54 protein-coding genes, 1 tRNA gene and 1 riboswitch (1 of these 56 running past the window's edge) are annotated in these 55751 nt (G+C 72.7%); of the genes, 35 read left to right on the forward strand and 20 right to left on the reverse strand.

Going from position 1 to position 55751, the window contains the following annotated elements:
• Positions 1–144: 144 nt before the first annotated feature.
• Positions 145–1110, reverse strand: coding sequence for a DMT family transporter (locus NUV38_RS07985; protein WP_257728617.1), 966 nt, complete (start codon positions 1108–1110; stop codon positions 145–147).
• Positions 1111–1154: 44 nt separating this feature from the next.
• Between NUV38_RS07985 and hisC the strand changes: the two genes are divergently transcribed.
• A complete protein-coding gene (gene hisC, locus NUV38_RS07990; RefSeq protein ID WP_257728618.1) occupies positions 1155–2225 on the forward strand; it encodes a histidinol-phosphate transaminase in 1071 nt (356 codons plus the stop codon).
• Between the two features lie 664 nt (positions 2226–2889).
• On the opposite strand, the gene NUV38_RS07995 is transcribed toward hisC, so the two are convergent.
• The gene (locus NUV38_RS07995) at positions 2890–4602 is read right to left on the reverse strand and encodes an FAD-dependent oxidoreductase (RefSeq protein WP_257728619.1); all 1713 of its coding nucleotides are present in this window, start codon (positions 4600–4602) and stop codon (positions 2890–2892) included.
• 231 nt (positions 4603–4833) lie between these two features.
• On the opposite strand from NUV38_RS07995, the gene pdhA reads away from it, so the two are divergent.
• The 4 genes from pdhA to NUV38_RS08015 are packed head-to-tail and all read left to right on the forward strand — an operon-like array spanning position 4834 to position 9841.
• Entirely contained in the window at positions 4834–6006 is a 1173-nt protein-coding gene (gene pdhA, locus NUV38_RS08000; protein WP_257728620.1) for a pyruvate dehydrogenase (acetyl-transferring) E1 component subunit alpha, read from the forward strand.
• The gene (locus NUV38_RS08005; RefSeq protein WP_257728621.1) at positions 6003–7010 is read left to right on the forward strand and encodes an alpha-ketoacid dehydrogenase subunit beta; all 1008 of its coding nucleotides are present in this window, start codon (positions 6003–6005) and stop codon (positions 7008–7010) included. The genes pdhA and NUV38_RS08005 overlap by 4 nt, the downstream gene beginning before the upstream one ends.
• Before the next feature lie 16 nt (positions 7011–7026).
• Entirely contained in the window at positions 7027–8463 is a 1437-nt protein-coding gene (locus NUV38_RS08010) for a dihydrolipoamide acetyltransferase family protein (RefSeq protein WP_257728622.1), read from the forward strand.
• A gap of 52 nt (positions 8464–8515) precedes the next feature.
• Positions 8516–9841, forward strand: coding sequence for a TrkH family potassium uptake protein (locus NUV38_RS08015; RefSeq protein WP_257728623.1), 1326 nt, complete (start codon positions 8516–8518; stop codon positions 9839–9841).
• Positions 9842–9852: 11 nt separating this feature from the next.
• Here NUV38_RS08015 and NUV38_RS08020 read toward each other — a convergent pair whose 3' ends face one another.
• On the reverse strand, positions 9853–10575 hold the full coding sequence (locus tag NUV38_RS08020) for a DUF1684 domain-containing protein (RefSeq protein ID WP_257728624.1): 723 nt from the start codon (positions 10573–10575) through the stop codon (positions 9853–9855).
• Between the two features lie 106 nt (positions 10576–10681).
• Between NUV38_RS08020 and NUV38_RS08025 the strand changes: the two genes are divergently transcribed.
• Entirely contained in the window at positions 10682–11950 is a 1269-nt protein-coding gene (locus NUV38_RS08025) for a nitrate/nitrite transporter (protein ID WP_257728625.1), read from the forward strand.
• A 7-nt stretch (positions 11951–11957) separates the two neighbouring features.
• Here the strand turns inward: NUV38_RS08025 and NUV38_RS08030 are convergent, their stop codons facing one another.
• The gene (locus NUV38_RS08030) at positions 11958–12890 is read right to left on the reverse strand and encodes an oxidoreductase (RefSeq protein WP_257728626.1); all 933 of its coding nucleotides are present in this window, start codon (positions 12888–12890) and stop codon (positions 11958–11960) included.
• A 52-nt stretch (positions 12891–12942) separates the two neighbouring features.
• Here NUV38_RS08030 and NUV38_RS08035 point away from each other — a divergent pair, with 52 nt between their 5' ends.
• Positions 12943–13740: a DUF4344 domain-containing metallopeptidase gene (locus tag NUV38_RS08035; protein WP_257728627.1), complete on the forward strand. Its 798-nt coding sequence runs from the start codon at positions 12943–12945 to the stop codon at positions 13738–13740.
• A gap of 219 nt (positions 13741–13959) precedes the next feature.
• Here NUV38_RS08035 and NUV38_RS08040 read toward each other — a convergent pair whose 3' ends face one another.
• Complete coding sequence (locus tag NUV38_RS08040) at positions 13960–14754, reverse strand: maleylpyruvate isomerase family mycothiol-dependent enzyme (RefSeq protein ID WP_257728628.1); 795 nt, start codon at positions 14752–14754, stop codon at positions 13960–13962.
• On the reverse strand, positions 14755–15270 hold the full coding sequence (locus NUV38_RS08045) for a hypothetical protein (protein ID WP_257728629.1): 516 nt from the start codon (positions 15268–15270) through the stop codon (positions 14755–14757).
• A gap of 116 nt (positions 15271–15386) precedes the next feature.
• Here NUV38_RS08045 and NUV38_RS08050 point away from each other — a divergent pair, with 116 nt between their 5' ends.
• On the forward strand, positions 15387–15797 hold the full coding sequence (locus NUV38_RS08050; protein WP_257728630.1) for a DoxX family protein: 411 nt from the start codon (positions 15387–15389) through the stop codon (positions 15795–15797).
• 109 nt (positions 15798–15906) lie between these two features.
• On the opposite strand, the gene NUV38_RS08055 is transcribed toward NUV38_RS08050, so the two are convergent.
• Together NUV38_RS08055 and NUV38_RS08060 are read right to left on the reverse strand one after the other, a co-directional pair.
• The gene (locus NUV38_RS08055) at positions 15907–17784 is read right to left on the reverse strand and encodes an acyl-CoA dehydrogenase (protein WP_257728631.1); all 1878 of its coding nucleotides are present in this window, start codon (positions 17782–17784) and stop codon (positions 15907–15909) included.
• Between the two features lie 178 nt (positions 17785–17962).
• A complete protein-coding gene (locus NUV38_RS08060) occupies positions 17963–18568 on the reverse strand; it encodes an HAD family hydrolase (protein ID WP_257728632.1) in 606 nt (201 codons plus the stop codon).
• 321 nt (positions 18569–18889) lie between these two features.
• Between NUV38_RS08060 and NUV38_RS08065 the strand changes: the two genes are divergently transcribed.
• On the forward strand, positions 18890–19804 hold the full coding sequence (locus tag NUV38_RS08065; protein WP_055962690.1) for a LysR family transcriptional regulator: 915 nt from the start codon (positions 18890–18892) through the stop codon (positions 19802–19804).
• Between the two features lie 144 nt (positions 19805–19948).
• Here the strand turns inward: NUV38_RS08065 and NUV38_RS08070 are convergent, their stop codons facing one another.
• From NUV38_RS08070 to NUV38_RS08080, 3 genes are read right to left on the reverse strand one after another with little or no spacing between them, the layout of a single operon-like run.
• Positions 19949–20701 (reverse strand): enoyl-CoA hydratase, encoded by a 753-nt coding sequence (locus NUV38_RS08070; RefSeq protein ID WP_257728633.1) that lies wholly within the window; start codon positions 20699–20701, stop codon positions 19949–19951.
• A 25-nt stretch (positions 20702–20726) separates the two neighbouring features.
• Positions 20727–21416: an SGNH/GDSL hydrolase family protein gene (locus tag NUV38_RS08075; RefSeq protein ID WP_257728634.1), complete on the reverse strand. Its 690-nt coding sequence runs from the start codon at positions 21414–21416 to the stop codon at positions 20727–20729.
• 59 nt (positions 21417–21475) lie between these two features.
• Positions 21476–21904: a cyclopropane-fatty-acyl-phospholipid synthase family protein gene (locus NUV38_RS08080; protein WP_257728635.1), complete on the reverse strand. Its 429-nt coding sequence runs from the start codon at positions 21902–21904 to the stop codon at positions 21476–21478.
• A gap of 49 nt (positions 21905–21953) precedes the next feature.
• On the opposite strand from NUV38_RS08080, the gene NUV38_RS08085 reads away from it, so the two are divergent.
• From NUV38_RS08085 to NUV38_RS08125, 9 genes are all read left to right on the forward strand, one after another.
• Positions 21954–22027: transfer RNA gene (locus NUV38_RS08085), tRNA-Gly, on the forward strand.
• A gap of 348 nt (positions 22028–22375) precedes the next feature.
• Positions 22376–22966 carry a TetR/AcrR family transcriptional regulator gene (locus NUV38_RS08090; RefSeq protein WP_056573942.1) on the forward strand — a complete coding sequence of 197 codons (591 nt, stop codon included), beginning with the start codon at positions 22376–22378 and terminating at the stop codon, positions 22964–22966.
• A 149-nt stretch (positions 22967–23115) separates the two neighbouring features.
• A complete protein-coding gene (locus NUV38_RS08095) occupies positions 23116–25182 on the forward strand; it encodes an acetate--CoA ligase family protein (RefSeq protein WP_257728636.1) in 2067 nt (688 codons plus the stop codon).
• Complete coding sequence (locus NUV38_RS08100; protein WP_257728637.1) at positions 25179–26576, forward strand: aldehyde dehydrogenase family protein; 1398 nt, start codon at positions 25179–25181, stop codon at positions 26574–26576. Before NUV38_RS08095 ends, NUV38_RS08100 begins: the two co-directional genes overlap by 4 nt.
• 41 nt (positions 26577–26617) lie before the next feature.
• Positions 26618–27775, forward strand: a complete 1158-nt coding sequence (locus tag NUV38_RS08105) for an acyl-CoA dehydrogenase family protein (RefSeq protein ID WP_257728638.1) — start codon at positions 26618–26620, stop codon at positions 27773–27775.
• 19 nt (positions 27776–27794) lie between these two features.
• Positions 27795–28772 carry a nitronate monooxygenase family protein gene (locus tag NUV38_RS08110; protein WP_257728639.1) on the forward strand — a complete coding sequence of 326 codons (978 nt, stop codon included), beginning with the start codon at positions 27795–27797 and terminating at the stop codon, positions 28770–28772.
• Between the two features lie 4 nt (positions 28773–28776).
• The gene (locus NUV38_RS08115; protein ID WP_257728640.1) at positions 28777–30219 is read left to right on the forward strand and encodes an FAD-dependent oxidoreductase; all 1443 of its coding nucleotides are present in this window, start codon (positions 28777–28779) and stop codon (positions 30217–30219) included.
• Complete coding sequence (locus NUV38_RS08120; RefSeq protein ID WP_257728641.1) at positions 30216–30395, forward strand: hypothetical protein; 180 nt, start codon at positions 30216–30218, stop codon at positions 30393–30395. Before NUV38_RS08115 ends, NUV38_RS08120 begins: the two co-directional genes overlap by 4 nt.
• Entirely contained in the window at positions 30392–31855 is a 1464-nt protein-coding gene (locus tag NUV38_RS08125; RefSeq protein WP_257728642.1) for a cytosine permease, read from the forward strand. The genes NUV38_RS08120 and NUV38_RS08125 overlap by 4 nt, the downstream gene beginning before the upstream one ends.
• Before the next feature lie 56 nt (positions 31856–31911).
• On the opposite strand, the gene NUV38_RS08130 is transcribed toward NUV38_RS08125, so the two are convergent.
• Both NUV38_RS08130 and NUV38_RS08135 read right to left on the reverse strand, forming a co-directional pair.
• The gene (locus tag NUV38_RS08130; RefSeq protein ID WP_257728643.1) at positions 31912–32433 is read right to left on the reverse strand and encodes a GNAT family N-acetyltransferase; all 522 of its coding nucleotides are present in this window, start codon (positions 32431–32433) and stop codon (positions 31912–31914) included.
• A gap of 12 nt (positions 32434–32445) precedes the next feature.
• Positions 32446–32805, reverse strand: a complete 360-nt coding sequence (locus NUV38_RS08135; protein WP_055962702.1) for a helix-turn-helix transcriptional regulator — start codon at positions 32803–32805, stop codon at positions 32446–32448.
• Between the two features lie 206 nt (positions 32806–33011).
• On the opposite strand from NUV38_RS08135, the gene arsB reads away from it, so the two are divergent.
• From arsB to NUV38_RS08155, 4 genes are all read left to right on the forward strand, one after another.
• Complete coding sequence (gene arsB / locus NUV38_RS08140; RefSeq protein ID WP_257728700.1) at positions 33012–34085, forward strand: ACR3 family arsenite efflux transporter; 1074 nt, start codon at positions 33012–33014, stop codon at positions 34083–34085.
• The gene (locus tag NUV38_RS08145) at positions 34082–34690 is read left to right on the forward strand and encodes an arsenate reductase ArsC (protein ID WP_257728644.1); all 609 of its coding nucleotides are present in this window, start codon (positions 34082–34084) and stop codon (positions 34688–34690) included. Before arsB ends, NUV38_RS08145 begins: the two co-directional genes overlap by 4 nt.
• A 19-nt stretch (positions 34691–34709) precedes the next feature.
• Complete coding sequence (locus tag NUV38_RS08150; RefSeq protein ID WP_257728645.1) at positions 34710–35129, forward strand: arsenate reductase ArsC; 420 nt, start codon at positions 34710–34712, stop codon at positions 35127–35129.
• 77 nt (positions 35130–35206) lie between these two features.
• Positions 35207–36547 (forward strand): NAD(P)-binding domain-containing protein, encoded by a 1341-nt coding sequence (locus tag NUV38_RS08155; RefSeq protein WP_257728646.1) that lies wholly within the window; start codon positions 35207–35209, stop codon positions 36545–36547.
• 54 nt (positions 36548–36601) lie between these two features.
• Here NUV38_RS08155 and NUV38_RS08160 read toward each other — a convergent pair whose 3' ends face one another.
• The gene (locus NUV38_RS08160) at positions 36602–36967 is read right to left on the reverse strand and encodes a UBP-type zinc finger domain-containing protein (RefSeq protein ID WP_257728647.1); all 366 of its coding nucleotides are present in this window, start codon (positions 36965–36967) and stop codon (positions 36602–36604) included.
• Positions 36968–37068: 101 nt separating this feature from the next.
• Between NUV38_RS08160 and NUV38_RS08165 the strand changes: the two genes are divergently transcribed.
• Together NUV38_RS08165 and NUV38_RS08170 are read left to right on the forward strand one after the other, a co-directional pair.
• Positions 37069–37860, forward strand: a complete 792-nt coding sequence (locus tag NUV38_RS08165) for an S-methyl-5'-thioadenosine phosphorylase (protein ID WP_257728648.1) — start codon at positions 37069–37071, stop codon at positions 37858–37860.
• Positions 37857–38903, forward strand: coding sequence for an NAD-dependent epimerase/dehydratase family protein (locus NUV38_RS08170; RefSeq protein WP_257728649.1), 1047 nt, complete (start codon positions 37857–37859; stop codon positions 38901–38903). Before NUV38_RS08165 ends, NUV38_RS08170 begins: the two co-directional genes overlap by 4 nt.
• Before the next feature lie 90 nt (positions 38904–38993).
• On the opposite strand, the gene NUV38_RS08175 is transcribed toward NUV38_RS08170, so the two are convergent.
• Entirely contained in the window at positions 38994–40319 is a 1326-nt protein-coding gene (locus NUV38_RS08175) for a hypothetical protein (protein ID WP_257728650.1), read from the reverse strand.
• 109 nt (positions 40320–40428) lie between these two features.
• On the opposite strand from NUV38_RS08175, the gene NUV38_RS08180 reads away from it, so the two are divergent.
• The 8 genes from NUV38_RS08180 to NUV38_RS08215 all read left to right on the forward strand — a co-directional run bounded on the left by NUV38_RS08180 (position 40429) and on the right by NUV38_RS08215 (position 46205).
• Positions 40429–41097, forward strand: coding sequence for a glycosyltransferase family 2 protein (locus NUV38_RS08180; protein WP_257728651.1), 669 nt, complete (start codon positions 40429–40431; stop codon positions 41095–41097).
• On the forward strand, positions 41094–41789 hold the full coding sequence (locus tag NUV38_RS08185) for a DUF2064 domain-containing protein (protein WP_257728652.1): 696 nt from the start codon (positions 41094–41096) through the stop codon (positions 41787–41789). Before NUV38_RS08180 ends, NUV38_RS08185 begins: the two co-directional genes overlap by 4 nt.
• Positions 41786–42421 carry a class I SAM-dependent methyltransferase gene (locus NUV38_RS08190; protein WP_257728653.1) on the forward strand — a complete coding sequence of 212 codons (636 nt, stop codon included), beginning with the start codon at positions 41786–41788 and terminating at the stop codon, positions 42419–42421. Before NUV38_RS08185 ends, NUV38_RS08190 begins: the two co-directional genes overlap by 4 nt.
• 80 nt (positions 42422–42501) lie before the next feature.
• Entirely contained in the window at positions 42502–43077 is a 576-nt protein-coding gene (dcd, locus tag NUV38_RS08195; protein ID WP_055962728.1) for a dCTP deaminase, read from the forward strand.
• 17 nt (positions 43078–43094) lie between these two features.
• Positions 43095–44003, forward strand: a complete 909-nt coding sequence (locus tag NUV38_RS08200; protein ID WP_257728654.1) for a pseudouridine-5'-phosphate glycosidase — start codon at positions 43095–43097, stop codon at positions 44001–44003.
• A 3-nt stretch (positions 44004–44006) separates the two neighbouring features.
• Positions 44007–44897 (forward strand): carbohydrate kinase family protein, encoded by an 891-nt coding sequence (locus NUV38_RS08205; protein WP_257728655.1) that lies wholly within the window; start codon positions 44007–44009, stop codon positions 44895–44897.
• Between the two features lie 168 nt (positions 44898–45065).
• Positions 45066–45395 (forward strand): hypothetical protein, encoded by a 330-nt coding sequence (locus tag NUV38_RS08210; RefSeq protein WP_257728656.1) that lies wholly within the window; start codon positions 45066–45068, stop codon positions 45393–45395.
• Positions 45396–45452: 57 nt separating this feature from the next.
• A complete protein-coding gene (locus NUV38_RS08215; RefSeq protein ID WP_257728657.1) occupies positions 45453–46205 on the forward strand; it encodes a M10 family metallopeptidase domain-containing protein in 753 nt (250 codons plus the stop codon).
• Positions 46206–46210: 5 nt separating this feature from the next.
• Here the strand turns inward: NUV38_RS08215 and NUV38_RS08220 are convergent, their stop codons facing one another.
• Complete coding sequence (locus NUV38_RS08220) at positions 46211–48010, reverse strand: CocE/NonD family hydrolase (protein WP_257728658.1); 1800 nt, start codon at positions 48008–48010, stop codon at positions 46211–46213.
• 121 nt (positions 48011–48131) lie between these two features.
• Between NUV38_RS08220 and NUV38_RS08225 the strand changes: the two genes are divergently transcribed.
• Entirely contained in the window at positions 48132–48869 is a 738-nt protein-coding gene (locus NUV38_RS08225; RefSeq protein WP_257728659.1) for an MBL fold metallo-hydrolase, read from the forward strand.
• 200 nt (positions 48870–49069) lie between these two features.
• Here the strand turns inward: NUV38_RS08225 and NUV38_RS08230 are convergent, their stop codons facing one another.
• From NUV38_RS08230 to NUV38_RS08245, 4 genes are all read right to left on the reverse strand, one after another.
• Positions 49070–52384: a heterodisulfide reductase-related iron-sulfur binding cluster gene (locus NUV38_RS08230; RefSeq protein WP_257728660.1), complete on the reverse strand. Its 3315-nt coding sequence runs from the start codon at positions 52382–52384 to the stop codon at positions 49070–49072.
• A gap of 180 nt (positions 52385–52564) precedes the next feature.
• Positions 52565–53722, reverse strand: a complete 1158-nt coding sequence (locus tag NUV38_RS08235) for an MFS transporter (protein WP_257728661.1) — start codon at positions 53720–53722, stop codon at positions 52565–52567.
• 78 nt (positions 53723–53800) lie between these two features.
• Positions 53801–54346 carry an NUDIX hydrolase family protein gene (locus tag NUV38_RS08240; protein ID WP_055962753.1) on the reverse strand — a complete coding sequence of 182 codons (546 nt, stop codon included), beginning with the start codon at positions 54344–54346 and terminating at the stop codon, positions 53801–53803.
• Between the two features lie 60 nt (positions 54347–54406).
• Entirely contained in the window at positions 54407–55075 is a 669-nt protein-coding gene (locus NUV38_RS08245) for a GPP34 family phosphoprotein (protein WP_257728662.1), read from the reverse strand.
• A 54-nt stretch (positions 55076–55129) separates the two neighbouring features.
• On the opposite strand from NUV38_RS08245, the gene NUV38_RS08250 reads away from it, so the two are divergent.
• Positions 55130–55537 (forward strand): ankyrin repeat domain-containing protein, encoded by a 408-nt coding sequence (locus tag NUV38_RS08250; protein ID WP_257728663.1) that lies wholly within the window; start codon positions 55130–55132, stop codon positions 55535–55537.
• Positions 55538–55595: 58 nt separating this feature from the next.
• Positions 55596–55706: riboswitch (TPP riboswitch) on the forward strand.
• Positions 55696–55751, forward strand: the 5' portion of a protein-coding gene (locus NUV38_RS08255; RefSeq protein WP_257728664.1) for an ECF transporter S component. Its footprint extends 580 nt past the window's final position; 56 of the gene's 636 nt are visible here — the first part of the coding sequence; its start codon is at positions 55696–55698; its stop codon lies beyond the right edge, outside the window. It overlaps the preceding riboswitch by 11 nt.

The following is a 55751-nucleotide window of genomic DNA, read 5'->3' on the forward strand; positions in this document are numbered from 1 at the left end:
CCCCCCCCGCGGGATGCGCCGGGGACGGTGGTCCCCCCCTCCCGTCCCGCAGATTCCCAGGGCGACCTGGGAATCTGCCGCCACGCACGGGAAACCTCCGTCCGCACGGCTTGCTTCCCGTGCGGGAGCGGGGAGAACGTGCGGCTAGGTGAGGGGCGGCAGCTCGTGCGGGTGGTCGCGCCGGGCGGTCTGCGCCAGCACGATCCCGACCAGCACCAGCACGACGCCACCCAGCTGGACGGCGGTGAGCGACTCGGCGTACCAGCCCCAGCCGACGACGCTCGCGACGACGGGCTCGAGCATGGCCACCACACTCACGACGGTGGCCGGCAGGGCGCGCAGCGCGAGCAGCAGCAGGAAGAACGGCGCGACGGTGCCGAGCACCACGACCCAGCCCATCGCCAGCCACGCCGGGACCGTGAGGTCGGAGAGACGGCCGAGCATCGACGCGTCCGCGCCCAGCGCGTCGGCCTCCCAGGCGGGTGCGACGACGTTCATGAGGACCGCGGCCATCGCGAACGCCCACAGGATGTGGTGCAGCGGCTCGGCCGAGACACCGCCGTCCTCGCCGAGCAGGAAGTAGGCGGCGAAGCAGCCGGCCGCCAGGAGCGCCATGACCACCCCCAGCCCGTCGAACACCAGGCCCGACCAGACCTGGCTCACGACCGCCAGCCCGACCAGGGTGAGCCCCAGGGCCGGCCACATCCGGGCGTGCACCGGCTCGCGTCGGGCGAAGCGCACCCACAGCACCACGAGCACCGGACCCGTGTACTCCAGCAGCAGCGCGATGCCGAGCGGCAGCCGGTTGATCGCGACGTTGTAGAACCCCTGCAGCCCGGCGATGCCGACGACACCGAGGCCGATCAACAGCGGAAGACGTCGTACGGCGGGCAGGCGGAGGGCGGACCGGTCGACCACGAGGGCGATGACGACGAGCACGAGCAGCGCGCCGGTGATGCGCACCGTCGTGAACGTGGCCTCGTCGGTGTCCGAGCGCAGGGGGATGCGGGAGGCGCCGGCGTTGAGCCCGAACAGGACGGCCGCGGTGAGGACCAGCGCGTAGCCGACGACGGGTGACCGCACGGGCTGCGGGAGGCGGGCGCTGGTCACGACAGCATCATCGCGGTCCGGCGGCGCGCGGCTACTCTCGGCCCATGACCGTCCCGCTGCCGCGCTCCGTCGTCGACGCCATCCCCGGCTACAAGGCCGGCCGCGCCGCCGAGCTCGACGAGCTGAAGCTCTCGAGCAACGAGAACCCCTTCCCCCCGCTGCCGGGCGTCGTCGAGCGCGCCGCGGCCGAGCTGGCTCGCGTCAACCGCTACCCCGACGCCGGCGTCACGCGGCTGCACGAGGCGCTGGCCACCCACCTGGACCGCCCGACCGAGGCGTTCGCCGCGGGCACAGGCTCGGTGGCCGTGCTGTTCTCGCTGCTCGACGCGTACTGCGGACCGGGTGACGAGGTGGTCACGGCATGGCGCTCGTTCGAGGCGTACCCGATCGCCGTCACCGTCACGGGGGCCACGCACGTGCGCGTGCCGCTGCGCGCGGACGCCACGCACGACCTCGACGCCATGGCCGCGGCGGTCACCGACCGGACGAAGGTCGTCGTCGTCTGCACGCCGAACAACCCGACGGGCCCGGTCGTCGGCCACGCCGAGCTGGAGCGCTTCGTCGAGTCCCTGCCGCCGTCGGTGCTGGTGGTCGTCGACGAGGCGTATGTGGAGTTCGTGCGCGACCCGGCCGCTGCGCGGGGCCTGGAGCTGCAGGCGCGCTTCGACAACGTGGTGGTCCTGCGCACCTTCTCGAAGGCGTACGGGCTCGCCGGCCTGCGCGTCGGCTACCTGGTGGGCCACGCCGACGTGGCTGCCGCGACGCGCAAGGCGACGCCTCCGTTCAGCGTCACCGACGTCGCCCAGGCGGCTGCGGTCGCGTCGCTCGAGGCACGCGACGAGCTGGCCGAGCGCGTCGAGTTGGTCGTCGCGGGGCGCGCGACGCTGCTCGACGGCCTCCGGGGGCAAGGCTGGACCGTCCCCGACAGCGAGGCGAACTTCGTGTGGCTGGCCACCGACGAGGGCCCCGCCCTCGCTGAGGCACTGTGGCCCGTCTCCGTCCGACCCTTCCCCGGACCGGTGGCCGACGGCGGCGGCGTGCGGATCAGCGTCGGCACCGACGCGGCCAACGAGCGCCTGCTGGACGCCGCGGCGCGCCACCTGACGGGGCGGTAGGCGGGTCCCGACCTGCGGCTGCGTCGCTTCCACTCGGTCTCGTCCTGCGGCTGCGCTGCCTCGGCGGGGTCTGGACCTGCGGCTGCGCTGCTTCGGCTCTGCGTCGACCTGCGCTCCGCAAGGGGCCTCGACCGGCGGTGGGTGCGCACTCGACCTGGGTTCTCGGGCCACCGATACGCACGATGATGCGTTCAGGTCGTCCTGACCACCCGACTGCCTCATCGTGCGTCGGTCGAGGCCGTCAGAGGTAGGAGAAGCACCGAATACGAGTGCTTTGAGGTGCGTCACCTACCTCCGACGTCACGATTCGGTGCCTCACCTACCTCCGACGTCTCGATTCGGTGCCTCACCTACTCCCGATACCTCTGACCTCTCGATTCGGTGCCTCACCTACCTCCGACGGCCCAGGACCAGCCCGCAGCACCGAGACTTGGCCGAGCGGAAGCCCGGCCGCCGGTCGAGGCCCTCTCGGAGACCGAGACGAGACCCAGCCGAGGCAGCGCAGCCGCAGGGCGAGACCCAGCCGACGCAGCGCAGCCGCAGGTCCGGACCAGAGGCAGAAGCGCAGCCGCAGGACGAGACTCAGCCGAGGCAACGCCGCCGCCGGCCCGGACCCAGCCGACGCGACGCAGCCGCAGGTCCAGACCCAGGACGCCGACGGGGCCTACGGCGCCAACCAGCGGTGGATGAGCGGGACGACCGACGCGCCCTCGCCGCTGGCGGCGGCGACGCGCTTCATCGACCCGGCGCGGATGTCGCCGACGGCGAAGACGCCGGGGGCGGTGGTGGCGAGGGTCTCCGGCGGGACGATCGCCTCGGCCGACCAGGGGCCGGGCACGCCGCCGGGGCCGAGCCACGCCTCCTTCGGCACGTCGCGACCGGTGAGCACGAAGCCGTTGGGGTCGCGCGTGACCTCGGCCGGCAGCCAGCTGCACGTCGGGCGTGCGCCGAGCAGCAGGAACAGCCCGGCCGCGACGACCCGCTCGACCTCACCCGTGGCGTTGGTGCGCAGGTCGAGCCACTCCAGCTGTCCCGCGCCGCCGCCGTCGACGACCTCGACGCCCACCCGGACCGAGATGCGCTCGTTCCAGCGGAGCTCGTCGACGAGGTACTGCGACATCGTCTCGCCGAGGTCGCGGCGCACGACGATGGTCACCGACGACGCGAACCGCGCCAGGTGGATGGCCGCCTGCCCGGCGGAGTTGCCGCCACCGACCACGACCACCGGCTGGCCCTCGACCTCCTGCGCCGCGGTCATCGCCGACCCGTAGTGCACCCCGCGACCCACGAGCGCCTCGACCGACGCGACGTCGAGGTGGCGGTAGGCCACGCCCGTCGCGATCACGACCGACCGCGCGCGCACCTGCCCGCCGCCCACCGTGGTGATGACGTGCTCACGCTCGGCGTGCGGGGCCGACGGGACGCACGGTCGGAGCGCGTCGACCTCCCACCCGGTGAGGAACCGCGCCCCGAACCGGATCGCCTGCGACCGCGCGCGCTGCGCCAGCCGCATGCCGGAGACGCCGCGCGGGAAGCCGAGGTAGTTGCGGATCATCGAGCTGGTGCCGGCCTGCCCGCCGATGGCCTCGCTCTCGAGCACGACGGTGCTCAGCCCTTCGCTCGCCGCGTACACGGCGGCGGCCAGGCCTGCCGGTCCGGCGCCGACCACCGCGACGTCGACGACGTCGTCGACCACCGTCTCACCGGGTCCGCCGTACATGACCTGGGCGACCTCGCGCACCGACGTCGGCACGAAGGGCGGTCGGTACACGCTGGCGAGCACCGGCTCCCCGGGCTCGCCGCCGCCCTCGACGAGCTCGGCCATCACCGCGCGACCGATGTCGCTGTCGGGGTGGTGCACCCCCATCGGGATGCCCATCCGCTGGGCGAAGTCGCGCACGGCGGCCGTGAGCGGGTTGGACGGGCCCGAGACGATCTGCATCGTCTCGACCTCCGGCGTCGCCACGGTGGACCCCCAGTCCGACAGCAGCTCCCCGACGGCGCCGTGGAACTCCTCGTCGCGCAGGCCCCGTGGCATGAGCAGGTAGCCGTCGAACTTGCCGTGCGCGAGGCCGGGGCGGAGCCGGTCGCCCTCGTCGAGGAAACGGTCCCAGGGGACGGTCACGAGCCGGCGTGCGGTGGGCACCACCCGACGCCAGGTGGCGAACGACGTCCACACGTCGGCGTCGGGGAGAGCGGCGTCCTGCACCACGAGCGCCACCTGGCGGCCGTCGGCGCACAGCCGCTCCAGCAGGGCGGTGGCGTCGGCGCACGTACGAGCGATCCGCACGTCGTAGTCGCGGTGGTAGCGGCGGAACTCGTCGTCGAGGAGCGAGGCGTGCTCGTTGCTCGCGAGGAGGATCACGGGGTGGTCCACCCCCGAAGTCTAGGAAGGACCCGGTCGCCTCCGGTGACGATCCGGTGAACGTGCGCCCCACGGGGGCTGCGGGGCTTGGCCGACGTGGGCCCGACGCGTTACCGTGGCGTCGTGATGTGACTGCGGTCACGCCACGACCGACCGCCACTCCCGCGCCACCACTGCGGGCCGGTGGTCCCGTACCGCCCCACCGACGTGGAGACCCCGCGCCGGCAGCGAGAGGAACAGCGCATGACCGTACCCCTGCACACCCCGACCACGTCCACGACGGACGCCGGGTCGCGGCGAGTGGCCACACCCTCGACCGTCGACACCGAGCTCGTCCAGCTGCTGACTCCCGAGGGTCGTCGGGTCGAGCACGAGCGCTACGCCTTCGAGGGCGACGACGAGAGCATCCGCGCGATGTACCGCGACCTCCTCCTCGTCCGTCGCATCGACCACGAGGCGCACGCCCTGCAGCGCCACGGCGAGCTCGGCCTGTGGGCGCAGTGCCTCGGGCAGGAGGCCGCGCAGGTCGGCTCCGGCCGCGCGCTCGCGGCGCAGGACTTCGCGTTCCCCACCTACCGCGAGCACGGCGTGGCGTGGTGCCGCGGCATCGACCCGGCCAAGCTGCTCGGCCTGTTCCGCGGCGTCGAGCTCGGCGGCTGGGACCCCGCCGAGACCGGCATGGCGCTCTACAGCATCATCATCGGCGCCCAGACCATGCACGCCACGGGCTACGCGATGGGCCTGCAGCGCGACGGCGTGGTCGGCACGGGCGACCAGACCCGCGACGCCGCTGCTCTCGCCTACTTCGGCGACGGCGCGAGCAGCCAGGGCGACGTGCACGAGGCGTTCGTGTGGGCGTCGTCGTTCAACGCACCGGTCGTCTTCTTCTGCCAGAACAACCACTGGGCCATCTCGGTGCCGACGGCCCGCCAGAGCCGCGTGCCGCTGGTGCAGCGCGCCGCCGGCTACGGCTTCGGTGGCGTGCGGGTCGACGGCAACGACGTGCTGGCCGTGCACGCGGTCACCCAGGCGGCGCTCCAGCGGGCACGTGACGGCGAGGGACCGACGCTCGTCGAGGCGGTCACGTACCGGATGGGAGCGCACACGACGTCGGACGACCCCACCCGCTACCGCGACACCGCCGAGGTGGAGGAGTGGAAGCACCGCGACCCTCTGGCCCGGGTGGAGACGTACCTGCGCGAGGTCGACACCCCCGAGTCGTTCTTCACCGACCTGCAGACGGAGGCCGAGGACCTCGGTGCGCACCTGCGCGAGGCCTGCCGCTCCCTGCCCGAGCCCGACCTCGGCGCGCTGTTCGACGGCGTCTACGCCGACGCGCACCCCGAGCTGGCGGAGCAGAAGGCCGAGTACCTGGCCTACCGGGCCTCGTTCGAGACCGAGGGCGGTGCGGCATGACGACGTCGACGACGCCGCAGCGCACCTCGGCCGTGGGCCAGCGGCTCAGCCTCGGCAAGGCCATCAACGCCGGCCTGCGGGCCGCCATGGAGGACGACCCCAAGGTCGTCGTCATGGGTGAGGACGTCGGCCCGCTCGGCGGCGTCTTCCGCGTGACCGAGGGTCTGCAGAAGGACTTCGGCGAGGACCGCGTGATCGACACCCCGCTCGGGGAGTCCGGGATCGTCGGCGCCGCCGTCGGCATGATGCTGCGCGGCTACCGCCCCGTGGTGGAGATCCAGTTCGACGGCTTCGTGTACCCGGCCTACGACCAGATCGTCAGCCAGGTCGCCAAGCTGCACGCCCGCAGCCAGGGTGTCGTGACGATGCCGGCCATCATCCGCATCCCGTTCGGCGGTGGCATCGGCGCGGTCGAGCACCACTCCGAGAGCCCCGAGGCGCAGTTCTGCCTGACCGCCGGCCTGCGCGTGGTGAGCCCGTCGAACGCCCACGACGCGTACTGGATGATCCAGCAGGCGATCGCCAGCGACGACCCGGTCGTGTTCATGGAGCCCAAGCGTCGCTACTGGGACGCCGGTCCGGTCGGACAGGAGAGCACGCCGCTTCACGCCTCGCAGGTGGTGCGCGACGGCCGTCACGCCACGCTGCTGGCCTACGGACCCATGGTGCGCACGTGCCTGGAGTCGGCCGAGGCCGCCGCCGAGGACGGGGTGGACCTGGAGGTCATCGACCTGCGCACGCTCAGCCCGCTCGACCTCGGCCCGGTGCACGAGTCGGTCCGTCGCACGGGTCGCGCCGTCGTGGTGCACGAGGCGTCGCGCACGCTCGGCCTCGGTGCCGAGATCGCCGCCCGCGTGCAGGAGGAGTGCTTCTACTCCCTCGAGGCGCCCGTGCTGCGCGTCACCGGCTACGACATGCCCTACCCACCCAGTCGGGTGGAGGAGGAGTTCCTGCCCGACCTCGACCGTGTGCTCGACGCCGTCGACCGCGCCATGGCGTTCTGAGAGCGGGGGACATCGCATGAGTGAATTCAGGCTGCCCGACGTGGGCGAGGGACTGACCGAGGCCGAGGTGCTCACCTGGCACGTCGCCGTGGGCGACGTCGTCGAGGTGAACCAGGTGATCGTCGACATCGAGACCGCGAAGTCGGTCGTGGAGCTGCCCAGCCCGTTCGCGGGCGAGGTGACGGCCCTGCTGGTGCGCGAGGGGACGACCGTGCCCGTGGGCACGCCGATCATCGCGATCGGTGGTCCGACGGGAGCCGTCGTGCCCGACGACGCCCGCGACCTCACCGACGAGCGCCCGGTCGAGGACGACGCCGAGGAGCCGGCGGTGGAGGACACCCTTCGACAGGCTCAGGAACCGCGCGAGCCCGTGCTCGTCGGCTACGGGGTGCGCACCACGTCCACGCGCCGACGTCGGCGCAAGGGTGATGCCGAGCCGGTCGGCTCCGTGGCCGTGCCCACCGCGCCCGCTCACGAGACCGAGCCGGTCACCGGCCACGAGCAGGCCCCCGCGCAGCGGGTCGAGACCCGCACCCTGGCCAAGCCGCCCGTGCGCAAGCTGGCCAAGGACCACGGCGTGGACCTCACCACGGTCCCGTGCGACGGCCCCGTGGTCACCCGCGCCGACGTCGAGGCGTTCATCGCCGGTCGCAGGCCGGAGCCGTCCGCCGCGCCGACCTCGACGCCACCGGCCGCACCGGCACCGGTGAGGTCCGCCGAGGGCGACACCCACATCCCGGTCAAGGGCGTCCGCAAGGCCACGGCCCAGGCCATGGTCAGCTCGGCGTTCACGGCACCGCACGTCACCGAGTGGGTCACGCTCGACGTCACTGCCACGATGGAGCTGGTGGAGCGGCTCAAGGCCGACCGTCGCTTCCGCGAGGTCAAGGTCTCGCCGACGCTGGTCGTGGCCAAGGCCGTGTGCCTGGCGCTGGCCCGCACGCCCGAGCTGAACGCCAGCTGGGACGAGCAGGCGCAGGAGATCGTGCTCAAGGGCTCGGTCAACCTCGGCGTCGCCGCGGCCACCGACCGCGGTCTCGTGGTGCCCAACATCCCGGGCGCCGACCGGATGAGCCTGGTCGAGCTGGCGCAGGCGCTGGGCGACCTCACCGCCACGGCACGCGCGGGTCGCACGCAGCCGGCGCAGATGAGCGGTGGAACGTTCACGATCACCAACGTCGGCGTGTTCGGCGTCGACGCGGGCACGCCCATCCTCAACCCGGGCGAGACCGGCATCCTGTGCGTCGGCCAGATCGATCGACGTCCCTGGGTCGTCGGCAGCCCGGGTGCCGGGCCGGAGGCGGGATCGAGCACGGAGCGGATCGAGCCACGCTGGGTGACGACGCTGGCGGTCAGCTTCGACCACCGCGTCGTCGACGGCCAGCAGGGCTCGCAGTTCCTGGCCGACGTCGCCGCGCTCCTGCGCGACCCCGCCCTCGCCCTCACCTTCTGAGCGTGGGCGCGGCGGCCGCCGCCGTCACGGACGACGTCTACAGTCGGACGTCGTGAGGAGAACGCTGACGCCGACCCGCGTCGTCCCGTTGGCGTTCCTGGCCACCATCGCCATCGGCACGGTCCTGCTGTCGCTGCCGTTCGCGAGCACCGAGCCGGGCTCCGGCGGGTTCCTGCCCGCCCTCTTCACCTCGGTGTCCGCGGTGTGCGTGACGGGTCTGACGACGGTCGACACCGCCACGTTCTGGACGCCGGCCGGCCAGGCGATCATCCTCGGGCTGATCCAGGTCGGCGGCTTCGGGATCATGACGCTGGCCTCGGTGCTGCTCATCGTCGTCGGGCGTCAGCTGGGCCTGCGCAACGGCCTCATCGCCCAGACCGAGACCCACGCGATCTCCCTCGGTGACGTGCGCGCGCTGGTGCGACGGCTCGCGGTGGTCATCGTGATCGCCGAGGCGAGCGTGGCGGCCGTCCTCTTCCCACGCTTCCTGACCGTGTACGACGACGGCGACGTCGGCAGCGCGGCGTGGCACGCCGTCTTCCACGCCGTCTCCGCCTTCAACAACGCCGGGTTCGCGCTCTACTCCGACAACCTGGTCGGCTTCGTCGCCGATCCCTGGATCATGCTTCCGCTCTGCGTCGCGGTCGTGCTCGGCGGTCTCGGCTTCCCGGTGGTGGTCGAGATGATGAACCGCACCCGGCGGCGCTGGAGCGTGCACACCAGGTTGACGATCTACGGCACGCTCGTCCTGCTGGTGGTCGGCACCGTCGGCTTCGGCCTCGCCGAGTGGACCAACGGCCAGACGCTGGGCCCCCTGTCGACCGGGGGCAAGATGCTCGCGTCGCTCACCGGCGGGGTCATGCCGCGGACGGCGGGGTTCAACTCCATCGACTACGGGAGCGCGAGCTCGGAGGCGCTGCTGCTCACCGACGTCCTCATGTTCATCGGTGGCGGCAGCGCCGGCACGGCCGGCGGCGTGAAGGTGAGCACCTTCGTCGTGCTCGCCCTCATCATCTGGAACGAGCTGAGGGGGGAGCAGAACGTCTTCGTCTTCGGCCGCACCATCCCCGCCACGGTCCAGCGCCAGGCCCTGACGGTGGCGTTGCTCGCCGTGGGTGCGGTGGTCAGCGGCACGATGGCGCTGCTCGTCGTCACGGACCTGGAGTTCGAGCCGCTGCTGTTCGAGTCGATCTCGGCGTTCGCGACCGTCGGGCTGTCCACCGGCGTCACCGCCGACCTCCCACCGGCGGGAGAGGTCGTGCTCGTCGTGCTCATGTTCGTCGGTCGCGTCGGCGTCGTGACGGTCGGTGCGGCACTCGCCCTGTCGGCCCGTCGACGGCGCTACACGTTCCCCGAGGAGCACGTGGTCGTCGGCTGACGAGTCCCGCCTCAGGCCATCTTCTCGCCGGCCTCGACGACGTCGGTGACCGTGTTGCCCGGTGACGCCAGGGGGCAGCGCCAGCGGTCGTCGTAGCGGCACGACGGGTGGTACGCGAAGTTCAGGTCGAGCACGAGGACCTCCTCCGCTCCCCGAGCCTCTCGAGGGGCGCCTCCGCCGGTGCCTTCCGCCGCCCGTGGCCCGGCACCCCCGCCGGTGCTCTCCGCCGCCCGTGGCCCGGCACCCCCGCCGAGCCAGGACCCCTTGGCGGTGTCCAGCAGGTAGCGGCCGGCGCCGTACGAGCCACCGCCTCCTGAGTCCCGGCCCGACGTCCCGTCACGCAGGGGCACGAAGATGCCGCCGGCGTACTGCTGCAGGGTCCATACGTCGAGCGTCGAGCCCGACGGCAGGGCCAGCTGCCCGGTGCGCAGCATGGTCACGTCGCCGTCGCCTCCACCGTCGACGACCCGCTCGTCGGGATCGATGGCGTCGGTCGGGGGTGGCAGCAGCGGCAGCTCGAACCGCCACGCGGGGTCGTAGGGCCAGTACGGCAGGCCGGTCTCGCGCAGGGGGTCGCGCGCCGGCAGCGGCGACTGGGGATGGCTGCGGAACAGCTCGTCGCGACCGCTCCGCCACGCCGCATGACCCCGTTCGGGGTCGGGATCGGCACGCACCTGCTCGTAGAGCGCGGCCACGCGCACCCGCCAGTCCACCAAGGTCAGCACACCGGCCACGCTAGAGACCCTCGGCGGATCCGCAACCCCCGACGCGACCTGACCACGGCTCCGGACCCGGCGCATACTGGGGCGAGTGAGCGCAGCGACGAGCAGGAGAGGGCCGGTGGCGGTCTGGCTCGTCGGGCTCTCCCTCTACTTCCTCGCCGTCTTCCACCGTTCGTCGCTCGCGGTGGCCGGACTCGCCGCGAGCGACCGGTTCGGCATCTCGGCCGCCCAGCTGTCGACGTTCGTCATGCTCCAGCTGGTGGTCTACGCCGGCATGCAGATCCCGGTCGGTCTGCTGCTCGACCGGTTCGGACCTCGACGGATCCTCACCATCGGCGTCCTGGTGCTCACCGCGGCGCAGGTGACCTTCGCCCTGGCCGACACGTTCGCGCTGGCGCTCGTCGCCCGCGTCTTCGTGGGTCTGGGCGACGCGATGACCTTCGTGTGCGTGCTCCGGCTCGTGAACACCTGGTTCCCGTCGCGGCGGATCCCGCTCGTCACCCAGCTCACCGGCGTGCTCGGCCAGATGGGTGCCCTCGTGGCCGCCGCCCCCATGACGTGGGCGCTGCGTGAGCTGGGCTGGACCAGCACCTACCTGGCCGCGGCGTCGCTGGGCATCGTCCTGCTCGCGGCGCTCCTGCTGGTCGTGCACGACGAGCCCGGCTCGCCCCGGGTGCTGGGCGCGCCGCTCTCGTGGACGACGGTCCGGTCCAGCCTGGCGGCGTCGTGGCGCCACCCAGGGACCCGCCTGGGCTTCTGGGTGCACTTCACGACCCAGTTCAGCGCCACCACGCTGGGTCTGCTGTGGGGCTACCCGTTCTTCGTGCGCGGTGAGGGCCGCACGCCGGCCGAGGCCGGCGCGCTGCTGACGATCCTCGTGCTCGCCGTCATGGTGGCCGGGCCGACGCTGGCCTGGGCCATCACCCGCGACCCCTGGCAGCGATCGAGCATCGTGCTCGGCATCGTCTGGGCGGTCGTCGCGGTGTGGACGGTCGTGCTGGTGTGGCCGGGCGACGCGCCGGCCTGGCTCCTGGTGGTGCTGGTGGTCGTGGTGGGGGTGGGCGGCCCCGCCTCCATGATCGGCTTCGACCTCGGCCGCTCCTTCAACCCTCCCGACCGGCTGGGCGCCGCGACGGGCATCATCAACCAGGGTGGTTTCGTCGCCTCGTTGCTGCTGGTCGTGGCGATCGGCCTGGTCCTCGACTGGCGGACGCCCGGGTCCAGCACGGCCTACTCGGCGGAGTCGTTCCGCTGGGCCATGTCGGTGCAGTACGTGCTGTGGGCCGTCGGCATCGTGCAGATCTGGCGCTACCGGCGGCGCACGCGGGCGGGGCTGCTCGCCGAGGACCCCGACGCCCGCGAGCGCTGGCGCGGCGGGCTCGCCTAGGAACCGGTCAGGCGACGTCGAACGGGACGCCCGTGGCGATCTCGGACGCGGTCCACAGGTTGTCGGCCAGCTGCTCGTCGCGCGCCCAGCGGGTCATGCCGACGAGCACGGGCTTGCCGCGCATCTGACCGAGCAGGTTCGGGCCGACGTACTCGCCGCCGGTGAAGCTCTCGTCGGTCGCCGCCCGCAGCGAGGGCAGGGCGCCGGCTGCGGCCGACTGGCCCACCACCCGGCTGATCTGGTGCAGACCGAAGCCGAGCAGCGGGTTGCCCATCTTGAGCCCGGTCTGCTGGAGCTCGGTGTTGGCGTAGCCGGGGTGCGCCGCCGTGCTCACGACGCCGAGGCCGGCGGCCTTCGCGCGGCGGTCGAGCTCCAGCGCGAACGACAGGTTCGCCAGCTTGGACTCGGCGTAGGTCTGCCAGCGTCGGTAGCGCCGCGGCGAGCCCTCCGGGGTGAGCGCGCGCAGGTCGATGCCCTTGGCGCCGGTGTGGGCGAGGGAGGAGACCGTGACCACCCGGGCGTCGCTGGCCTTCAGCACCGGCCACAGCCGCCCGGTCCAGGCGAAGTGCCCGAGGTGGTTGGTGCCCATCTGCAGCTCGTAGCCGTCGACGGTGGCGCTCTTCGGCGGGATCATGATGCCCGCGTTGTTCACGAGCAGGTCGATGCGCTCGTGCCGCGACGTGAGCTCGTCGGCGGCGCGCTCGACGTCGGCCAGGTCGGCCAGGTCGAGGGCGAGCGTCTCGAGGTCGACGTCCGGGAGCTCGGCCCGCAGCCGCGCGACGGTGTCGTCGGCCTTCTTCGGGTTCCGTGCCGTGACCACGAGGGCGGCGCCCTTGCGGCCCAGCTCGAGGGCCGTGTGGAAGCCGAGCCCGCCGGTGACGCCGGTGACGACCGCTCGGGTGCCGGTGAGGTCGGGGATGTCCTGCGCGCTCCAGCTCATGGGATGAACGGTAGCGGCCCCCGGCGAGCCGCGCCGGACCTATGATCCGCTGGTGAGCAGGGTCCTCGTCGTCATGGCCGTCGTCGTCGCAGCCGTCGTGGGGTTCGTCCTCGGGTCCTCCTCCGTCGAGGAGGTGTCGTCGGCCCCGGTGGGCGACGCGGGGGCCGGCGCCAAGGTGGTCGTCACCTATCCCGACGTGCCCCGGGCCTGGCGCGGCTGGCAGGACGACGTGCGTGAGAGCGGCGTGCTCGAGGACGCCGCCAAGGACCTGCGCTCCGTCGTGGCCCTGCCGCGGGAGCTGACGATCGAGGTGACGTCCTGCAAGGACGGCACCGGCTACCTCCAGGGCGAGGCGCTCGTCGAGCTCTGCCTGCAGGACGTGAAGGCGAGCCGCGACGAGCTGGAGGACGCGGACGCCGACGACGTGGACGAGACCTTGCGGGGCATCTGGCGCGAGACCTTCTTCCACGAGTCCGGCCACGCGGTGCTCGACCTGCTCGACCTGCCGTTCACCGGGCGCGAGGAGGACGTGGCCGACCAGTTCGCCGCCTGGCGGCTCGCCGAGTCCGGCGACGAGACGTCGACCGACGCGCTCCTGTCGTCGGCCTACGAGTACGAGATCCTCGCGTCGGCGTACGAGGCCGATCCCGACGACGAGCACTCCTCCGACGCCGCGCGGGCGGTCAACTACCTCTGCTACCTGTACGGGTCCGACCCCGACACGTGGGAGGACCTGGTCGACGACGAGCCGCTCACGCAGGACCGGGCGGACCTCTGCGAGGACGAGTGGGACCGGCTGCGCGTCGGCTGGCGCGAGCTGCTCGACGACGCCGACGCGCTGCGCGGCTGACGCCGTCGGCGGGATCGCTCCGCTGGTTGAGTCGTCAGAGCCCGTGAGGTACGAGCGTGGCGATGACGTATCGAGACCAGTCTGGGGGCTCGGTGCGAGGTGGGTCCGCGCCGAGCCGTCGCCAGGTGGTCTCGATACGTCCGACCGCGCTCCTTCGTCGCCGGTCGGCCTACTCGACCAGCGGTGGATCGTGCGCCTCGCCAGGAACGCCCTCCGGACTCAGAAGGTGACGGCCATCTGCTCCAGCACGCGGTGGGCGAGGTCGGTGTCACCGGCGATGCCGACGTCGACCGCGCCCGGGCCGCGTCGGCCTGCCGCCAGGATGGCGAAGGCGTCCGACGACAGGGTCAGGGTGGCCGACGGCGAGCCGGGCACGCCCGGGTGGGCGCGGCCGTCGTCGCCGACCGTGGCGCCCACCTGCATGGCGAGGGGACCCGTGAGGTCCCACAGCACCGACGTTCCCGCGGTGGCTCCGACCTTCTTGCCCAGCACGTAGGGCATCGCGAAGGAGAAGGTGTGGGTGGTGACGACCGCAGCGGGCGAGTCGAGTCCACCGGGCCGCTCCACCGCGCGCCGGACGTCCTGCTCGTGGCACCAGATGTCGACCGTGCGGTTGCGCAGCATCGTGTCCCACGTCCAGCCGACGCCGGCGGGTGTGTGGTCGGCACGCGCCGCCGGGTCGGTCGGCGGTGCCTCCGAGAGGGCCTGCGCCCGCGCGTCGATGCCGGCGCGGAGCTCGGCCAGCACCTGCTCGCGGGACAGGCCGCGCCGCGCCTCCACGCCGGCCTCGGTGTAGGCCGACGCGAGACCGCCCGGCGACGCGGTGGTCGGCGCCTCGTCGACGACGTGGCCGGCCGTGACTGCCTCGAGGTGCGCCAGGTGGGCCGCGACGTCGGCGACCGTCCAGCCCGGCAGGTCGGTCGGGGTCGACCACTGCGCGTCGTCGAGCTCCTCGAGCAGGGCGAGGGTGTCACGGGCGCTGGCGAGCCAGGCGTCGATGTAGGTCTGGAGCATTCAGTCCTCCTGGTGGCTCTTGCGTCGGGACCACCACGTGAGCACGGCGAGCACGACGCCCGCCGCGGTGGCGATCCAGGTGAGGCCGGCGCCCAGGCGGGCCCGGTCGAGCACGCCCTCGGCGACGGCCACGCGGTAGGTGGCGGCGTCGGCGGCACGGTCGCGCAGGGTGCACCGCACGGCCACGTCGTCACGGCCCTCGGGCTCGAACGCGATGAGGTACCACGTCGAGCCGTCGCGCGCGACGGTCAGGTCGATCGGGGCCTTCTCGAGCTCGACCGGCTCCGCGCCCTTGCCGGGCGGCGTGGCGGTGCAGGTGACGTCGCGCTCGGGCTGGCGGACGTCGGTGAACACGGCGAGGGAGCCGCTGCCGGCATCGACGCGCTCGGTGACGGACTCCAGGGTCGCGTCGCGCACGTGGTCCCACGAGCCGGCCGCCACGATCGTTCCGACCATCCACCCGCCGAGGACCACGAAGAGCGCCGCGAGGTACCAGAGCGGGTTGGTCAGACGCACCCGCTCACTCTGGCACACCGCGGGCGAGGTGCCGGCGTGACCACGCGCGTCGGTGCTTGACCGAGGCACGTCGGACGAGGACGATGATTGAACATTCACCTTCTTTAGGAGCTCCCATGGACGAGGTCTTCCTCATCTCCCGCATCCTGTTCGCCTACCTCGTCATCGGGTCCGGCATCGGCCACCTGACGGCCACCGGCGCGATGGCCGGCTACGCCGAGTCGCGCGGCCTCTCCAACGCCAAGGTCCTGGTGCAGGTCAGCGGCGTCGCCCTGCTCGCCGGCGGCCTGTCGGTGCTGCTCGGCATCTGGGGCGACATCGGTGCGCTCGGGCTGGCGGTGCTGCTCCTCGTGACCGCCGTGCTGATGCACGCGTTCTGGAAGGAGAGCGACGGCCAGGCCAAGCAGATGGAGATGGTCTCGTTCAACAAGAACGTCGCCCTCGCCGGCGGAGCGCTCGCACTGTTCGTCCTGCTGTCGACGGACTTCGCGCCGTACACGATCACGGGGTCGCTCATCAACTGGTGAGCAGCCGACAGGCCCGGCGGGGGTGCCGGGCCGTGGGCGGCGGACCGAACAGACGAAGCCCCCACCCGGACCGGGTGGGGGCTTCGTCGGTAGATGTGACGTCAGGCGCTCAGAACGAGGCCTCGTCGAGCTCCATGATGCTGGCGTCGACGTTCTCGGCCATGGCGCGCTCCGCGGTGAGGCGGGGCAGGACGTTCCGGGCGAAGAACGACGCCGCCGCGACCTTGCCCTCGTAGAAGGCCTTGTCGGAGCCGGTGACGCCCTCGTCGAGCCGGGCCAGCGCCACCTCGGCGCCGCGCAGCAGCAGCCACGAGACGACCAGGTCGCCCAGCACGTACACGAGGCGCGTCGTGTTCAGGCCGACCTTGTACAGGTTCTTGACGTCACCCTTCTCGTCGGCCGGGTTGCTGGCCATGAGGTCGGTGAACGCGGCACCCAGGATGGCCTGGGCGTCGTCGAGGGCCGTGGCGAGCAGCTCGCGCTCGACCTTGAGGCGACCGTTGCCGGCCTCGCTCTTCACGAACTCGCCGACCTGCTCGGCCAGGTAGCCGATCGCACGGCCCTTGTCCTTCACGATCTTGCGGAAGAACAGGTCCTGGCCCTGGATCGCCGTGGTGCCCTCGTAGAGGGTGTCGATCTTGGCGTCGCGGACGTACTGCTCGATCGGGTAGTCCTGCAGGAAGCCCGAGCCGCCGAAGGTCTGCAGCGACTCGGTGCCGAGCAGCACCCAGGAACGCTCCGAGCCGTAGCCCTTGACGATGGGGAGCAGCAGGTCGTTGACCGACTCCTCGAGGGAGGCGTCCTCGCCGGACTCCTCCTTCTGCATGATCGCGTCCTGCCACGTGGTCGTGTAGAACACGAGCGAGCGCAGGCCCTCGGCGAACGCCTTCTGCGTCATGAGCGAGCGGCGCACGTCGGGGTGGTGGGTGATCGTCACGCGCGGGGCCGTCTTGTCGGAGGCCTGCGTGAGGTCGGCGCCCTGCACGCGCTCCTTGGCGTACTCGAGCGCGTTGAGGTAGCCCGACGACAGCGTGGCGATGGCCTTGGCGCCGACCATCATGCGCGCGTTCTCGATGACGCGGAACATCTGGCTGATGCCGTTGTGCACCTCGCCGAGCAGCCAGCCCTTCGCCGGCTCGCCACCACCGGTGGACGGGTCGCCGAAGGTGACCTCGCACGTGGTGGAGACCTTGATGCCCATCTTCTTCTCGACGTTCGTGACGTAGACGCCGTTGCGCTCGCCGGTCAGGTCGCCGGTCTCGTGGTCGAAGTGGATCTTGGGGACGAGGAACAGGCTGAGGCCCTTGGTGCCGGGGCCGCCGGCGCCCTCGACGCCCTGGGGGCGCGCGAGCACGAGGTGCATGATGTTCTCGCTCATGTCGTGCTCGCCCGAGGTGATGAAGCGCTTGACGCCCTCGATGTTCCAGGAGCCGTCCTCGTTCGGGAACGCCTTGGTGCGGCCGGCGCCGACGTCGGAGCCCGCGTCGGGCTCGGTGAGCACCATGGTGGCGCCCCACTGACGCTCGACCATGTGGCCGGCGATCTTCTTGTCCCGCTCCGTGCCGTTCTCGAACACGATCCGCGCGAACGCGGGGCCGGCGGCGTACATCCAGATGGGCGGGTTGGCGCCCAGCACGAACTCGGCGGTGGCCCAGATGATGGAGGCGGGGGTGCGCTGGCCACCGAGCTCCTCGGGGACCTGCAGGCGCCACCACTCGGCGTCCATCCAGGCCTGGTAGCTCTTGACGAACGCGGGGTTCATCTTCACCGTCATGGCGCTGGGGTCGTAGACCGGCGGGTTGCGGTCGGCGTCGCCGAACGACGCGGCGAGGTCCTCGCGGGCGAGGCGGTCGACCTCGCCGAGGATGCTCTTGGCGGTGTCGAAGTCGATCTCCTCGAACGGGCCGGCGCCGAGGACGTCCTGGCGGTCGAACAGCTCGAAGAGGTTGAACTCGACGTCACGCAGGTTGCTCTTGTAGTGGCTCATGACTGCCTGTTCCTGGGTCGGGGGCGCGTGCGGAGCACGCATTCAGGGGTCCGGTGCGCGAGGATTACTCGTGAGTGCTACCGGCTGGTAACTTAAGTATCCGCAGATCAGGGGCTCGACACAAGTCATTCGGCCCACCTCGCACGATGTTCTTGGACACGTGCGCGACGGCGGCCGGTCAGCGCAGGAGCGTCGGCACGAGGTCCACGACGCCGTGCAGGTCGTCGACGACGTGGCCGGCGCCCGCGGCGCGCAGCTCGTCGGCGCTGCAGGGGCCGGTGGGGACGGCGATGCCGACGACGTCGGCCGACCGGCAGGCGTCCATGTCGTGCACGTGGTCGCCGACGTAGGCCGTGACGCCCCGCTCGCGGAAGACGTCGGCCTTGCCCTCGCGCCACACGTCGCCGACGACGTCGAGCTCGACCTCGAGGCGCTGCAGGTGCAGGCGGGCGTTGTGGGTGTTCTTGCCGGTGACGACGAACGCCTCGCCGCCGGCGTCGAGCACGGCCTGCACCGCCTCGCGAGCGCCGGGGAGCAGCTCGACGCGGGGGATCGCGAGCTCGGGGTAGAGCGCCCGGTAGCGGTCGGCCGCGGCGGGGACGTCCTCGGCCGCGAACCAGTTCGCCAGCTCGTGCTCGAGCGGCGGGCCCAGGCGTGACGTCACGCGGTCGACGTCGATCGAGGTGCCGGTCTCGGCGGCCAGCGCCCGGTACGTGGCGCCGATCCCCGGACGGGAGTCGACGAGCGTCATGTCGAGGTCGAACCCGACGACGAGGCGGCTCACGCCGTGAAGACTACGCCGCCACCGACCCGGGGGAGGTCGGTGGCGGCGTCGTGGGCCGGGGCGTCGGGACCCGGCCGGGTCGTGGGCTGGTCGCCCGGTCCTAGAAGCGCTTGGTGGGGATGCGGCCGTAGCCGTCGGTCGCGACGAGGTAGGCGGTCTTGGTGACACCGATGGTGACGACGATCGCGCCGAGCACGGAGAGAGCGAGCATGGTGGGGGCCTCCTCGGGAGGGTCGGGGGGTGGTTCTTCCCTCTCAGGATGGCCCCGCTCATCGTCAAGGACAAGCGAAGAGAACTACACGTAACGTGTAGCATCGCTACATGGATGTGCGTCGCCTCATGGTTCTCAGGGAATTGTCGGAGCGCGGCTCCGTCGGGGCCGTCGCCGACGCGATGAGGGTCACACCGTCGGCGGTCTCCCAGCAGCTGAAGGCGCTCGAGAAGGAGGCCGGCTACCCGCTCGTGGAGGCGGCCGGCCGGGGCGTCGCCCTCACCGAGGCGGGGCGCGCGCTGGCCCGCGCGGCCACCGACATCGCCGTGGCGATCGAGCGCGCCGAGGGGGACTGGCGCGCGTTCATGGAGCAGCCCGCGGGTCGCGTCACCCTCGTGACCTTCCCGACGGGTGGCGAGATGCTGCTGCCGGGTCTGCTGACCCGCATGGCCGAGCGGCCCGACGTCGAGCTGGTGTGCACCGACCTGGAGGACCCCGAGGCGGCCGGTGACCTGACCGCCGACCACGACGTGGTGCTGTCGGACGCGCCGACGACGTCGGCCACCTGGCACGAGCGGGGCCTTCAGGTGGTGCCGCTGATGAGCGAGCCGCTCGACGTCGCCCTGCCCGAGGACCACCCGCTCGCGCGGAAGGCGAGCCTGTCGCCCCGCGACGTGGTGGACGAGACGTGGATCGGGGTCCCGCCCGGCTATCCCTTCGACCGGGTGCTGGAGCAGGTGGTGGTGGCGACCGGCCAGCCGGTGCGGGTGGCGCAGCGCTTCGCCGACAACGGGGTGGTGGAGGCGATGGTCGCCGGCGGCCACGGCCTGGCGATCCTCCCGCGCTTCACCACCCGCGAGCACAGCAACGGCCTGGTCACCCGTCCGCTCATCGGCGTGCGCGCGCGCCGCGACATCTCCGCCGTGCTCCGTCCCGACCGCTTCGAGCGCCCCTCCGTCCGCCTCGTCGTCCAGGCCCTCCGCGAGGAGGCGCGGCTCGTCGCCGACGCCCACGGCGCCGCCTGACCGCGCCCGCCCCGACCCCACCGGATCAGCGATTCCCATCAGGTGATGGGAATCGCGAACCCACCTCGGGAATCCCCCACTCACCATGGCGGGCCCGCCATGGTGAGTGGGGGAGAACCAGGGTGAGTCAGGGGTCGAGAGAGGTCAGTCCTTGGCGAAGCGCGCCGCGAAGCGCTCGAACTCCGGGCTCGAGAGCGACTCGGCCTGGAACTGCGCCTCCACCTCGAGCGACGCGACGAGGTCCGACGTCGACGCGACGCGCACGGACTCCTTCACGTGCGCCATCAGCGCGGGGTTGCGCTCGCACCAGCCCAGTGCGAGCTCCCGGGCACGGGACGGTGCGTCGTCCACGAGCTCCTGTGCGATGCCGAGCCGGAGCGCGTCGTCGGCCCCGATCACGTCGCCGGCGTAGAGCGCGGCGGCGGTGTTGGCCGAACCGATGCGCTGGGTCAGCATCCAGGTGCAGCCGCCGCCGGGGTGCAGGCCGATCCGGGTGAAGGTCGGCCCGAAACCGGCCTTCGGTCCGGCCACGATCACGTCGCAGGCGAGCGCGATGTTGAGCCCCGCGCCGACGGCCGGCCCGTGCACCGCCGCGACGGTCGGGATGGTGAGGTCGCGGATCGGCAGGAACGAGGCGTAGACCTTCATCAGGTGGTCGCGCAGCTCGTCGACGGGCCGGGTGCGGTCACCGAACAGGTTGCCCACGTTGGCGCCCGAGCAGAACGCCCGCCCGGCGCCGGTCACGAGGAGGGCGCGGGCCTCCGGGTCGGCGGCCACGGTGGCCACCGCCTCGCGCAGCTCGTCGAGCAGCGGCCAGTCGAGCGCGTTGAGCCGCTCCGGGTCGTTCAGCGTGATGGTCCGCAGCGGACCGTCGGACTCCAGCAGCACGTAGGACATGCGGCGACCGTACCGGCGGGACGCCTCAGAGAGCGTGCCGGATGACGTCGGCCATGCCGGCGTAGCCGCGGTCGTTGGGGTGGAACCGGTCCTCGGCGAGGCGTCCGCGCCAGTCGCGCATGTGGGGGACCCGGAAGTCGGCGATCACGATCTCGCCGGCCCGTTCGTGGGCGTCGACGGCCCGGTTGAAGCGGGCGGCGGAGCGCTGCAGGCCGGGCTGGGTCGCGACGACGGTGCCGTGCGGCACGGCGTCGAGCAGCGTCTCGATCGCCGAGGGCAGCAGCCTGCTCCACTTGGGGCTCATGAGGTCGTTGTTGCCGATGAGCAGGGTGACGAGGGCGATCTCGTGGCCCTGCTCGCGGACCTGGTCCAGCGCCGGGAGCTGCCGCTCGAGCACGTCGAGCACGCGCGCACCGTTGAACGCGAGGTTGAGCACGGCGGCGTCGCGGATCCTCGCGGGCGGGTCGGCCGCGATCTGGCCGACCCAGCCGCGGTCCGGTGCGCTGGCGCCGATGCCCTGGGTCATGGAGTCGCCGAGCGCGACCCACAGCGGCCGGCCGGAGCCGAGTGCCCGACGGTTGCTGTCCTCCCACCACCGCGCGTAGGGCTCCACCTGGCCCATGACGCTGCGCACGCCGGGGAGCACCAGCGCGAGCTTCGAGACCACCGGCCCGGGCGGCCGATCGCTCAGGTTGGAGTAGTCGAACGTCGTCACGATCACCAAGTGAAGCAACGGTCGGGTGATCGCGCAGGTCAGGTGAGCGGTCTCACGCGTCAGCCGCGGGGGTCGCGCAGGTCGGCGCCGTCGCCCACGAGGAGGGGTCCGCCGGGCACGAGAGCGGCCGTGACGCGGGGGAGAGCCTGCGACGCGAGAGCGGGGTGGCGACCGTCGAGGGCGCCCACCCGCAGCGCGAACGCGAGGTCGTACGGCGCCTCACCGCGTTCGAGCGCAAGGTCCTCGACGGCGACCTGCCGGACGTCGAGGCGCCCGGCCGCGATCTCCGCAGCAGCGTGACGTCGGCACTGGCTGACGGCGGTCGCGGAGCGGTCGGTGGCCAGGACGAAGCCGTCGGGTCCGAGGCGTCGGACGACCTCGCGGGCGGCCGCTCCGGGACCGCACCCGATCTCGAGCACCCGCATCCCTGGCTCGAGCGGGAGCGCCTCGACTGCGGCCAGGATGCGGGCTGACGGCGAGGCGGGCACGCTCCCATCGTCGCCGCTCGCCCGCCGGTTGGGTACCCTGACGTCACCAGCCGATGTAGCTCAATGGCAGAGCGCTTGCTTCCCAAGCAAGACACGCGGGTTCGATTCCCGTCATCGGCTCCATCGCGCCGAAGGCGCTCCCTCGCCGTTGACGGGAATCGAGTCGGGCCCCCCTCCGCGCCGCAGGCGCCTCTCGTGGGATCCCGTCATCGGCTCCGAGCGCAGCGAGGTGACGCTGACGGGAATCGAGTCGGGCCCCCCTCCGCGCCGAAGGCGCCCCGCGAGGGATCCCGTCATCGGCTCCACACCGCGAAGCGGCCTCTCGAGGGATCCCGTCATCGGCTCCATCGCACCGAGCGGCTACGACCGTCCGCCGACGTCACCTCTGGCGGACGGGCGCGGTACTGCGCGCACTATCGTCGTCCCGACACGCACGGCGGCACCGCTGCCGGTCCACCGAGGGGGACACCCATGGCACGGCCCAACGTCGAGGCGCTCCGCAAGAAGCAGATCCTCCGGTCGGCCCTGCAGCAGATCTCCGAGCGCGGCGTCGTGGGGCTGCGGGTCTCCGACGTGGCGAAGGGAGCCGGAGTCTCCGGCGGCATCGTGCACTACTACTTCGACACGAAGGTCGACCTCATCCGGGCCGCCTTCGAGGAGAACGCGGCCCAGTCCCTCGAGCGGCGGGCCGCGATCTTCGCCGACGAGGACGCCGACGTCCGCAGCACGCTGCACGCCCTGGTCGACACCTACCTGCCGGCGGACGACACCACCACCGAGTCGTGGCGGGTCTGGATCGAGTGGTGGGCCGCCGCGCTGCGGGACGACGAGCTGGCCGAGGTGCACAACCGTGCCTACGAGGACTGGGCGGCGCGGGTGCAATCGGTGTTCGGCCGCGTCGACGGCATCGACGCCGACACGGCCCGGTCCCACGCCACGGTCCTGGTGGCGCTGCTCGACGGACTCACCATCCAGGCGCTCATGGGCTCGCCGACGATGACCGTCGACCACATGCGCGCGACCTGTCGACGCACCGTCGACCTGCTGCTCGCCGCTGGCTGACGCGGCTCCGTCCTCCCGCTCGGCCCTCGGGGAGCGAGCGGAAACTTCTGTCGGAAAGTTATTGACTGACGCGCCAGTTAACTATTAGCGTGGCGCAGGTCACGCGGCGTCGGCATCTCGTCGGCCCGCAGCATCACGAAGAAGCTGGAGTGCCTGTGCCCACCGCCCCGGAGTCGTCCGCCCCCTCCCTGTCGTCGTTCCGCGACCCGGGCTCCGTCGCCGTGGTCGGAGCCTCCGACGACCAGGCGAAGTGGGGCTACTGGCTCGCTCGAGGCGCCCTCGAGGGGCGGGGCCGTCGGGAGGTGTGGCTGGTGAACCGATCGTCCGACGTCGTCCAGGGCGAGCCGACCTTCCGCGACGTCGCCTCGCTCCCGGCGGTTCCCGAGCTGGTCGTCCTCTGCGTCCCGGCGGCGTCGCTGCCCACCGTCCTCGACGAGGCGCTCGCGGCAGGCTCGCGCGCGTTCCTGGCGATCACCGCCGGGGTGGCCGACGACGACAGGATCCGTTCGGCCCTGCAGGCGCACGGCGCCCGGATGGTCGGCCCCAACAGCCTGGGCCTCTTCGACGCCGGCAGCGACCTGCAGCTGGCCTGGGGCCACTTCACGGCCGGGTCGCTGGCGATCGTCTCGCAGAGCGGCCAGCTGGGCTCGGAGATCGCGAACCTCGCCGCCCGCGCCGGCATCGGGGTCTCCCGCTTCGTGTCCGTCGGCAACCAGCTCGACGTCACAGCCAGCGAGCTCCTCGACGACCTCGCGACCCACGCCGAGACCCGCACGGTCGCCCTCTACCTCGAGAGCTTCGCGGGAGGGCGGGACCTCGTCGCGACGATGCGCCGCCTGCGGTCCGCGGGCAAGCACGTCCTGGTCCTCGCAGCCGGTGCCAGCGAGGGCAGCCGACGGCTCGCCGCCAGCCACACCGGCTCCATGACGTCCGCCCTGGAGCTCGTCGACGCAGCGTGCCGCGCCGCGGGTGCCGTGCGCGTGCTGACCCCGACCGAGCTCGTGGACGCCGCGCGCCACCTGAGCGTGGCGCCGCTGCCACAGGGCCGGCGGGTCGCGGTCGTCAGCGACAGCGGGGGTCAGGGAGGCGTGGCCGCCGACCGCTGCTTCTCGCTCTCCCTCGACACGCCGGTCCTCGGCGACGAGCTCCAGCAGTCCCTGGCCGCGCTGCTCCCGGCGGGTGCCGCGGTGTCCAACCCCGTCGACCTGGCCGGCGCGGGCGAGGCGGACCTGCAGACGTACGCCGTGGTCTGTGAGCAGCTGGCCCGCTCGGGGGAGGTCGACGCGATCGTGCTGTCGGGCTACCTCGGGTGCTACGGGCAGGACACCCCGAGCCTGGAGTCGGCCGAGGTCGACGTGGTCGACCGTCTCGGTCGCCTGGTCGACGGGTCCTCGGTCCCGCTCGTGGTGCACACCATGAGCGCCGGGTCGGTGGCCGTCGACCGCATGTGGGAGCACCACATCCCGACGTACGGAGCGGTCGATCCCGCGGTCCGGTCGCTGGCCTACGCGCACCGCCTGGCCGACGACGTCGGGCGCGAGCTCCCGCAGGTCGCCTCACGTGCGCTGCACACGGGCGGCGGGTACTGGGCCGCTCGCACCCTGCTCCGGGACCTCGACGTCGCCGTCCCCGACGCTGTGCGGGTCACCGACGTCGCCGGCGTGCGCGGCGCGGCCGAGACCCTGGCCGGCCCCTGTGCGCTGAAGGCCGGGTGGCTCGCCCACAAGTCCGAGCACGGCGGGGTCGTCCTCGGGCTGTGCGACGCCGACGCCCTGGCAGCGGCCTTCGAGCGGATGCACCGTCGGCTCGGCGACGGCGAGTACGTCGTGGAGCAGATGGACGGCGCCACGGACGTCGTGGAGATGATCGTCGGCGCCCGCCGAGACCGCGACTTCGGCCCGGTCGTGACCGTCGGGGCCGGCGGTACCGAGGCCGAGCTGTGGCGCGACGTCACGACCGAGCTCGCCCCGGTCGACCGCAGCACGGCCTTCCACATGGTCGACGCGCTGCGGGTCCGGGCCCTCCTGGACGGCTGGCGGGGTCGCCCCGCCGCCTCCGTCGACGCCCTCGTCGACGTCGTCGTCGCCGTGTCGGCGGCCGTCGCGGCCGACCCGGGCCTCCTCGAGCTCGAGGTGAACCCGCTGCGGGTCTCGCCCAAGGGCGCCGTCGCCGTCGACGCGCTCGTCACGCTCGTGCGACCCGGAGCACAGCGATGAGGCGCGACGACGTGCTCATCGGCGGGTCATGGCGTCCGGTCTCGTCCACGACCGACGTGGTGAACCCCGCCGACGGCTCCGTCGTCGGGACGACGGCGCTCGCGACTCGCCACGACGTCGACGCCGCCGTCGCCGCGGCCGGTTCGGCTCTGCCGGCGTGGTCGGAGCTGACCCCTGGTGAGCGCGCTGCCCACCTCGATCGCCTCGTCGAGGTGCTCGAGGGTGACGCTGAGAGGCTCGTCGACCTGACCGTCGCCGAGGTCGGCGCACCGATCACGACGGTCCGACGGTGGCACGTCCACGCCGCGCTCGACGTGCTCCGCTCAGCGGCTGACCACGCCCGCCTCCTGGCTCATGAGCGCCGCGGAAGCGCGGTCCTGCTGCGACGAGCCACCGGCGTCGCCGCACTCGTGACGCCTTGGAACTATCCGCTGTTCCAGCTCGCGACGAAGCTCGGCCCGGCCCTGGCGGCCGGGTGCACGGTGGTGCACAAGCCGTCCGAGCTGACCCCGCTCAGCGCCTATGCGGTGGCCGAGGCAGCGCTCGTCGCAGGGCTTCCCGCGGGTGTGCTCAACCTCGTGCCGGGCACCGGTGCGGACGTCGGCGCGCCTCTCGTCGCCCACCCCGGCGTCGGCGTCGTCTCGTTCACCGGCTCGACCGAGGTGGGCCGGCAGGTCGCCGGGGCGGCCGTCACGAACCTCGCGCGGGTCTCGCTCGAGCTCGGGGGGAAGTCGAGCAGCATCGTGACCGACGACGTCGACCTGGAGCACGCGGTCCGGGCGACGGTCGAGTCCTGCATGCTCAACAGCGGCCAGACGTGCAGTGCGCTGACGCGGCTCCTGGTGCCGGCGGACCGGCTGGACGACGCCGTGCGCATCGCCGGCGCGCACGCCGACGCCATGGCGGTCGGCGACCCCACCGACCCGGACACCGAGCTGGGTCCGCTCGTGAGCGCCGCCCAGCTCGAGCGGGTCGACGCGCTGGTCGCTGCGGCCGTCGCCCGCGGCGCGCACGTCGCCACGCGGCGCACCGAGACTCCCGCCGTGGGGCACTACCGACGCCCGGTGGTGCTGAGCGGCCTCGCCCCGGACGACCCCGCGAGCTGCGAGGAGATCTTCGGTCCGGTTCTCGTCGTGCACGGCACCAGGGACGACGACCACGCCGTGAGCGTCGCGAACGCCACGCGGTACGGCCTGTCCGGTGCCGTGTGGTGCGACGACGACGACCGTGCCTTCGCCATCGCCGCCCGGCTCCAGACCGGACAGGTGCTCGTCAACGACGCCGAGTTCTCCGTCGAGTCGCCGTTCGGTGGCTGGAAGCACTCGGGCTTCGGGCGCGAGCTGGGTCCAGAGGCCCTCCACGAGTTCACCGAGCTGACGACCGTCCAGTTCTAGCCACCCCCACCCACGACCTCACCACCACAAGGAGCTCCGAGATGCCTCAGCCCACCGTCGAGTACTGGCCGCTCACCCAGGACCAGCGCGACATCGTCGAGCTCGTCAGCAGGTTCGCCGCAGACGAGATCCGCCCCCGCGGCCGGGCGGTCGACGAGGCCGACACCGAGTCGCCGGTCGACGTGTTCGAGAAGGCGGCGACGATCGGGATCACCGACTTCATGCTCCCGGAGAAGTTCGGTGGCGGCGGCTACACCGACGTGTTCACGCAGTGCCTCGTGCAGGAGGCGCTGTGCTGGGGCGATCCCGGCATCGGCAACTTCGTGTGCTCCAACGGCTTCTTCGCCGACCCCCTGCTCGCGCTCGGCAGCGAGGACCAGAAGGAGCGGTGGCTCCGCCCCCTCACGGGCCCGACGCCACTCTTCACCGCGCTCGCGACGACCGAGCCGGGCTCCGGCTCCGACGCCGCGTCGATCGTCACGCGCGCCGAGAGGGTCGACGGCGGCTACGCCATCACCGGCCAGAAGGCGTGGATCTCCAACGCCGGCCTGGCCGACCAGTACGTGGTGTTCGCCAAGACCGACACGACCCTGCGCTCCCGCGGCGTGACGGCGTTCCTCATGGAGAAGGACACGCCCGGCATGACGTTCGGCGAGCCCATGAAGAAGATGGGCCAGCGGGCGATCGTCTGCCGCGAGGTCTTCCTCGACCATGCCTTCGTGCCCGAGGAGAACCGGCTCGGGGAGGAGGGACAGGGCTTCAGCGGCCTCATGGAGACCTTCGACGTCTCCCGCGTCGTGCTGGCGGCCGCGGCCACCGGCGCGGCGCGTGCCGCCTACGAGTACGCCCTCGCGTACGCCCGCGAGCGCACCCAGTTCGGCAAGCCGATCATCGAGCACCAGGCGGTCGCGTTCCGCCTCGCCGACATGGCCACACGCATCGAGTCGGCCTGGCTGATGACCCTCCACGCCGCCCGGCGCCTCGACGCCGGCGAGAACGTGAACGGCCTGGCCGCGATGGCCAAGCTGCAGGCGTCCGAGACCGCGATGTTCGTGACCCACGCCGCCGTCCAGACGCTCGGGGGCTGGGGCTACTCCCGCGAGTACCCCGTCGAGCAGTGGATGCGCGACGTGAAGCTGGAGGAGATCGAGGAAGGCACCTCCGACATCATGCGCCTCGTCATCTCCCGCAACCTCTGAGACCGGAACGAGGAACCCCATGATCCGCACCGACTTCACCGAGATGTTCGGGGTCGAGCACCCCCTCGTCTGCGGGGGCATGACCGGCCTCGGCGTCGCCGAGCTCATCGCCCCCGTGGCGGAGGCCGGCGCGCTGGGGTTCCTGACCGCGCTGACGCAGCCGACCCCCGAGGCGCTCGCCGCCGAGATCGCCCGTACGCGCGAGCTGACGGACAGGCCGTTCGGCGTGAACCTGACGATCCTGCCGACGCGGGAGCCCGTGCCGTACGACGAGTACCGCGCCGCGATCGTCGAGTCCGGCATCACTGTCGTCGAGACGGCCGGTTCGTCCCCTGAGCCGCACCTGCCCGACTTCCACGCCGCCGGCATCAAGGTCATCCACAAGGCGACGAGCGTGCGGCACGCGCTGTCGGCCCAGCGCAAGGGCGTCGACGCGATCAGCATCGACGGGTTCGAGTGCGCCGGGCACCCGGGTGAGGACGACGTACCGGGACTCGTGCTCATCCCCGCGGCGGCCCGGGCGCTCGACGTGCCCGTCATCGCCTCCGGTGGTCTCGCCACCGGCGCCGGACTCGTCGCGGCCCTCGCGCTGGGCGCCTGCGCGGCGAACATGGGCACGCGGTTCATGGCCACCACCGAGGCGCCGATCCACGAGAACGTGAAGCGGCAGATCGTGGCGAACGACGAGCGCGACACGGTGCTCGTGTTCCGCGAGCTCCACAACACCGCGCGGGTGGCGCGCAACGCGGTGTCCGAGGAGATCCGGGCCATCGGGTCGCGGCCCGGCGCCACGTTCGACGACGTGGCCGAGCTCGCGTCCGGTGTCCGGGGGCGGCGCGCGGTCCTCGGCGAGGGCGACCTCGACGGCGGCATGTGGTGGGCCGGGCAGTCCCAGGGCCTGGTCACCGAGGTGGCCTCCGTCCGCGAGGTCGTCGACACGATCGTGGCCGAGGCCACCGATCTGCTCGGCACCTTGCCGGCCCTGCGGGTGGGATGAGGCGATGACCGTGCACGATCACGACCGGTCCGACGACGGAGCCAGCATCGACGAAGGAGGAGCGCCCATGAAGGTCGTCGTGGTGGGAGCCGGCTACGCCGGGCTCGCGGCCGCGCTCGAACTCGCGGACGCGGGCATCGACGTGGAGGTCCTCGAGGCGGCCGACCGAGTCGGGGGTCGGGTGTGGTCGCGCGAGCACGACTCCGTCGTGATCGACCACGGGGGCCAGTGGGTCGGGCCCACCCAGACCGAGCTGCTCGGCCTGGCCGCCCGCTTCGGCTGCGAGACCTTCCGGTCGTACGACGAGGGCAGGCACGTCGAGCTCTGGCCCGGCGGCGTCGCGGAGCCGTTCACCTCGGACGAGCACGTCGACGGGTTCGGGGCGGCGGAGTACGCCGGCGCCGAGGCCCGGCTCGACGCGATGGCGGGGACGATCGACCTCGACGACCCGCTCGGCACGCCCGAGCTGTCCGACTGGGACGCGACGACCTTCGAGAGCTGGATCCGCGACGAGATCTCCGACGAGCAGGCGCGCGACCGGATGCGTCTGGTGCTCCGCGGCGTGTGGGCCTGCGAGCCGCGCGACGTCTCGCTGTTCCACGTCCTGTTCTACATCCGGTCCGCCGGTGGGCTCGGCCAGCTGCTGGGCACCCTCGACTGCGCCCAGGACAGCCGCTTCGTCGACGGCGCCCAGGCCCCGGCGCGGGCCGTGGCGGCACACCTGGACGACCGGGTGCGGCTCGGCCTCCGGGTCCGGGGGATCGCGCACGGGCCCGACGGGGTGACGGTGCGGACCTCGGACGGCGACATCGTGGCCGACCGGGTGGTCGTCACCGGGAGCACCGCGGCGCAAGCCCGGATCGTCTTCGACCCGCCACTGCCGGCCGCGCGCCGCCGCTGGGTCGCACGCAGCCCCATGGGCGACGTCGCCAAGGTGCACGCCGTCTACCCGACGCCGTTCTGGCGCGAGGCGGGTCTCTCGGGCCAGCTGGTCGCCTACGACGGATCGCCCGTCTCGTACACGTTCGACAACTCGCCGCCCGACGGATCGCGCGGCGTCATCGCCGCCTTCGTCTACGGCGACGCCTACCGTGCCTGGGCACGGCTGGGGGAGCCCGAGCGTCGCGCCGCGATCCTGGCGCCGCTCGTGGCCGCCCTCGGCCCTGAGGCCGGACGGCCCGACGACGTCCTCGCAACGTGCTGGCCCGACGACGAGCTCGCCGAAGGCGCGTACGCGGCCGTCCCGACGCCCGGGACCTGGATCGAGCACGGCGCGAACGGCTGGCGCTCGCCCGCCGGGCGCGTGTCCTTCGCCGGCACCGAGCAGTCCGCTCGGTGGAACGGCTACATCGACGGGGCCATCCGGTCCGGCCGCGAGGCGGCCCGGGCCATCATGCAGGCGACGCGACCTCGGCCGCACCGCCTCGACCACGAGGAGACGACGTGACCGACACGGGACGAACGAACGAGCCCGAGGGGGCCGAGCTGGAGCGCCGGCTCGAGATCCTCGAGGGTCCGCGAGCCGACGAGATGCTCCAGGACGACCTGCCCGTCAGCGACGTCGTGTGGCTGCTCGTGGTCGGCGTCGTGGTCTCCGCCCTCCTGCTCTGGTGGGCTCTGTGAGCACCACGACCGGCCGGCCGGGCGACGCGACCACGGGTGAGGACGCCACCCTCAGCGACCTGCCACTCGTGCGGTCGGAGCGGATCTGGGGCTTCTGGCAGTACACGTGGGTCAACGTCGGCCTCGCGATCGCCACGTGGGCGTTCCTGCAGGGCGCGGCCGTGGCCTACTACGTGGGCGTCCGCGAGGCGATCGCGAGCATCGTGGTCGGGTACGCGGTCAGCATCCTGCTGGTGTCGCTGGCGCCTGTCCTGCCGTGCGCGAAGTACGGCATCGAGCAGTTCATCCTCCTGCGGAGCGTGTTCGGCACGAACGGCGCGCGGGTCGTGATGGTGGCCGTCTCCACCATCTTCGCGGCGGCCTGGGCGGCCGTCCTCGCGATCATGCTCGGCCACGGCGTCGTCAACCTCCTGAACCGGGTGTTCGGGGCGTCGATGGGACACGCCGGACCTGCAGTGACCGTCGCTGCGATGGTCGCGATCGTGGTGGCGTGGGCGATCCTCGCCCGCGGTCCGGTCTCGGTCGAGCGGGTGAGTGCGGTGGTGGCGCCCGTGCTCATCGTCGTGCTGGTGGGGATGGTCGTCATCATCCTCACGCGCACGCCGTGGTCGACGATCTCGGAGCTCCCGTCCCTCGGACAGGAGCCGGACCGTCGCACGAACTTCATGCTCGCCATCGAGCTCGGCATCGCCGGCGGCTTCGCCTGGTGGCCGAACCTCGGGAACCTGGCGCGCCTGAGCACCGGTCCCCGTGCGGCCTTCTGGCCGAACTGGCTGGGGGTGTTCCTCGCGTCGGTGCTGGCCGCGGTCGTGGGCGTGCTGGCCGCCCTCAGCCTGCAGAGCACCGAGCCGACCGACTGGATGATCCCGCTCGGCGGCGTGGTCCTGGGCTCGATCGCCCTCGTGGCCATCGGCCTGGCCAACCTCACCGCCATCCTGTCCCAGGGGTACGGCTCGATGGTGGCGCTGCGCTCGGGGGGCGGGCGCTTCTTCAAGGCGTTGCCGTGGCCGGTCATGGGCCTCGCGATCCTCGGCCCGGCCGCCGTGCTGGTGTGCTTCCCGGCCACCGTCTACGACAACTACGGACGCTTCCTGTCCTGGGGTGCCATCGTCGTGGCGCCGCTGTGCGGCGTGCAGATCGTCGACTACTTCGTCCTGCGACGCACCCGCATCGACGTGCGGGAGCTGTACCGCCCGGTGGGGGAGTCGGTCTACGGCTACTGGGGCGGCGTCAACGTCATGGCCTTCGTCGCCGTGGTCGCCGGCGCGCTCACCTACAGTGCGCTCCTGCACCCGATCGACTACGTCCCGAGCGCGCTGTTCGTCTACACGACCGCCTCCGTGCCGTCGTTCCTCGTCGCGGCATCGGTGCACTACGTGCTCGCTCGGTGGGTCAGTCGTCCCCTGGGCATGGGCGGCTACCCGGTGGTCACGCGGAAGCCTGCCGTCCGGGGCCGGTAACCAGGAGCGCCGGCGCCGCGGCGGGGGTGTGGTGACCTGGGTCGACAGGTCGTCCCTCAGCCTCCGTCGCGGCCGCTCCGCCGCTCGACCAGCACCGTGTCGCGCCACCGCCCCGCGTACGGGCCGACCGAGGCCCGACCGATCCGCTCGCGCGTGCCGACGACGCGGAAGCCGTGGGCGGCGTGCAGCCGGAGGCTCGCCTCGTTCTCGGGGAACACGTTCGACTGGATGGTCCAGACGCCGGCCGCCTCGGTCGAGGTGACGAGGGCGCCGAGCAGCAGGCCGCCGATGCCGAGGCCCCGCGCCGACGCCGCGACGTACACCGAGTGCTCGACCACGCCCGCGTACACGGAGCGGGTGGAGACGGGTGAGCAGGCGACCCAGCCCACCACCTCGCCGTCGCCACGCAGGGCCACGTGCCGATGGCCGGGCAGGCGGGAGGCGTCGAAGTCCCGCCACGAGGGGGGCTGGGTCTCGAACGTCGCGCTGCCGGCCGCGATGCCCTCGGCGTAGATGGTCTCGACCTGCGGCCAGTGGCGGTCCGTCAGGGGGACCAGCGTGGTCTCCGAGCGTTGCACGGGGGAGGCGGGTCAGACGGTCGCGTCGACGTCGGCGTCGGCGAGGACGCCGGCCACGCGCGCGAGGGCACCCGGCACGAGCGAGTAGTAGGCCCACGTGCCGCGCTGCTCGCGTGCCAGCAGGCCCGCCTCCACCAGCACCTTGAGGTGGTGCGAGACGGTGGGCTGGCTCAGCCCGACCGGCTCGGTGATGTCGCAGACGCAGGCCTCGCCGCCCTCGTGGGCGGCCACGAGCGACAGCAGTCGCACCCGCGTCGGGTCACCCAGGGCCTTGAACGTGCGGGCCAGCTCGACGGCCTCGTCACGCTCGATGGGCGCCGACGTCAGCGGCGTTCCACAGCCGCTCGGCGGCGCGGGGACGGTCTGGGCCATGAGGCGAGTATGCCCCAGCGGCGGTGACCCCGGGCCCGTCCGCGCGGACCCTCGGCGCGTTCACCCGATGTTCACCGCCGTGGCCCGCCCCGAGCCTGACAACGCCGCGGACCGACCGCTACGGTGATCTGTACATAGACAGACGTCGATGCAGGTTCGACTGCGTCGGACGCCGACCCGAGGAGCAACGAGTGGACCGCACGGCGATGGAGAACGCGTCGACCGACGAGGACGTGATCGCGAGGCTGTCGAGGCTCGACCGCTTCCTTCCGGTGTGGATCGTCCTGGCAATGGTCGTCGGCCTGGTGCTCGGCCGCACGATCGACGGTCTCGACGAGGCCCTCGAGTCGGTCTCGATCGGCTCGGTCTCGCTGCCGATCGCGATCGGCCTGCTCGTGATGATGTACCCGGTGCTGGCGAAGGTCCGCTACGACGAGACGTCGCGCGTGACCGGCGACAAGCGGCTCCTGGTGGCCTCCCTCGTCCTCAACTGGCTCGTCGGCCCGGCCCTCATGTTCGCCCTCGCCTGGCTGATGCTCCCCGACCTCCCCGAGTTCCGGACGGGCCTCATCATCGTCGGCCTCGCCCGGTGCATCGCGATGGTGCTGATCTGGAACGACCTGGCGTGCGGCGACCGCGAGGCCGCAGCCGTGCTGGTCGCCGTCAACTCCGTCTTCCAGGTGTTCGCCTTCGCGGCCCTCGGCTGGTTCTACCTGCAGACCCTGCCGGGATGGCTCGGCCTCGAGACGACGTCGGCGGAGTTCTCGATCTGGTCGATCACCGTCAGCGTGCTCGTCTTCCTCGGCATCCCACTCGTCGCGGGCTGGGCCACGCGCACGATCGGCGAACGGACGAAGGGTCGCGACTGGTACGAGTCGACCTTCCTGCCGCGGATCGGCCCCTGGGCCCTCTACGGCCTGCTGTTCACGATCGTCGTGCTGTTCGCCCTCCAGGGCGAGGCCATCACGAGCCGACCGCTCGACGTCGTGCGCATCGCCCTGCCGCTGCTGGCGTACTTCGCGATCACCTTCGCCCTCGGCATGGTGCTGGGCCACGCGCTGCGTCTCGGGTATGCCAAGACCGCGACCCTCGCCTTCACCGCCGCCGGCAACAACTTCGAGCTGGCGATCGCCGTGGCCATCGGCACCTTCGGGGTCACGTCGGGCCAGGCCCTCGCCGGTGTCGTCGGTCCTCTCATCGAGGTCCCTGTGCTCGTCGGTCTCGTCTACGTCGCCCTCTGGACGCGCCGCTTCTTCTCCTCCCAGGACGTGACCCGATGAACGAGACCACCCAGGCGGCCATCTCCGACGACCTGGCCTACGCCTTCGACGGCACCTTCACCCCCGACGTCGTCACCGCCGCGGTCGCGCAGGCCCGGGAGGCGCTCGAGCCGCACGCGACGGTGCAGACCTACCTGCCGATCCTGGTGCGCCGCTACGCCACCGAGCTGCTGGCCGCGCGGGCCCAGGCCGACGGCGTCAGCAGCAGAGGTGTCCCCGAGCTGCTCTTCGTCTGCGTGCACAACGCGGGCCGCTCGCAGATGGCCGCGGCGATCGCCGAGCACCTGGCCCCGGGTCGGGTGCACGTGCGCTCGGCCGGATCGGCCCCCACCGGCGAGCTGAACCCGCAGGCGATCGCCGTGCTCGCGGAGCGCGGCATCGACCTGAGCACCGCCTACCCCAAGCCGCTGACCGACACGGTGCTGCGCGCCGCCGACGTGGTCGTGACCATGGGCTGCGGCGACACCTGCCCGGTCCTGCCCGGGAAGCGGTACCTCGACTGGGACGTCGCCGACCCCGACGGTGCCACCCTCGACGCGGTCAGGGACGTCCGCGACGACCTGCAGCGCCGCATCATCGCGCTCCTGCGCGACCTCGACCTCTGACCTCCGAAGGAGACCAGCCATGACCGACCAGACCCCGACCGGCGGCACCCGCCCCAGCGTCCTGTTCGTCTGCGTCCACAACGCCGGACGCTCCCAGATGGCTGCCGGCTTCCTGACGCATCTCGCCGCGGACCGCATCGACGTGCTGTCAGCCGGCTCGATGCCCGGCGACGCGATCAACCCGGTCGCCGTGGAGGCGATGGCCGAGGTCGGCATCGACATCGCGGGCGAGCAGCCGAAGAAGCTGACCGACTCGGCCGTCGAGGCCTCCGACGTCGTCATCACGATGGGCTGCGGCGACGAGTGCCCCTACGTCCCGGGCAAGCGCTACGAGGACTGGGTGCTCGAGGATCCCGCCGGCCAGGGCATCGAGGCCGTGCGACCCATCCGTGACGAGATCCGCGGCCGGGTCGAGGCGCTGATCGCCTCCCTCACCTGACCATCCATTGACATCCATCGATGAATGGGTAGGGTCCGTACATCGGCGTTTGTCGATGGATCGTCGAAGGAGCGCACATGAGCACCGCACCGTCTGACCTGCCCGTCGCCGTCGTGGGCGCCGGCCCCATCGGGCTGGCCGCCGCTGCGCACCTGCGGAGCCGCGGCGTCGAGCACGTGGTGCTCGAGGCCGGCGACGGCCCCGGTGCTGCGGTCGCCGAGTGGGGCCACGTGCGGCTGTTCTCGCCCTGGCGCGAGCTGGTCGACCCGGTCGCCCGCGAGCTCCTGCTGGGGCAGGGCTGGGAGCCGCCCCACCCCGACCGCTACCCGACGGGCGCGCGTTGGGTGGACGACTACCTCCGCCCGCTGGCCGAGGCGCTCGCCCCGGCCGTGCGCTATGGGACCCGGGTCACCGCCGTCGCCCGGCACGGTCGTGACCGGCTGGTCAGCTCGGGCCGGGACCGGTCGGCGTTCACCCTCCACCTGCGCACCTCTGCCGGCACCGAGCACCTGGCGGCCCGCGCCGTCGTCGACGCCACCGGCACCTGGGGCACGCCGAACCCCCTGGGCGGCGACGGCGTGGTCGCCCTCGGCGAGCGCGAGAGCGCCGACCGCATCGGCTACCGCGTGCCCGACCTCGACCAGGCGGTCCAGCGCACCTGGTTCGCGGGGAGGCACGTGGTCGTCGCAGGAACCGGAGCCTCCGCCAAGGGCGCCCTGCTGGCGCTCACCGCACTGGCCGAGAGCGAGCCCGGCACGACGATCACCTGGCTCGTGCGGCGCAGTCGTGTGGGTGCGGCCTTCGCGGGGTCGGGCCAGGACGAGCTGCCCCAGCGCGGCGCCCTCGGGCAGCTGGCCCGGGCCGCCGTCGAACGTGGCCCCGTCACCACCCGCACCGGCTTCCGCACCGCCGAGGTCCGGCGACGCGACGACGACCGCCTCGACCTCGTCTCCTTCGACGGGCAGGTCGTGGAGGGCGTCGACGAGGTCGTCGCCCTCACCGGGTTCCGCCCCGACCTCGGGTGGACCGACGAGCTGCGCCTCGACCTCGACCCCGTGCTGCAGGCGCCGCGCGCCCTCGCCCCGCTCATCGACCCCAACGAGCACTCGTGCGGCACGGTCTACCCGCACGGCGTGGCCGAGCTGACCCAGCCCGAGGTCGGGTACTACCCGGTCGGCATGAAGTCCTACGGCCGCGCCACGTCGTTCCTCGCGCTCACCGGCTTCGAGCAGACCCGTTCCGTCGCGGCGGCGCTCGCCGGCGACCACGAGGCGGCGGCGCGCGTCGAGCTGACGCTCCCCGACACCGGGGTGTGCGGGGGTGCGGGCACCTTCGACGACGAGCCGGCCGATGGTGGTGGCTGTTGCGGAGCACCTGCGGTCGAGGTGCTCAGCATCGGCGGCGTCGGGACGCGCTGACGCGTCTCACCGTCGCCGCGCGCCGTCCACGTCGCCCGGGCGGTGGCTGCGCACTCAGTGGATGCGGTCGCGCCAGTCCTCGGGCACACGGTCGGCCGGACCAGGGGCGGCCTGGTCGCCGGGGTGCGACTGCGGGTCGGCCAGCCGGGGACCTCTCGCCGCGGTCTCGGACGCGTAGTCCCAGAACCAGTCCTCGCCGGGCTCGAAGCTCTGCACGACCGGGTGCCCGGACTCGCGGAAGTGGGCCGTGGCGTGCTGGGCGGGAGAGCTGTCGCAGCACCCCACGTGGCCGCACTGCGCACAGCGCCGCAGGTGCACCCACCACCCGTCAGGCTCCGCGAGGCACTCCACGCACCCGGTGCCCGAGGGCGTGACCGTGACGTCGATCGACGAGTTCTCGGTGCCGGGAGTCTCTGTCATGTCGCCACGGTAGTCCGGTCCGGCGCGACCCGCGAGGGTCCGACGACCCGTCCTCGACCCCACCGCGTGCGTGCGCCGCCGCGCGCTGGGAGGGTGGGGCCATGACCACTCCCGACGTCGCCGTCATCGGCGGTTCCGGCTTCTACACGTTCCTCGACGACCCCGAGCAGGTCGAGGTCGACACCCCCTACGGCGCGCCGTCGGCGCCGATCTCGGTCGGCCAGGTGGGCGACCGGACGGTCGCCTTCCTGCCACGACACGGTGCCGACCACCGCTTCCCGGCGCACCAGGTCCCGTACCGCGCGAACCTCTGGGCGCTGCGCTCGTTGGGTGTCCGCCAGGTGCTCGCCCCCTGCGCCGTCGGCGGCCTCCGCCCCGAGCTGGGTCCGGGAAGCTTCGTGGTCCCCGACCAGCTGGTCGACCGCACGACCGCGCGCACCCAGACGTACTACGACACGGGCGCCGTGCACGTCTCCTTCGCCGATCCCTACTGCGACCGCCTGCGCGGCCACCTGCTCGAGGGCCTGGCCGACCACGACCCCACCGACGGCGGCGCGATGGTCGTCATCGAGGGCCCGCGGTTCTCCACGCGCGCCGAGTCGCGCTGGTACGCCGAGAACGGCTGGGCCGTCATCAACATGACCGGCCACCCCGAGGCGATCCTGGCTCGTGAGCTGGCGCTCTGCTACGCCACCGTGGCACTGGTCACCGACCACGACGCGGGGGTCGACGCGAGTGACTCCGTGAGCATGGAAGCGGTGTTCGAGGTCTTCCGCGAGCACACCGACACCCTCAAGTCGACGATCGCCGGGGTCGTCGGGGCGATCGGAGAGCGCGACTGCGCGTGTGCATCGGCCGTGGACGGCATGAGCCTGCCCTTCGAGCTGCCGTGAAGGTCCTGCTGACCGGCGCGGCCGGGTTCATCGGGTCACGCATCGCGCTGCGGCTGGTCGAGCGCGGTCACGACGTCGTCGCGCTCGACGCCTACCTGCCGATGGCGCACGGACCGGGTGCCCGCGACTCCGCCCCGGCCGACGTGCACCAGCTGGACCTGCGGACCGACGACCTCGACGCCGTGCTGGCCGACATCGACGTCGTGTGCCACCAGGCGGCCATGGTCGGCAACGGCGTGGACGCCCAGGACCTGCCCGGCTACGCCGAGCACAACGACCTCGGCACGGCCCGACTGCTCGCCGCCATGGCCCGCGCCGGGGTCCAGGACCTCGTCCTCGCCTCGTCGATGGTCGTCTACGGCGACGGTCGCTACGACTGCCCCGACCACGGCGACGTGCCGCCCGCGGTGCGCCGCGAGGACGACCTGGCAGCCGGCCGCTTCGAGCCGCGCTGCCCGGTGTGTGGCGGTGACGTGACGTGGCGCCGGGTCACCGAGGACGCGCCCATCCGACCCCGCACGTCGTACGCGGCGTCCAAGATCGCCCAGGAGTACTTCGCCGACGCGTGGTGCACGCTGCAGTCCGGTCACGCCGTCGCCCTGCGCTACCACAACGTCTACGGCCCGGGGATGCCCGCGGACACCCCGTACTCGGGTGTCGCGGCGATCTTCCGGTCCGCGCTCGAGCGGGGCGAGGCGCCGCGCGTGTTCGAGGACGGCGCCCAGGTGCGCGACTTCGTGCACGTCGACGACGTGGCCCTGGCCAACGCGCTGGCCGTCGAGCAGGTGGCACAGCACCCGGTGGGCGTGACGGCCTACAACGTGGCGTCGGGCCGACCGTTCACCATCGGCGAGATGGCGCAGGTGCTCTCGCGCGCCGTCGACGGGCCGGAGCCGCAGGTCACGGGCGACGCGCGGGTCTTCGACGTCCGGCACGTGCTCGCCTCGCCCGACAAGGCCGCCGAGGGTCTCGGCTTCCGCGCCGAGATCGCGCCCGAGGACGGCATCGCCCGCCTGGCCACCGATCCCCTGCGCCGCCGCTGAGGGTCCATGCCCCCGTCTCGGACACCTGCGGGGCATCCGCGGGCTCCGAACCGCCCCGCAACTGTCCGAGACGGGGGGACGCCTCGGCGCTCACCAGCGGGTGATGAGCAGGGTCTGGGCGAGGAGGGCGAGGACCAGCTGGGAGGCGAGGAGGGGGCGTTGCCAGCGGTCCGGCAGGAGCGCGGGGATCGTGACGACCCAGATCGTGAACGGCAGCCAGATCCGCTCGACCTCGGCCTTGCTCATGCCCGACAGGGTGGCCGCGACGATCGTGGCCACGCCCGCGGCGGCCAGCACGGCGAGCGGGACACGACGGCGAGCGGCGTCGGCGGCGGCCGGGAACGCGGCCCACACGGCGAGACCCGCGGTGAAGGTCCAGGCCGCCAGGTTGGCCCAGACCCAGTACCCGTAGGCGCGCTCGGACGCGATGCCCTCGTAGTAGCGCTCGCGCAGCACCGGGTAGGCCTCCCACCAGTGGAACCCGTACGCCGAGAAGGCCGCCGTCACGACGAGGGCCCCGCCGACGGCCCACGGCAGCACCCGCCAACCCGCGCGCGGCCCGGCCGGAGCGCGGCTGTTCGCCAGCCACAGGACCGCCAGTGCGAGGATGCCGAGCAGCACGAGCCCGTACGACAGGAACACGCACCAACCGAGCAGCAGTCCCGCCCCGACGCCGAGCGCCCAGGACCGGGGTCCGACGGCCACTGCCGCCCGGGCGAGCAGGTACAGGCCCCAGGCCCCGACCGCGGCGAAGTAGTAGTCGGCGCTGACCCCCGCCCACACGACCAGCGGCGCCAGGGCGAGCCAGGGCGCAGCGCGCCGGGCCAGGTCGCGGTTGCCGAGCAGGTCGAGGGTCAGCAGCACCGCCGCCACCGACGTGGCACCGATCGTCACGACGACCATGGCGACCCAGAAGGGGTCGTCGATCCCGACGCGGTCGAGCGCGACGAACGACAGCAGCGCCCCCGGAGGGTGCCCGGCGACGTGCGTGTGCCAGTTGTCGACCGCTGCCGACGGGATGCGCTCGACGAAGTCGTGCAGCGCGGCGGGGACGTCGCGGACCTCCGTCGCGTCGTGCAGGTACTCGCTCGTGCGCCCGTACACGCGGCTGAAGCCGTAGCGCCCGTCGCTGAGCCCGAGCGCGCACGTCCAGAGCCACGACGAGACGGTCGCGAGGACCACGACGACGCGCCACGGGAGCTCACGGCACACCCACGGCAGCGCCGACCAGAGCAGCACGGCCGTCGCGATGGCGACCAGGAGGAGCGGGTCGAACCGCGGGCCCCAGAAGGCGTGGAGCGGGGGCCAGTGCACGCGCACGTCGTCGGAGAGGACGGCCGGGACCACCATCGCGGCGATCACCAGCACGAGGCCGACCAGTGCCGAGAGCACGGCCGTGCGGGGGCGGGCCTGCATGGCGTCACGGTATCCGGCCAACCCAGGAGGCGCATGACCGTGCGGCGAGAGAGGGCGGTCACGCACCCCTTGACGTGCGCGCAGGCCCCGCGCGGCTTAAGTTCGGGGGATGCAGGATCACCTCGGGGCGTGCGACGTCGTGATCCCGTGCCGCGACGAGGCCGCGGCCTTGCCCCTCGTGCTGCGTGACCTGCCCGCCGGACTCCGCCCGATCGTGGTCGACAACGGCTCGACCGACGGCACCGCCGACGTGGCCCGCGAGCTCGGCGCGCGGGTCGTGCACGAGGCCCGCCCCGGCTACGGCGCCGCGGTCCACGCCGGCATCGAGGCCGCCACCGCCGAGTACGTCGGCGTGATCGACGGCGACGACTCGATGCGGCTCGTGGATCTGCTCCCCCTGCTCGACGCCGTGCGTGACGGCGGCGTGACCATGGCGGTGGGCCGACGTCGCCCCGTCGCCCGCGGCGTGTGGCCCTGGCACGCCCGCGCCGGCACGTTGGCGCTGGCCACCTGGATCCGCCGGTCCAGCGGCTTCGGCATCCACGACCTCGCACCGATGCGGGTGTGCCGCCGTCAGGACCTGCTCGACCTCGACGTGCGCGACCGACGCTTCGGCTACCCGCTCGAGCTGATGGTCAAGGCCTCGCGCGCCGGCTGGACCGTCCGCGAGCTCGACATCGACTACCGCCCGCGCGCCGCCGGCACCCGCTCGAAGGTCTCCGGCTCGGTCAAGGGCACCGCGCGCGTGGTGCAGGACTTCGCGAAGGTGCTGCGATGAACGCCGGATCGATCGTTACCGTGCTGCTCGTCGTGGCCAAGGCGCCCGTGCCGGGCCTCGCCAAGACGCGGCTCGGCCGTGTGGCGGGCCCGCAGCGGGCCGCCGACGTGGCCGCCGCGGCCCTCCTCGACACCCTCGACGCCGTCTCGTCCGCCCACGACGTGACCGGCTGGCCGGTCGTGGTCGCGATGACCGGCGACCTCGAGCAGGCCGCGCGGTCGCGAGCCGTCCAGGACGCACTGGCCCGCGTGACCGTGGTGCCGCAGCGGGGCGACGACTTCGGTGCGCGCCTCGCCCACGCCCACGCCGACGCCGCGGCCGTGCTGTCGACCACCGGGTCCGCACCGGGCACGGTGCAGATCGGCATGGACACGCCCCAGGTCACCTCCGACGACCTGGTCACCGCGGGCGAGCTCGTCCGCGACGGGACGCAGGTGCTGGGCCCGGCCGAGGACGGTGGCTGGTGGCTGCTCGGTCTGCCCGACCCCGCGCGGGCCGAGGCGCTGCGCGCCGTGCCGATGTCGCGTGACGACACCGGCGCCCGGACGGTCGAGGCGCTGGGCGGCGACGTGCACCTGCTCCGCCCGCTGCTCGACGTCGACGAGTGGCCCGACGCGCAGCGCGTGGCCGCCGACGTGACCGGCTCGCGGTTCGCCGCGGCCGTCGCCCGCTGCGCGGAGGCGGTGGCATGACGCTCGACGACTCGCTGTTCGACCCGGTGTTCACGTCCGGTGACTCGCACTTCGTCGACGACGACGGTGCCGAGGAGCGCCTGGCCGTCCACCGCTGGGCCGCCGACGCCGACGCCGCCGACCTGACGCTGTTCGTCGACCCGTGCGTCGGTCCCACGCTCGACCTCGGGTGCGGCCCGGGTCGGCTCGTCCAGGCGCTGCTGGCGCGCGGGCTCGACGCGCTCGGCGTCGACAGCTCACGCTCGGCCATCGGGCTGGCCCGCGCGCGGGGCTCCCTCGTCCTGCGCCGTGACCTGTTCGAGCGGCTGCCCGGGGAGGGTGGCTGGCAGCACGCGCTGCTGGCCGACGGGAACATCGGCATCGGCGGCCGCCCCGACCGGCTGCTGCGGCGCGTCGGCGAGCTCGTCGCGCCGGGCGGCACCGTGCTGATGGAGGTCGAGGAGCACGGAGGAATCCTGCAGGAGTCGCGCCGGCTGCGCGTCGACGGCACCCTCGGCGAGCCGTTCCCGTGGGCCGTCGTCGGTCTGGACGCCGTCCCCTGGCTCGCCCAGCGGGCGCACCTGCAGCACACGCGCACGCTGAGCGCCGACGGCCGCTGGGTGGCCGAGCTGCAACGACCCCTCGGCTCCTGACGACGCCGCACGTCTGCTCGCCCCGTCCGGGACCGGGCGCCTCGGTCGCCCACGCTCCCGCGATGGGTTACGTTGCTGCCGTGCTGCTGAGCGACCGCGACATCCTGGCCGAGATCGATGCGGGACGCGTGGGTCTGGACCCGCTCGAGCGCTCCATGATCCAGCCGTCGAGCATCGACGTGCGGCTCGACAAGTTCTTCCGGGTGTTCGACAACCACAAGTACCCGCACATCGACCCGGCCGCGGACCAGAGCGACCTCACGCGCCCCGTCGAGGTCGAGGGCGACGAGACGTTCGTGCTGCACCCGGGCGAGTTCGTCCTCGGGTCCACCTACGAGCTCGTGACGCTGCCCGACGACGTCGCGGCCCGCCTCGAGGGCAAGTCGTCGCTCGGTCGGCTCGGCCTGCTGACCCACTCCACGGCCGGCTTCATCGACCCCGGCTTCTCGGGCCACGTGACGCTCGAGCTGGCCAACGTCGCCACGTTGCCGATCAAGCTCTACCCGGGCATGAAGATCGGCCAGCTCTGCTTCTTCCGGCTGTCGTCGGCGGCCGAGAACCCGTACGGATCGGCGAAGTACGGGTCCCGCTACCAGGGCCAGCGCGGACCGACGGCCTCGCGGTCCCACGCCAACTTCCACCAGACGCGCATCTAGAGCCGAGGGCGATCACGATGTCCCTACCCCTCTCGATCAGCACCGAGGTCTCCGAGGCGCTGTCGGCCGGGCGTCCGGTCGTGGCCCTGGAGTCGACGATCATCTCCCACGGCCTGCCCCGACCCGACAACCTCGTGGCCGCGCGACGGTTCGAGCAGATGCTGCGCGATCGCGGCGTGGTCCCGGCCACCATCGCGGTGCTGGACGGCCAGCTGAAGGCCGGTCTGACCGACGCCGAGCTGGAGCGGATCGCCTCCGAGGACGTCGCGAAGGTGAGCATGCGCGACCTGCCCGTGGTGCTGGCTCGGGGTGGCAGCGGTGCCACGACGGTGGCAGCGACGTCGTTCGTCGCCGACCACGCGGGCATCCGGGTCTTCGCCACCGGCGGCCTGGGCGGGGTGCACCGAGGGGCCAGCACCACCTTCGACGAGTCCAACGACCTGAAGGCGCTCTCGGAGGTGCCGATCACGGTCGTCTCCGCGGGCGTGAAGTCGGTCCTCGACATCGGCGCGACGCTGGAGCGGATGGAGTCCCTCGGAGTCACGGTGCTCGGCTACGGCACGCAGGAGTTCCCGAGCTTCTGGCTGCGGTCGTCCGGTGAGCCGCTGGACTGGACGGTGCCCGACGGCAGCGCCGTGGCCGCCGTCATGGAGTCACGCGAGCAGCTGGAGCTCTGCAGCGCGATCGTCGTGGCCAACCCGCTCCCCGCCGACGACCAGCTCGACCCCGACCTGCACGACCGGGTGCTCGCCGAGGCGCTGCGCCGCTGCGAGGAGAAGGGCATCGAGGGCAAGGAGGTCACCCCCTTCCTGCTCTCGACCATCGTCGAGCTCACCGACGGGGAGAGCCTGGCGGTGAACCTGCGGATCGTCGAGAACAACATCAGGGTGGCCGCCGAGATCGCCTCGGCCTGGGCCGCGCTGTAGTCCATGACGATCCTGGTCGTCGGCGACGTGGTCGACGACATCAGCGTGCAGCCGCTCGCCGAGGTCACCCCGGCCAGCGACACGCCTGCGACCATCCGGATGGCCCCCGGTGGCTCGGCGGCCAACGTCGCGGCGTGGCTGGGCAGCCTCGGCGTCCCCACCCGGTTCGTGGGCCGGGTCGGCGCCGACGCGGTGGAGCGCCACGCGGCGGCCCTGCAGGCGCACGGGGTGGACGCCCGCCTGGTGGCCGACCCCGAGCTGCCGACGGCCACGATCCTGCTGCAGCTCGACGAGGTCGGCGAGCGGACGATGTTCGTCGACCGGGGTGCGAACACCCGGCTGCAGGCGGCCGACGTCCCGCCCGAGGCCTGGGACGGCGTGACCTGGCTGCACCTCACCGGCTACTCGTTCTTCGACGAGGGCACCCGGTCGATGGCCCTCGGGCTCGTGGCCCAGGCGAGGGCGCGAGGCGCGGGGGTCAGCATCGACCCCAGCACGGTGTCGTTCCTGCGGGCGTGCGGCGGGACGACGTTCCTCGACTGGGTCGACGGCGCCGACCTCGCGTTCCCCAACATCGACGAGGCGCGCGTCCTCGTCGACGCGCGCGGGCCGCAGATCGACCTCGACGCCCTGGCGGGCCGCTTCGGGGCCGTGGTGGTGACGCTCGGCTCGATGGGGGCGGCCTTCATCGGGTCCGTCGACGGCGCACCCGTGCGCGAGCAGCTGACCGCTCCCCGGACGTCGGTCGTGGACACGACGGGGGCGGGCGACGCCTTCGCGGCCGGGTTCCTGTCGGTGTGGGTGCGTCGTCACGACCCGGTGCCGGCCCTGGAGGCCGGCCGGTCGGCCGCGGAGCGGTGCATCGCCGCGCTGGGGGCTCGCCCCCTCGGGTGAGGGCACCCGACGTGAACTTGTCCGAAAGGTGCGGAATCAGTAGTCCTATTGGGCCATTTATTGCGGTTCCGTGACAAACCTTCGAGAATCGCTGGCCAGAACGCGGGTGGTTGAGGTTTCATCGAACTGTGGGACCGCCCAGGGATCGGCCTCACGAGGGAGGGGACCATGTCGCTCGCGCCGGCTCGACGCCGCCACGTCCGGGGACCGCGCTCGCGCCCCGGTCGGCGGCGGGCGATCGTCGAGGGGACCGAGCACGTGGCCGCCCCCGGTCACCGCGTGTACGTGGTGGCCTACTACCGATCGCCCGAGGACGCCCGCGACTTCCGGGGCGGCGTGGTCACGACGTTCGCCGACCACGACGCTGCCCCGGACCGGGTGACCGTGGCGGCGCCGGGCCCCGGTGACTGGTTCGTCAGCATCCTCGAGCGTTCCCCCGCTGTCTCCGGCTACACCTTCGTCGCCGGCGCCGACGGCGTGCCGCTCGTCGCGCGTTGAGCGTCGCTCGCCACGACTCGCCCTGACCCGTGTGCCCTGCGGTGTCATCCTGTCCGGGTGACAGGACAGCGCCTCTCGTGGCGGCAGGACCCGCGTTCGCGTGCCGTCCTCGCGGTCAGCGTGCTGCTGGGGCTGCTGGGCGTGCTCATGGCGTGGATCGTGATCGCCCCGGAGTCCACCGGCACGGTCTTCCCCGACCGGGGTTCGGCGACCTCCGGCGAGACCCGCACGGCACCCGGGGGCGGGTCGTACGCGTTCCTGCAGACGCAGGCCGATGGTGAGACGCCGGTGGCCTACGACCCGTGCACGCCCGTGCGGATCGTCGTCAACGAGCGCCGCGCCCCCGACGACGCCGACGAGGTGCTCCGACGGGCCGTGGCGGAGGTCGAGGACGCCAGCGGGCTCGACCTGCAGGTCGTCGGCACGACCACCGACGCGCCGCTCGCCCACGAGGACGACCCCGAGGACGGGGACGGCTGGCGGCCGGTGCAGATCAGCTGGACCGACGCCGACGAGGTCGCCGAGCTGGAGGGTCGCGTGGGCGGTCTCGGCGGCAGCACCTGGGTCGAGCGGGACGACCGCCGCACCTACGTGACCGGCGAGATCATGCTCGACGCCCCCGACCTGGTGCGCCGCGGGAACGGTGGCGACGTCGCGACCGGGGTGCTCATGCACGAGCTGGCCCACGTGCTCGGTCTCGACCACGTCGACGACCTCGGTGAGCTCATGCACCCGAGCAGCCCGCGCGACGCCTGGGGCCCGGGTGACCGGGTGGGACTCGCCGCGCTGGGATCCGTCGACTGCGGCTGAGCTGCTCAGACGAGCGGCAGCATCAGCACCTGGTTCGTCGATCCGGTCGTGATCGTCACCGGCGCCGAGACGAGGCCGCCGCGATAGTTGACCGAGCCGCCGGCGACGACGAGGCGGAGGGCGTGGCCCTTCTCGAAGCGGTGCGCGATCCCGGGGAGGGTCACGGTGAACGGCTTCCCGGCGTCGGGCACCCGCACCGGCGCGACGAGGTCGCGCACCACGGTGCCCTTGCCGTCGGGGCCGACGTCGAGGACCTTGACGAAGACCACGACCTTGCCGGCGTCGAGGGCCTGCGTGAGGGCCGCGGTGGGCGCCGTGACGGACAGGTCGAGCGTGGGGGAGCCCACGACGGTGAGCGGTGCCGAGAGGGCGGGGGTGGTCCAGCTCGCGGACGTCCCGGGCAGGTCCAGCTCCGGCAGGGCGATCGGCAGCTGTGAGCCGACGACATCGATCGTGCCGAGGGAGGTGGGTGCCCCGGCGGGGCCGGTGAGCAGGGTCTGCGACCCCTTCGCCACAGCGGCCCTCGAGCGGGTGAGGGCTGTGCCGGAGAGGTAGAACGGGGTGCGTGAGCCGACGGGGAACGTCGAGCTGGTCGCGTACGCCGGACGGGCGTTGCCGGTGTACGAGACCCAGTCGCGGAAGTAGGAGAACAGCGGCCCGGTGTCGGTCCTCTGGCCCTTGAGGTAGTGGTCGAACCAGGCGCTGAGGCGTGCGGTGAGGTGCTGGCCGGAGATGCTGGGAGCGTCGAAGTCGATCTCGCCGGGCGCGTTGGGGCCCGAGTGGCCGCCGTTGATCCACACGAGCTTGGTGGGCACCTTCTGCTTCCGGAGCGCCTGGAAGGTGGCGGTGCCCTCGTTGAGGTTGAACAGCGTGTCGGACTGACCCTGCAGCAGGAGCGTGGGGATGCGCACCTGCTTTACGAAGCTCGCCACGGAGCGCTTGCGCAGCTCCTGGACGGTGCCCGGGTCGAGCGTCCCGGTGACGCCGGCGGTGACCACGGCCGGGCACACGAACGCCACGAAGTTCGGGCAGCCCGCGATGCGGGAGGGGTCCTGCGGTGCGCCGGTGAAGCCGTCGAGCGCGCCCTTGCCGACGAAGCCGAGCGCCCAGACGAGCTTGGCGGCACCGGGGGTGGCCGAGCTGACGCCCGTCTGCGAGGTGTTGTTGGGCGAGAGGGAGTAGCTGAGGTCGTTCCACGTGGCGCCGGGGACGATCGTGTCGAGGCGCGGGTCGATGGCCGCGGTGGCGAACTGGATGCCGCCGCCGTAGGAGATGCCGACCATGCCCACGCGGGGGTCGTTCCGCGAGACCTTCCCGAGGTGGTTCCTCGCGTCGCGCTTCACGACCGTCAGGGCGGAAGCCTTCTTCGTGAGGCCGGCGTCGAGGTAGGCCGTCCCGGTGGCGCCGCCGAGGTAGCCGATGATCTGGCTGGCGGCCTTGCCGTCGACCGCGGGGTCGTCGAGCGAGATCGGGCAGCCCGAGCCGCCGAACCCCAACCCGGAGTAGCTGATGACGGCGTAGCCGCGCGAGGCGAAGAGCTTGCCGAGACCGGCCTGGTCGTCCTTGGACCCGCCGAACCCGTTGGTCGTGAGGATGGCCGGCACCGGCTTCCTCGCCGTGGCGGTGCGGGGCAGGTACTGGTCGGCCACGATCGTGCACTGCTGGTCGTTCTTCTCGCCCACGGTCACGCGGAACCACAGCGAGGTGACCGTGTACGGCGCGGCGGCAGCCGTGGCGGTGGGAGCGGCGGCCAGCCCGGCCACGACGAGGACGGCGGACAGGACGGTCAGGACGGCTCGACGCACGGTGGCTCCTCGACTGGTACGCGGGTACAGGTTGCAACGAGCAACCGTGAGGTGGGTCACGGGGACGAAGGTCCTGACTCGGGGCTGCCAAGGCTGGCGCCGGCGGGGGTAGCGTCGACGCATGCTCACGCAGATCGGTGACGGGGTGCACCTCTCCGGTGGCACGGACGTCAACTGGGTGCTGGTGCAGGACGGTGACGCCCTGACGGTCGTCGACACCGGCTACCCGGGGGACGCGGACCGCCTGGACGCGTCGGTGCGGGAGCTCGGTCTCGCGCCGGGCGACGTCACGGCCGTGCTGGTGACGCACGCGCACGTCGACCACGTCGGCAGCGTGGCGCGCTGGTGGGAGCAGCACGGGGTGCCGGTGCTGATGCACGGCGACGAGGTGCCGAACGCGACGGGGGAGCGGGTCGAGTCGGCCACCACGCTCGACGTCGCACGTCGGGCCTGGCGTCCGCGGACGGCACTGTGGGCGGCCCGGATCTCCCGGCTGGGCGCGACGGCGCACCCCACCTTCGGCCACGCCCGCGCGTGGGCCGACGGTGTGCCGCTCGACGTGCCGGGCGTCCCGGTCCCGGTGCACACGCCGGGCCACACCAGCGGCCACGCGGCGTACCTGTTCCCCGCGGCCGGCGTGCTGGTCACCGGCGACGCCCTGGTGACGGGCCACGCGATCTCACGTCGGCGTGGCCCCCAGCAGCTGCCCGGCTTCTTCACCGCCGACGGCGTGCAGGCGGAACGCTCGCTGGAGCGCCTGCGCGACCTCGACGCCGACACCGTCGCCCCCGGCCACGGCCCGCCCTGGCAAGGCTCCCTGGGCGACGCCGTCGACCAGGCCCTCTCCCGCCGGCCCTGACGCGTCAGAGGTAGGTAGGGCACCGAATCGGCACGTCGGAGGTAGGGAGGGCACCGAATCGGCGCGTCAGAGGTAGGAGGGGCACCTCCGAGACGCCGATTCCGTACCTCTCCTACCTCTGACGGCCGCGGGTGGTCGTCGAGACGACGAGAGGGCGCCCGCGTGGTGCGGGCGCCCTCTCGGCCGGGATCGGTCGTGCGTCAGGCCTTGGGCTCGTCCCCGCCCTGGGCCTCCTCGTCCTTGGCCGCGTCCGTGGCCGCGGTCGAGACGTCCGTGCCCGACGGGTTCGCGTCGCTCAGCGGCGCGACGTCGTCGGACTCCGGGTCGGCGTTCGGCGCGTCCTCGACGGCGACGACCTCCGACGGGGCTTCGGTCGATCCTGCCGAGTCGCCGTCGGTGTCGGCCTTGGCCTCCACGTCGGTGGCGTCGGCCTCCTCCTCGCGCGCGTCGCCGTCGACGGGCTCGTCCTCGGCGGGTGCGGGCTCGTCGGCGGTGGCCGGGGTGGCCTCGTCGTCGTCCCCAGCGCCATCGTTCGGGACGGTCTCGACCTCGGGGTCGGTGGTGTCGCCGGGCTCGGGCTCCGGGTCGGGCTCGGGCGCGCCGTCGGACGAGCTGGTGGTCTCGGCCTTCGACTCGTCCCCACCCTCCTCGGCCTTGTCGTCGGTGGCGGGCTTGGCCGGCTGCGGGGGAGCGTCGACCTGGACGGGCTCGTCCTTCTCGGTCTCGGACTCCCCACCGTCGGTGTCGGCCTTGGCCTGGACGTCGCCTGCGGCGTCGGGCTCCTCGTCGCGCGCGTCGCCGTCGACGGGCTCGTCCTCGGCGGGTGCGGGCTCGTCGGCGGTGGCCGGGGTGGCCTCGTCGTCGGAGTCGTCACCCCCAGCGCCATCGTTCGGGACGGTCTCGACCTCCGGGTCGGTGGTGTCGCCGGGCTCGGGCTCCGGGTCGGGCTCGGGCGCTCCGTCGGACGACGTGGACGCGTCGACCTCGTCCGCACCCGGAGCCTCACCGGCATCGCCGGAGGTGTCCGCGGCGCGACCCTTCTCGTCCACGTCCATGTTGTGCTTGGCGGCGACCTCGGCGTCCTCCTCGCGCGACGTCGTGGCGGGCTCGTCCTGCGGCTCGTCGTCGGGGACGTCGGTCGCCTCGGGCTCCTCGTGGGCGTCCGCGGCGGGCGCGGCGTCCTCGGTGTCGCTGATCGAGGCGTCGTCGGCCTTGTCGGTCGCGTCGGGCTCGGCGTCCGTGGCCTGGTCGGAGGACCCGGCCGCCGCGGCCGCGGCGGTGGCCGCCTCGGCCTCGTCGACGACGTCGGCGGACTCCTCGGCCGTCGGCTCGGGAGCCCGCTTCACGGCGGCGAGCAGCATCTGCGCGACGTCGAGGACCTCGACCTCCTCGCGGGCCTCACCGGCCGCCTGCTGGGCGGTCAGGCCGTCCGACAGCATGACGCGGCAGAACGGGCAGCCCACGGCGATCTGGTCGGCACCGGTGGCCACGGCCTCCTGGGTGCGGTTCACGTTGATCCGCGACCCGAGGTTCTCCTCCATCCACATGCGGGCGCCACCGGCGCCGCAGCAGAAGGAGCGCTCGGAGTTGCGCGGCATCTCGGCGAACTTGGCGCCGGGGATGACGCTGAGCAGCTCGCGCGGCGCCTCGTAGACCTGGTTGTGACGGCCGAGGAAGCAGGGGTCGTGGTAGGTGATCGTCTTCTCGGGCCCCGCCGCAGCGGCACCGGCCTTGCCGGCCACCGGCGTCAGCCTGCCCTCGCGCACGAGGCGGTTGAGCAGCTGGGTGTGGTGCACGACCTCGAGCTCGACGCCGAACTCGGCGTACTCGTTCTTGAGCGAGTTGAAGCAGTGGGCGCAGGTGGAGACGACCTTCTTGGCCTTGGTCTCCTTGAGCACCTCGGCGTTCTCCATGGCCAGCTGCATGAAGACGATCTCGTTGCCGGCCCGACGCGCGGGGTCGCCGGTGCAGGTCTCTCCGTCACCGAGGACGGCGAAGTCGACGCCGGCGGTGTTCAGCAGCTCGGCGACGGCCTGGGTGGTCTTCTTGGCGCGGTCCTCGAAGGCGCCGGCGCAGCCGACCCAGAACAGCCACTCGACCTCGTCGAGGCTCTCCACGTCGACACCGACCTGCTTGACCTCGAAGTCGAGGTCCTTGGCCCAGTCCATGCGGTGCTTGGGGTTCATGCCCCACGGGTTCCCCTTGCGCTCCAGGCCCTTGAAGATGTTGTTGAGCTCGGCGGGGAAGTTGGACTCCACCAGCACCTGGAACCGGCGCATGTCGTCGATGTGGTCGACGTGCTCGATGTCGACGGGGCACTGCTGCACGCACGCGCCGCAGTTGGTGCACGACCACAGGACGTCGGGGTCGATGACGCCGTACATCTCCTCGTCGCCGATGAGCGGACGCTCGACCTCCTTCTGCTGCTCCTCGGTGCGCTCGTCCTCGGGGATCGCGAGGGCGGGGATCTTGGCGTAGGCGTGCTCGCGCAGGCCCATGACCAGCAGCTTGGGGCTGAGCGGCTTCTCGGTGTTCCAGGCGGGGCACTGGCTCTGGCAGCGACCGCACTCGGTGCAGGTCGTGAAGTCGAGCAGACCCTTCCAGGAGAAGTCCTCGACCTTGCCGACGCCGAGCTTCTCGAAGTCCTCCTCCTCGAGGTCCTCCATGGCCTCCATGTCGAGGGCCTTGCCGTTGATGCGGATGGGCTCGAGGCCACCGAGGGCCGTGCCGCCGTCGGACTCGCGCTTGAACCAGATGTTCGGCCAGGCGGTGAAGCGGTGCCAGGCGATGCCCATCGTCAGGTTGGTGGAGATGACGAGCAGCCAGATCATCGCCGACGTCACCTTGATCATCGCGATGACGACGATGATGTTCTCGAGGGTGTCGATGTTCTCGGCGCCGGTCGGGTAGAGGTTGCCGAAGAACTGGGCGATCGGGAAGTGGAAGCCGGTGGCGTACTCGGCGTCCTCGCCGCCGCGGGCCTGCAGCAGGTTGTACTCGGCGCCGCGGATGAACAGGATCGCGGCACTCTCGAGGAAGACCATGAACTCGACGAAGTAGGCCTGGCCCATCCGCGAGCCGAAGAACCGGCTCTGGCGCTGGAGGCGCTTGGGGTGCTTGACCTGTCGGTAGACCGCCAGCGGGATGATCGCGAGCGCGCCGAGCAGGCCGATGGCCTCGCTGATCCACTCGTAGAGGAAGAAGTGGCCGATGATCGGCCAGACGAACTCCGGGTCGAACAGCTGGAAGAACGCCTGGGCGACGGCCGTCGCGAGCACCAGGAACGCGAGGTAGACGAACCAGTGCAGGGCACCGATCCAGCTCCACTGGAGCATGCGCGTGTGGAGGAACGTCTCCTTGAGCATGTTCACCGTGCGCGCAGCGGGGTCGTCCGTGCGGCCGGGTGCCGGGCCACCGGCACGGATGACGGCGGTCATCCGGCGCACGGCGACGACCGTGACGGGGATCGTGATGGCCGTGACGGCCAACGAGACGATGATCGCGACGAGCTGCATGGAGCCTCAATCCTTGGGGCGACGACCGTGACAGTGGGGCTGACAGTAGCCCCTCGCGGGCGGGCCCGCGGGGTAAGGCCACCCAAAGGCCCTGCAGGTCTGCGGTCGGTTACCGGTGGGTAGGTAGAGGCTATCCCGGGCGGCGCCGCCTTGTCCTGTCGGCGAGGTGTGAGTCGTTCGTCATCGGTCGCGCGGGACGAGCGGGATCGCGACGAGCGGGAAGAGGGCGACGAGCGCGAACGCCCACCCGTAGCCCAGCCCGGCCACCGTGAGTCCGACGACCGGCGGCACGGCCGCGCTCACCAGGTACTGGCCGGTGTTCTGGACGCCCAGCGCCTTGCCCGACCACCACGGCCCGGCCCGCTCGGCCACGGCGGTGAAGGCCAGGCCGTTGTCGGCGACGGTCACGACCGTGGCGACGACGATGAGGACGACCGCCAGGGGCGTCGGCTCGAGCACGCCGAGCGCCAGCATCGTCAGCGCCGCCCCGACCGCGACGATCCGCATGGGTCCCATGCGACTGCCCACCCGGTCGGACCACCAGCCCACCCCGATGCGGCCCGCCGAGCCGAGCAGCTGGGTGGACGCCACGAGCGCACCGGCCGCGCCGGCGGCCCAGCCGCGCTCGTCGATGAGCCAGACGAGCATGTACGTCCACACGGTGAACTGCGGGACGACCAGCAGGGCCGACGCGGCGTGGATGCGCACGAGCATGACGTCGCCCCGGTACGGGCTGCCCGTCTCGCCCGCGTCGTCGGCGTCGGCGCGGGACCGGCGTGGTGGGTCGACCACCAGCAGGGCGCAGGCCACGAGGACGACCGCGTTGAGCGCGGCGATGCACAGCAGCGTCGTGCGCAGGTCGGTGGCCTGCACCGTCGTCGGCACGAAGACCGCCGCGGCCCCGACCCCGAGCGGGAGCGCGGTCTGGCGCACCCCCATGGCGGTGCCGCGGCGCTCGGCCGGGAACCAGCCCACCACGAGTCGACCGCTCGCGGCGTTGGAGCTGGCCACGCCCACGCCGGCCACGAACCAGCACGCCGCCAGGGCCGGGTAGCCCGCCACGAAGGCGGCGGCGACGGTGCCGCCGGTCGTGACCACCAGACCGAGCGTGAGGGTCAGTCGCTCACCCCATCGGTCGACGACGACGCCCCACGCCACGAGCGAGACCGTGGTGCCGAGCAGCGAGGCGGACGCCAGTGCGCCGGCCTGCGGCAGGGGGAGTCCCCGCTCGAGGTGCAGGTAGGGGATGAGGAAGACGGCCGCGTTGGCGGCCACCGTGCCCGACGCCTGCGCGAGCATGCCCACCGCGAGCATCAGCCAGCGGTTCGGGGTGCTCACCGGACCATGGTCCGCCCGTGCCGACCGGTGCCGGCAGGGGGGTCGGCAGGGGGGTCGGCAGGGCGGTCGGCGGGCGGGTCAGGCCAGGGCACCGACGTGGGCGAGGGCCTGCCGGACGAGCATCCCGCGCCCGCCCTCCATCTCGTCGAGGACCGCCGGGTCGAGGGCCTGCTCGGGCGTCATCCAGCTGAGCTCGAGGGCGTCCTGGCGCGGGTTGCACTCACCCGTGACCGGCACGACGTAGACGAGCGCCACCGCGTGCTGGCGGGGGTCGTGCAGGGGCGTGACGCCCGGCAGCGGGAAGTACTCGGCCACCGTGAACGGCACGATCGACGCCGACAGCTGCGGGAAGGCGGTGGGGCCGAGGTCCTTCTCGAGGTTGCGCAGCAGCGCGTCGCGCACCGACTCGCCGTGGGTGACGCGTCCGGAGACGAAGGTGCGCGTCATGGCCCCGGTGGTGGGCGAACCACGCAGCAGCAGTCCGAGGTGCTCGACCTGGCCGTGGGCGTCCACCCGGACGGGGATCCCCTCGACGTAGAGGATCGGCACGCGCGAGCGGGTCTCGTCGAGCGCGATCTCGGAGAGCCAGCCGGGATTGGGGTCAGGGGTGCGGACGGACGCCATGGCCTCATCCTCCCCCACGCGTGGGCGTCAGCCGTGTCGCCCCGGCGGGGACGGCCCTCGTCAGGAGGTCGACGCGGTGGTGGAGGCCGCGATGCTGGCCGTCATCGCGGCGGTCATGGCGGCCTGGGCGTCCTGGATCGCCTTGCGCACGCCCTCGCTGGCCCAGTCGCCGTCGGCGACGACCTTGGCCCGCGCCTTCGCGCCCTTCTTCTCCCGCTTCTCGACCACGAGGCCGAGCTGGTCGGCGGCCAGGAGCAGGCCGACGAGCGGGCCGGTGACCTGGTCGGCGGGTTGGTCGTGCAGGAGCACCTGCCGCATCGCCCCGACGAGCTGGTCACGCCGCGCGACGTCGACGAGCTCGTACCGCTCCAGCCGGATGCCGAGCACGCGGCGCTGCTCGTCCCGCACGAGCCCATCGGCCTCCAGGGACGCCAGCACGGCCTTGCGCTGCTTCTTGCCCAGGCGGGTCACGATCGACTTCGGTGCCTGGTGGCCCTTCTGCCAGACCCGCTCGAAGGCGGCCTGCAGGTCGGGATCGTCCACGGGCGTGCGGTCGGCAACGGCCACGCGGGCCTTCCGTCCCGTGCCGACGAGCTCGAGGCGACCGAGCAGCACGAGGTCGATGAGCGCGGCGCCACCGAGGGCGGGCTCGGCGGCCATGGACGGCAGCCGCACCTTGCCCGACTCCGGGTCGAGCGCCACGAGCAGGAGGTCGCGAGCGACGGTCATGCCTCGAGCCTAGGCCGACCTGCGACCGACGTCACCCCGCCCTACGGTCGAGGGATGGACCCGTCGGACGACGCCACCACCCCTGACCACACGGCCCTCGACCCGCGGGTCGTGGCGCTGGCGCAGGACCTGCTGGACGACGCCCGCGAGGGCCGGACCGAGCGGTTGGTGCAGCACCTCGATGCGGGCGTCCCGGTCGAGCTCACCGACGCGTCGGGCAACACGCTGCTCATGCTCGCGGCCTACCACGGCCACGCGGGGACGGTGGCTGCGCTCACGGCGCGGGGCGCCGTCGTCGACGCGCTGAACGACCGCGGCCAGAGCCCGCTGGCGGGGGCGGTGTTCAAGGGCGAGGACGCGGTGGTGCGGGTCCTGCTCGAGGCCGGCGCCGACCCGGACGCCGGACACCCGACGGCCCGCGAGACCGCCGCCATGTTCGGACGCCCGGACCTCCTGGCCTGACCGCTGCCCACGGCCCGGACGGGCTGGGCGCGGTGGCTCGCGGGCGGCTAGGCTGGCACCACCACGACAGGGGAGCGCCGCCGCAGAGGGCGCTGAGAGTGCGGATCAGCCGCAGACCCTTGAACCTGCTCCGGTTAGCACCGGCGAAGGGAGTCACGATGAGTTCTGCATCCACGCGTACACCGACCGAGGGTCGGGAACGTCTGTCCTATCG

The organism is Aeromicrobium sp. 50.2.37, from assembly GCF_024655735.1.
Taxonomy (GTDB): Bacteria; Actinomycetota; Actinomycetes; order Propionibacteriales; family Nocardioidaceae; genus Aeromicrobium.

Excerpts from the sequence above, each read along its gene's own strand:
- pdhA (WP_257728620.1), top strand. The coding sequence starts at position 4,834 with ATGACCGTACCCCTGCACACCCCGACCACGTCCACGACGGACGCCGGG.
- NUV38_RS08250 (WP_257728663.1), top strand. The coding sequence starts at position 55,130 with ATGGACCCGTCGGACGACGCCACCACCCCTGACCACACGGCCCTCGAC.
- NUV38_RS08160 (WP_257728647.1), bottom strand. The coding sequence starts at position 36,967 with ATGACAGAGACTCCCGGCACCGAGAACTCGTCGATCGACGTCACGGTC.
- NUV38_RS08190 (WP_257728653.1), top strand. The coding sequence starts at position 41,786 with ATGACGCTCGACGACTCGCTGTTCGACCCGGTGTTCACGTCCGGTGAC.
- NUV38_RS08050 (WP_257728630.1), top strand. The coding sequence starts at position 15,387 with ATGGACGAGGTCTTCCTCATCTCCCGCATCCTGTTCGCCTACCTCGTC.
- arsB (WP_257728700.1), top strand. The coding sequence starts at position 33,012 with ATGGAGAACGCGTCGACCGACGAGGACGTGATCGCGAGGCTGTCGAGG.
- NUV38_RS08155 (WP_257728646.1), top strand. The coding sequence starts at position 35,207 with ATGAGCACCGCACCGTCTGACCTGCCCGTCGCCGTCGTGGGCGCCGGC.
- NUV38_RS08065 (WP_055962690.1), top strand. The coding sequence starts at position 18,890 with ATGGATGTGCGTCGCCTCATGGTTCTCAGGGAATTGTCGGAGCGCGGC.
- NUV38_RS08150 (WP_257728645.1), top strand. The coding sequence starts at position 34,710 with ATGACCGACCAGACCCCGACCGGCGGCACCCGCCCCAGCGTCCTGTTC.
- NUV38_RS08240 (WP_055962753.1), bottom strand. The coding sequence starts at position 54,346 with ATGGCGTCCGTCCGCACCCCTGACCCCAATCCCGGCTGGCTCTCCGAG.
- NUV38_RS08205 (WP_257728655.1), top strand. The coding sequence starts at position 44,007 with ATGACGATCCTGGTCGTCGGCGACGTGGTCGACGACATCAGCGTGCAG.
- NUV38_RS08210 (WP_257728656.1), top strand. The coding sequence starts at position 45,066 with ATGTCGCTCGCGCCGGCTCGACGCCGCCACGTCCGGGGACCGCGCTCG.
- NUV38_RS08115 (WP_257728640.1), top strand. The coding sequence starts at position 28,777 with ATGACCGTGCACGATCACGACCGGTCCGACGACGGAGCCAGCATCGAC.
- NUV38_RS08185 (WP_257728652.1), top strand. The coding sequence starts at position 41,094 with ATGAACGCCGGATCGATCGTTACCGTGCTGCTCGTCGTGGCCAAGGCG.
- NUV38_RS08100 (WP_257728637.1), top strand. The coding sequence starts at position 25,179 with ATGAGGCGCGACGACGTGCTCATCGGCGGGTCATGGCGTCCGGTCTCG.
- NUV38_RS08175 (WP_257728650.1), bottom strand. The coding sequence starts at position 40,319 with ATGCAGGCCCGCCCCCGCACGGCCGTGCTCTCGGCACTGGTCGGCCTC.
- NUV38_RS08040 (WP_257728628.1), bottom strand. The coding sequence starts at position 14,754 with ATGCTCCAGACCTACATCGACGCCTGGCTCGCCAGCGCCCGTGACACC.
- NUV38_RS08145 (WP_257728644.1), top strand. The coding sequence starts at position 34,082 with ATGAACGAGACCACCCAGGCGGCCATCTCCGACGACCTGGCCTACGCC.
- NUV38_RS08090 (WP_056573942.1), top strand. The coding sequence starts at position 22,376 with ATGGCACGGCCCAACGTCGAGGCGCTCCGCAAGAAGCAGATCCTCCGG.
- NUV38_RS08070 (WP_257728633.1), bottom strand. The coding sequence starts at position 20,701 with ATGTCCTACGTGCTGCTGGAGTCCGACGGTCCGCTGCGGACCATCACG.
- NUV38_RS08200 (WP_257728654.1), top strand. The coding sequence starts at position 43,095 with ATGTCCCTACCCCTCTCGATCAGCACCGAGGTCTCCGAGGCGCTGTCG.
- NUV38_RS08005 (WP_257728621.1), top strand. The coding sequence starts at position 6,003 with ATGACGACGTCGACGACGCCGCAGCGCACCTCGGCCGTGGGCCAGCGG.
- NUV38_RS08030 (WP_257728626.1), bottom strand. The coding sequence starts at position 12,890 with ATGAGCTGGAGCGCGCAGGACATCCCCGACCTCACCGGCACCCGAGCG.
- NUV38_RS08230 (WP_257728660.1), bottom strand. The coding sequence starts at position 52,384 with ATGCAGCTCGTCGCGATCATCGTCTCGTTGGCCGTCACGGCCATCACG.
- hisC (WP_257728618.1), top strand. The coding sequence starts at position 1,155 with ATGACCGTCCCGCTGCCGCGCTCCGTCGTCGACGCCATCCCCGGCTAC.
- NUV38_RS08135 (WP_055962702.1), bottom strand. The coding sequence starts at position 32,805 with ATGGCCCAGACCGTCCCCGCGCCGCCGAGCGGCTGTGGAACGCCGCTG.
- NUV38_RS08165 (WP_257728648.1), top strand. The coding sequence starts at position 37,069 with ATGACCACTCCCGACGTCGCCGTCATCGGCGGTTCCGGCTTCTACACG.
- NUV38_RS08245 (WP_257728662.1), bottom strand. The coding sequence starts at position 55,075 with ATGACCGTCGCTCGCGACCTCCTGCTCGTGGCGCTCGACCCGGAGTCG.
- NUV38_RS08110 (WP_257728639.1), top strand. The coding sequence starts at position 27,795 with ATGATCCGCACCGACTTCACCGAGATGTTCGGGGTCGAGCACCCCCTC.
- NUV38_RS08225 (WP_257728659.1), top strand. The coding sequence starts at position 48,132 with ATGCTCACGCAGATCGGTGACGGGGTGCACCTCTCCGGTGGCACGGAC.
- NUV38_RS08105 (WP_257728638.1), top strand. The coding sequence starts at position 26,618 with ATGCCTCAGCCCACCGTCGAGTACTGGCCGCTCACCCAGGACCAGCGC.
- NUV38_RS08180 (WP_257728651.1), top strand. The coding sequence starts at position 40,429 with ATGCAGGATCACCTCGGGGCGTGCGACGTCGTGATCCCGTGCCGCGAC.
- NUV38_RS08010 (WP_257728622.1), top strand. The coding sequence starts at position 7,027 with ATGAGTGAATTCAGGCTGCCCGACGTGGGCGAGGGACTGACCGAGGCC.
- NUV38_RS08055 (WP_257728631.1), bottom strand. The coding sequence starts at position 17,784 with ATGAGCCACTACAAGAGCAACCTGCGTGACGTCGAGTTCAACCTCTTC.